Genomic DNA, 44,607 nt, shown 5'->3' on the forward strand with positions numbered 1-44,607 from the left:
CCGGAGCCTGATGCTGTCACCCACCAGGCGCGGACGAGCTCCGCACGCTCCCGGGCACAAGGGACTGAGCTCATGCCTCCCATCCCGGAAACCGCTGATGATGGTAAGGGCAATTGGGAGGGTGGGGATAAGTTTCGGATATCCGCTCCACACTCCGTCATCCTGACGAAAGTCAGGACCCAGATCGTAAAGGGAGATTTTCGCCAGGCGAGCTCGGTCTGAGCGGTGGCGATGTGCAGGATAAGTGCGAGATCGCGGCCACCGCGCCCTATGAACTGGGCCCTGACTGAAGCCTGCGCCCGCGAAAGCGGGTGTCAGGGTGACGGTGGTTGTTGGAGCGTTGGTGCCTTCTCTTCCACCCTACACGTTTTTCCCGGACGGAGGCCTGCGCAGGCAGGCTGCAGATCCGGGATCTACCGAAGATCGTTTCAAGCGATGTGCTTCCCGCAGACCCCGGCACTCCGCCCGGCCTGCGCCGGGCATTCAGCCGGGAAAAGCGGAGGGGAATTCAAAGAGAGGGGCGGCCGAGGAGCGGCCTACTCAAGATTCTTTGCAGCGCTGCCGCGCGCCCCTCATCCGCCAAAATGGGAGACGGAAGACGCCGTTCATTCCACGCGCTAACCTTCAGCTATGGAATCGCCTGCCCTGCTTTTGATCGCGCTGGCTATCCTGGCCTATGGCCTGGTGGCGCGGCATCTGCGCCGGATCAGTCTGACGGCGCCGATCGTGTTTGCTGCGCTGGGTGTGCTGATCGCGACGGCGGCGCTCGACCTGTTCGATGTCGATATCGCCTCGCACCAGATCGCGGTGCTGGCCGAGCTGACCCTTGTTCTGGTGCTGTTTGCCGACGCGGCCGGGATCGATCTGCGCCTGTTGCATGCCGACCAGGCCGTACCGGCCCGCATGCTGCTGATCGGCCTGCCCCTCGCTGTGTTGATCGGGACGGGGGCGGCGCTTGTCCTGCTGCCGGATCTCGATCTGTGGCAGGCGGCCCTGCTGGCAACCATGCTGGCACCGACCGATGCGGCGCTGGCGCGCTCGGTGCTGGTCGACGAGCGGCTGCCGGTGCGGATCAAACAGACAATCAATGCCGAGAGCGGGCTGAATGACGGGCTCGCCCTGCCGCTGGTCTTCATCTTCCTGGCGCTGGCGGGGGCGTCGGCCGAGGCTCCGGACAGCCATCCGCTGGCGCACTGGTCCGGCTTCCTGCTGGCCCAGATCGGGCTGGGCGTTCTGGTCGGCCTCACCGCCGGCGGCCTGGGCGGTCGCCTGGTCGAGCGCGCGGTGAAAGCCGGCGAGATGGACAAGGTGTTCGAGCGTCTCAGCGCCGTCGCCCTGGCAGTCGCGGCCTATGTTGGGGCCAGCCTGATCGGCGGCAATGGCTTCATCGCCGCCTTCACCGGCGGCATGGCGTTCGGACGGTTTGCCCGGCGCGCCCGCCAGCCCGTGATCTCCTTCGGCGAGACCGAGGGGCAATTGCTGGCCCTCATCACTTTCGTGACCTTCGGCGCCATCCTCCTGCCCGATGCGCTGGAAGCCCCGGACTGGCGCGCTGTGGCCTATGCCCTCGTCAGCCTTGTCCTGGTGCGCCCCCTGGCGATCTGGCTGAGCCTCACCGGTACCGGCCTTCTGACCAGTACCCGGCTTTTCTTCGGCTGGTTCGGCCCGCGCGGTCTCGCCTCGATCGTCTTCGCACTGATCGTGGAAGGCCGGCTGGGCAGCAGCGACGCAGCCCCGCTAGTCGCGGCCGTCTCGATCACAGTGGGGCTGAGCATCATCCTGCACGGGCTGAGCGCCGGCCCGCTGGCCGCCCTCTATGCCGGCCAGCTGGACGCGCGCGGCGACCGCGAAGCGCTGGCCGAGTTCGCCCGCGTGGAACACGGCTCGGATCTGAAACGGTCGCGGTTTTGACGCGCTTTTGACGACGCAGCGCTGCCTCAAGGCTTCCCCTGCGAAGCGGGGGAAGTGCCGAGTGTAATGAGGCGATGGGGGTGAGTCAGTTGCGCGCTTCGCGCTCCGCGGCGCTTGTGCGCCGCCCCCTCAGTCCGCTGACGCGGACAGCTCCCCCGCAAGCGGGGCGAGCCCTGATTTTGCCTAGCGCCGCCCGAACAGGCGTTCGATGTCGGCGAGTTTCAGTTCGACATAGGTGGGGCGGCCGTGATTGCACTGGCCGGAATGGGGGGTGGCTTCCATTTCGCGCAGGAGGGCATTCATTTCCTCAGCCATGAGGCGGCGGCCGGAGCGGACGGAGCCGTGGCAGGCCATGGTGCCGACGACGTCTTCCAGCTTCTCCTTCAGCGACAGGGCCTGGTCGGTTTCGGCCAGATCGTCGGCGAGGTCGCGGATTAGGCCCTGCACGTCGAGGCGTTTGAGAAGGGCCGGCGTTTCGCGCACGGCCACGGCCCCCGGACCGAAGGCTTCGACCACCAGGCCCAGCTCTTCCAGCTCGTCGGCGCGTTCGAGAATGCGGCGGGCCTCGGCCTCGTCGAGATCGACAATCTCGGGCACCAGCAATTGCTGACGCTGGACACCGGTCTCGGCGATCATCTTCTTCATGCGCTCATAGACGAGGCGTTCATGGGCGGCGTGCTGGTCGACGATGACAATGCCGTCGCGCGTCTGGGCGACGACATAGGTCTCGTGCAGCTGAGCCCGGGCCACGCCGAGCGGCCAGTCCGGCGACGGCGCGGCGGCCTGGGCCTGGTGTTCGGCAACCTCGAAGCCCGGCTCCGTTGCGGGTGGAGGCGACCAGGGTGCATCGGGTTCGACACGGGCCGACATGCCCGGATCGAAGACCTGGCCCTGCACGGGTTCGGCGGGCGCAGGCGGACGGCCCCAGGCGGCGACCTGATGCGCGGCGGACTGATAGGGCTGGCCCGGCGGCGGCGCGCCTTCCGGACGCACCCGCCCCAGCGCGAAACCGGCGACCGTGGTCGAGGCGCGGTGTCCAGCGGCGGCCAGCGCATGGCGCAGGGAACCGACGATCAGGCCGCGCACCAGTCCGGCATCGCGGAAGCGCACCTCGGCCTTGGCCGGGTGGACATTGACGTCGACCAGATGCGTCGGCAGGTCGACATTCAGCGCCACGACCGGATGCCGGTCGCGGGCAAGGAAATCCTGATAGGCGCCGCGGATGGCGCCGTGCAGCAGCTTGTCGCGCACGGGCCGGCCATTGACGAAGAGATACTGGTGCTGGGCCGAGCCGCGCGAGAAGGTGGGCAAGCTGGCAAAACCGTGCACGCGCACGCCCTCGCGCTCCTGATCGACCTCCAGCGCATTATCGCCGAAATCGGCGCCGAGCATGGCCGACATGCGCGCCTTGCCCGCCTCGGCCTCATCGCCCCGCTCGGCGGCGACACCGAAACGCTTGCGCCCGTCGAGGGTGAGGTGGAAGCCGACATCCGGCCTCGACATGGCGAGCCGCTTGACCACATCGGTGATGGCCTGGTTTTCCGAGCGCTCGCTCTTGAGGAATTTCAGCCGGGCCGGCGTGGCGTAGAAAAGATCGCGCACCTCGATCCGCGTCCCGCCGCGGCCCAGCGGCGCGGCCGGAGCGGTGCCATGGGTCTGGCCGCCCTCGACACCGATGGTGAAGGCATCGCCCTCGCCCTTCGCCTGGCTGGTGATGGACAGGCGCGCAATGGAGCCGATCGAGGGCAGCGCCTCGCCGCGAAAGCCCATGGTGCCGATATTGAGAAGATCGTCGCGCCCGTCCTCGCCGACGGGAAGTTTCGAGGTGGCGTGGCGTTCGATGCACAGGGCCAGCTCGGCCTCGCTCATCCCCTTGCCGTCATCCTCGATCACGAGGCGCACCAGACCGCCGCCCTCGGCGGCGATGTCGATCCGCGTCGCGCCAGCATCCAGCGCGTTCTCGGCGAGTTCCTTGACCACGGAGGCCGGCCGCTCGACGACCTCGCCTGCGGCGATGCGGTTGACGGTTTCCGGCGGCAGGCGGCGGATGGCGGGCTGGGTGGCGGTCAGGGACATGGCAACAAGGTCGGCACGGCGCCCGAGTCGGTCAAGGGCGGGGCATGGGCAATTTCGCGCTCCACCCGCAGTATTTTCCCAAGACCTGTTCCGGGGTCCGGCAGCCGAGGCGCGTTTTCACGAAGGTGAACAAGAAACACCGGCGCCGGGACCGGCACCGGTGTTTCTCGTCAACTCGGGCAGGCCCCGGAACAGGTCCGGGGAAACTGCGAGATGTGTAGTCCTACAGCCCCGGCAGTTTGGGCAGGAGGCGGCGGTCGCGTTCGATTTCGACATTGCCGCCGCCGGTGACGTTCTGGATCCGCTCCTGGCGTTCGGCCTCGTGCTCGGGATCGAGCGGCGTGGCATCGACATCCGGCGGCGGGGCGTATTCGCCGTCACGCCAGAACAGGATGCGGTCGGCAAAGCCGCGCGACTTGCGCACGATGCTGGCCTCTTCGCCGTCGATGATCGAGCGGATGAAGGGGTCGGCCGAACCGCCGCCGGCGCGGGCAACCAGGAGGGCTTCAGCGTCGGAGCCTTCAAAGGCACCGGCAGAGCCGAGCAGCGCGGCACGCGCCTGCTGGTCCGGATAGATCTCGTCCGGACGCGGCTGGCCGGGGGCCGGCGGGCGCAGATTGTATTCCGGCGGCACCGTCAGCGGTGCGATCGTGACCGTGCGGAATTCGTCCGGCGTGACCTTGTTGGCACCCAGCGCCGAACGGACGCCGGAACAGCCGGTAAGGGCGAAAGCGGCGGTCGAGGCCACCAGAAGAGCAGTACGCAAACGCATCTCGACGAAGCTCCGTAAAATCGTGAATCCTGTTTTAGCGAAGAGCGGCGTTCATCTCCACCCCGCTTGCCACACTAACGTGTCGCCCGGTCTTTCCGGTCGTTGAGAAGAACGTCGAGAATGACGGCGGCCACGCCCAGATTGATGCCGACATCGGCAATATTGAAGACATAGGGGAAGTAGACGTCGGAAAAATTCAGGAAGTCGACGACGGCACCAAAGAGCGCCCGGTCGATGGCATTGCCGATCGCACCGCCGATGATGAAGCCGAAGGCGACAGCCTGCATGCGGCGCACGGCCTTGACCGGGCCATAGCCCAGGAGGCCGGCGATCAGGAGACAGGCCACCGCAATCGAAAACGCCACCAGGATGAAGCGGCCGAGCGGGCCGTCGGCCCCGAACAGGCCGAAACTCACCCCCTTGTTCCACACCATGGTGAGGTCGAAGACGGGCGACAGCTCGATATGGCCGCAGGTATTGGGCAGCGCGATGCGTTCGACACCGCTGGCCCGCTGGAATTCCAGACAGCCCGGCGGCGAGAAATGTAGCACGTTGAGGACCAGCCATTTGCTGATCTGGTCCAGCACGATGATGAGAACGGCCAGGCCCAGCCCGATCCGGGGCGCCGGCGACGCCGTCGCGCGACGCCGGATTTCACCCCAAAGATCAGCCATGCGTCGCATCCCAGTAGGCCACCGCATCGGCATCGCGCGGCGAGAGTTCCGGATAGCGTTTGTCCGCCCCGATCTGGGTGGAATATTTCCACGAGCGGGCGCACTTGCCGCCTTCGGCGCGGCCCGGCACCACGGCGATGTCCGCGATATCGTCGATGCGGAACGCCCCGTCCGGCGCAGCCCCGTCGATCAGGACGGCCTGGCTGGTGATGGCGATCTCCGCGAGGAAATCATCGATATCGCCCGGCGCCTCGGCCTTCATCGCCTCGCGATAGGCCGGATCGGCGACATAGACTTGCGGTGCGGCCTCGAGGCTGGAGCCGATCCGCTTTTCGCGGCGCTCGACTTCCAGCGCCCCCGTCACAACGCGGCGCAAGCGGCGCAGGGTGCGCCAGTTCTCCGCCAGCGCGCCATTGTGCCAGTCCTGCGGCGTTTTCGGGAAAGTGCGCAGGTGCACGCTGTCATCCTCGGACGGGAAGCGTGACAGCCAGACCTCTTCCATCGTGAAGGGCATGATCGGCGCCAGCCAGGCGGTCAGGCGCATGAAGACCTCGTGCATCACCGTACGGCAGGCGCGGCGGCGGTCGGCATCCGGACGGTCGCAATAGAGGGCGTCCTTGCGCACATCGAGATAGAAGGCCGACAGGTCGACGACGCAGAAATTGAACAGGGCGGAATAGACTTTCTTGAAGTCGTAGGCGGCGTAGCCCGCCTTCACCACACCATCGAGTTCCTGCAGTCGGTGCAGCACCCAGCGCTCCAGCGAGGGCATGCGTTCGAGCGGCAGATGCTCGACCGTCTCGTCATAGCCGTGCAGCGCGCCGAGCAGATAGCGCAGCGTGTTGCGCATCTTGCGATAGGCATCGACCGAGGTCTGCAGGATCTCCTCGGAGATGCGCAGATCGTCGGTGAAGTCCTGGGCCGCGACCCACAGGCGCATGATCTCGATGCCGTACTTCTTGGCGATCTCGTTCGGCGCGAGCGTATTGCCCAGCGACTTGGACATTTTCCGCCCGTCGCCGGCCATCACGAAGCCATGGGTCAGCACGTTGTCGTACGGCGCCCGGCCGCGCGTGCCGCAGCTTTGCAGCAGCGAGGACTGGAACCAGCCGCGGTGCTGGTCCGAGCCTTCCAGATAGAGATCGGCCGGCCATTTCTGGTCCGCCCGCGGCTCCAGCGCGAAGGCGTGGGTACAGCCGGAGTCAAACCAGACATCGAGAATGTCGGTGACCTTCTCGTAGTCGTCGGCCGCATATTCGTCACCGAGGAATTCGGAGGCCGGACGTTCGAACCAGGCGTCGGCGCCGTCTTCCGCGACTGCCTTGACGATGCGGGCATTGACCTTGTGGTCGTTGAGCACGCGCGTGGTGCCCTTCTCCACGAACAGGGTCAGCGGCACGCCCCAGGCGCGCTGGCGCGAGACGAGCCAGTCCGGCCGCTGTTCGACCATCGAGCGGATACGGTTCTCGGCCGCCTTCGGCGTCCAGCCGGTCTCGGCAATGGCCGCCAGCGCCTTTTCGCGCAGCGTGCCGCCGGACTTCATCGGCCGGTCGATGGCGACGAACCATTGCGGCGTATTGCGGAAGATGACCGGTGCCTTGGAGCGCCAGGAGTGCGGATAGGAGTGCTCCAGCCGCCCGCGCGCCAGCAACATGTTCAGCTCGACGAGCTTGTCCATCACGGCCTTGTTGGCCGGGCCGTCCTGGCCCTGCTTCTTGCCGTCCAGACGGATGATGTGCAGGCCGGCGAACAGCGGGATGTGCTCGTAATAGGCGCCGTCCGGACCGACGATATGCGGCACGGCCTCGTGCTTGTCATGCCATTCCGGGAAGTCCATCCAGGCCGCATAGTCTTCCGCACCGTGGCTGGGCGCGGTGTGCACGAAACCGGTACCGGCCTCGTCGGTGACATGTTCGCCCGGCAGCAGCGGCACCGGGTAGTTCCAGTAGCGGTCGGCCTCGGCCAGCGGGTGCGAGCAGATGAAACCGGCGGGATCGACGGTTTCCAGTCGCTCCCAGCCGACGATGTTGGCGGCCTTCGCCGTCTCTTCCCAGAGGGCGTCGGCGACCATCAGCGTGTCGCCCGGCATGGCCCAGGGGGTGAAGCCCTCGGCCTCGACGCCGGTCACCTTGTAGAGGCCGTAGCTGATCTCGGGCGAAAAGCAGATGGCGCGGTTGCCCGGGATCGTCCAGGGCGTGGTGGTCCAGATGACCACATGCGCGCCGATGCAGGATTTCGGGATGCCGGTGCCATCCTTGCGCACGCCGCGCAGCGGGAATTTGACGTGGATCGTGGTGGAGGTCTTGTCGTGATACTCGACCTCGGCCTCGGCCAGCGCGGTCTGCTCGACCGGCGACCACATCACCGGCGCCGACCCGCAATACACCAGGCCCTGTTCGGCGAATTTCAGGAATTCGGCGACGATCGCCGCTTCGGCGTCGAAGGACATGGTGAGATAGGGATCGTCCCACTCGCCGGACACGCCCAGGCGCTGGAACTCACCGGACTGCACACCCACCCATTCCTCGGCATAGGCGCGGCATTCGGCGCGGAATTCCTTGACCGGGATATCGTCCTTGTTGCGGCCCTTGGCGCGGAAATTCTGCTCGACCTTCCATTCGATCGGCAGACCGTGGCAGTCCCAGCCGGGACGGTAGGGCGCGTCGAAACCCATCATCTGGTGCGAACGGACGACGATATCCTTGAGGATCTTGTTCTGGCCGGTGCCGATATGGATGTGGCCGTTCGCATAGGGCGGACCGTCATGCAGCACGAAGCGTTCGCGGCCTTCGGCGCGTTGACGCAGCTTGCGGTAGAGGTCGAGCTTGCCCCAGCGTTCCAGCCATTCCGGCTCGCGCTGCGGCAGACCGGCGCGCATGGGAAAGTCGGTGGTCGGGAGGAAAAGCGTTTCGCGATAGTCGCGGGAAGCGGTCTCATTGCCGGTTTCGGCGGGGGTATCCGTCATCGGATCGGTCCTTGCGGTCTGGGTCGTCTAGGGGTCAAGGCAGGACATATCCCGGCACCGCTCGGAGCTATTCCTCGCGGCCCGGGCCGGTAATTCGCCCCGTCGTCAGCGACGGCATCAGCGCCGCGCGGCGTATGAACACTTGTGTGCAGACCATGGTCATGGCGTGTAACAGAGCCTGTCAGGCCGGTCCAGACGCGTCGGTCAGCGCCGCCCGCGCGGCCTGGGCATCCTTCGCGATCTGGTCCTTGAGCGCCTCGATCCCGTCGAAGCGGCGTTCCGGCCGCAGGAATTCGTGGAACTCGACCTCCAGCGTCTTGTCGTAGAGATCGCCGGCAAAATCGAAGAGGTGGATTTCCAGCAATTCAGTGGCGCCATCCACCGTCGGCCGCTTGCCGAAATTGGCGACACCCGGCCGGGCCGGCGTCTCGCCATCAATCCCCGCCCGCACCGCGTATACGCCATAGGCCGGACGCGCATAATCGCCGAGGGTCAGATTGGCGGTCGGAAAACCGATCGTACGGCCGCGCGCGTCGCCATGCTTCACGACACCCTCGACAGCCCAGGGTGCGCCGAGCAGCGTCTCCGCGGCTTTCATGTCGCCATCGAGAATGGCCTTGCGGATCCGGGTCGAGGAAACCTTGTCGGCACCATTGCCGTGCAGTTCGGCAAAGGCGGTGCGGATGCCGTGTTCCGCACACAGGCGCTCTAGGTCACCGGTCGAGCCGGCGCGTCCCGCACCGAAGCGGAAATCGGCGCCGGTGACGACACCCTTCACGCCCAGGCCCTCAACCAGCACCGTCTCGACGAATTGCCGCGGCGTCATTTTCGCCATCGCCGCATCGAAGGGCAGGACATGCAGGCGCTTCACGCCCAGCGCTTCCAGCGTGAGATTGCGGCGGTGCGCACTCATCAGGCGGAAGGCCGGCGCCTCGGGCGCGAAGAAGCGGCGCGGATGCGGATCGAACAGGGCCACGCCGAGTTCGCCGCCTGTCTTGTCCGCCAGACCGCGCGCCAGCGCGATGACATGCCGGTGCCCCAAGTGCACGCCGTCGAAATTGCCCAGCGCGATCACCGAACCGCGGGCGTCTTCGGGAATGGATGTGAAACCGTGGACGACCTGCATCAATCGATCAGTCCGCTGTCTTGCGCCGGCGCTTGCGGACCATGACCTCGGCCTCGGCCTGCATGGTCACATTGCCATTGACCTGACACACACACTCCATGACGGCCTTGCGCGCCTTCAGGTCGACGGATTTTACCGAGACCCGGGTCGTCACCTCGTCGCCGATCCGCACGGGATGGAAGAAGCGCATATTGAGACCGAGGAAGATCGCGCCCGGTCCGGGCAGCTGGTTTCCGAGCACGCCGGAAATGTAGGATGCGACCAGTGCACCGTGCGCAATCCGGCCGCGAAACGGCGTCGCGCGGGCGAATTCTTCATCCATATGCACGGGATTATAGTCGCCAGAGACCTTGGCAAACATGTCCAGATCGGCCTCTGTGACGGTTCTAACCGCCTCTGCCGATTGGCCAATTTCCATTTCTTCCAGAGCGATACCGAGCACTTCCGCCATGAGCGACTCCCTCTTTGCAACCGCTTTAACCGATTTTTATCGGCGATTGTCTAGGGTCCTCGCTGAAGACGGCAGAACAAGCCGTCACCCTAGTGTAACGCACCGAGTGGATGGAGACTACGCATGGCTGTCGAGATGACGATGCCGATCCTGGTTGTGGACGACTACAAGACCATGATCCGTATCATTCGCAACCTGCTCAAGCAGATCGGCTTCGAAAACGTGGACGAGGCCTCTGACGGCCAGGAAGCGTATGAGAAGATGCAGAAGAACAAGTACGGTCTGGTCATTTCCGACTGGAACATGGAACCCATGACCGGCTACGAGCTGCTTCAGAAGGTCCGGGCCGACGAGTCCATGAAGGCGACCCCCTTCATCATGGTGACCGCGGAATCCAAGACCGAGAACGTGGTCGCGGCGAAGCGCGCCGGTGTGAACAACTACATCGTGAAACCCTTCAACGCCGGTACGCTGAAGGCGAAGATGTCCGCGGTGCTCGGCGATTTCTAGGAGTCCATGACCGCCCCTTCGCCGATCGAGACCCCAAGGAAGGAGGGCCCCATGCCCGCCGCCAATGTTGCTGCGCAAGTCCGCACGTCCCTGGCTTCCCTGAAAGCCAGCGACCTGAAGGACGCACAGATCATGGAAGTCCTGAAGCTGGCTCACCAGCTGACGGATACGATGAAGCTGTTCTTCAGCTCCCTCGACCAGTCGATCTGTCAGGAATTCAATTATATCGCCGACTACATCTCGCGCACCCGCGACGAGATTGCCGCCCTGCGCCCCAATGACATCAAGACCGAGCGCATCCCCTCGGCCGGTGTCGAGCTGGAAGCCGTCGTGGGCGACACGGAAAAGGCGACCGAGACGATCATGAGCGCCGCGGAAGCCGTGCTCTGCGAGGACGCCACGGATTACGACGAGTACCGGGCCAATGTGGAAGCGCGCATGATGACGATCATCGAAGCGTGTTCCTTCCAGGACCTGGCCGGTCAGCGCGTGTCCAAAGTGGTCAACTCACTGCGTCACGTGGAGAGCCGCGTCTCGCGCTTCGCCGAAGTGATGGGCGTGCGCGATGCCGACGGATACGAGTCCGAAGCCGAGAAGGCCGAAAAGGCCCGGGCCGAGAAGAACCTGCTCAACGGTCCCGCCATCGGCGGTCCGGAAACGAGCCAGGACGATATCGACGCCATGTTCGCCGATGCCGGCGGCGCGGCACCGGATCTCGACCAGTCCTCGATCGACTCGCTGTTCGATTAAGGACGGGGCTCAACGAGCCCGGCTACCAGACAAGTCTCGGCGCCAGCCATCGCGCCGAGACGCCATACTCATCGAGTGCACGGGCGACGGCTTCCTCATCGAAGCCGTCGCTTTTCATATCGGCGCCCAGAATGCCGTCAGCAATAAATAGTGCATCGACGCCGATGCGCGTGGCTCCGGCCACATCGGTCTCCGGTCCGTCGCCGATGGCGAGAACCCGGTCCGGTTCGACCGTGAACCCCCTCTCCTGCAGCGCCACCCGTGCCAGATCATAGATCGGCTTGTGAGGCTTGCCCGCGACCACACTGGTCCCGCCCATTTCGCGATACCGCCGTGCAATCGCCCCGGCGCAGAAGATCAGGCGGTCGCCCGCCTGCACCACGATATCCGGATTGGCGCACACCAGGTCGAGGCCGCGCTCGAGTGCAACGGCCAGCCGGTCGGCGTAGTCGTCCGGCGTGCCGTTCCAGTAATCGTCCGGTCCGGTGCAGGTGATGAAATCGGCCTCGCCGACATCGGTGAAAGTGATGTCCAGCCCGTCATAGAGGCCCAGATCATGATCCGGACCGATCCGCCAGGCGCGGCCCGGGGTGCGCGCGACGAGTTCGGCATGGATCGCATCGCCGGACGTCACCATCGTGTCGGTCGCATCTGCCGGCAGGCCCATCTGGGCCAGCATACTCGCCAGGCTGGGGCTGCGGCGCGGCGAATTGGAGACGAGGCAGACGGCGCCGCCCGAGCGCCTGAAGGCCTGCAGCGCCTCGACAGCTTCAGGCAAAAGCGCCTTGCCGTCCCGGATCACGCCCCAGACGTCGCAATAGAGAATATCGTAGTGATCGCGCAGCGCGCCAAGGCGGGGAAAACCGGTCATGGCGCGCTTGAAGCAGGGGGAAGTTCCCGCGTCAATCGGGCATTGGCGCTGCCGGGACTCCATCCGTCCCCCTACGGTCGTCATCCCCCGGCTTGTCCGGGGGACCTCAACCAACCGCAGGGCGATATTGCTGCTGCGGCACGACTTGTCTGTTTTCCCACTGGCTAGCACAGGTCCCCCGGACAAGCCGGGGGATGACGGTGTGCGTAAATTGCAAAGTGACGAGGACACCGGCCTCAGCCGACCAGGCGAACCGCCGGCTGCTGGCCGGTCTCTTCCAGAACGTCGTCGCGGACCGGGCGCGGCTCACCGAAAAGGTGGCCCTGACCGTAGGCAACGTCGAGCTCGAGGACTTCGACGACCGTGTTCTCGGTCTCGATCTTGTCGACGATCAGCTCGATACCGTGGCGCGCGAACAGGCCCGCCAGATCTTCATGGGCGATCGAGCCGGACTCATAGCCGGCGATCGACTCATAATTGCTGATCGCGTCGAGCAGGCGCGCGCCGCCGATCTTCACGAAGCGCACGCCGGCGCGTTCCATCTCGTTCAGGTCGAGATCGACATGATTGATCTGGTCGACGGAGAAGCGGAACCCGAAATCGGCCATGCGGGCCATGTTGCGCGCCGCAATCGCATCGCGCTCCTCGAAGGCACGCTGGGAAATCTCGAAGATCAGCGAGCCGGACAGGTCCTTGTTCTGGCGGACAAAGTCGAGGAACTCCGGGAAAAAGTCCTCGTCCGACAGCGAGTTCAGCGAGACATTGCAGAAGATGCCGACCTTGCGGTCCTGACCGGTCAGGCGGCGCACGATCTGCACGCAGCGGAACAGGAGGAGATTGTCGACCTCGGTCATCACGCCGGCCTCTTCGGCGGCAGCGATGAATGAGGCCGGTGTCAGCACGCGGCCGGTCGCATCGCGCAGGCGGGTATAGCCTTCATAGAAGGCGACGCGGCGCTGCGGCAGGGTGACGACGGGCTGGAGATAGAGATCGACCCGGTTGGCGCTGAGCGCGTCGCGCACCGTGTCGATATCGGTCGAACCGCCGCTTGCGGACGGACCGGTCCCGGTGCGGGTGCCAACCTCGCGCGGACCGCCGACCCGGCGGACCAGGTCTTCGAGCACTTTCACCTCGTGCACCAGCGCATTGTCGCGCTCGACCGCTTCGGCGCGCAGCTCGTCGGTGATCGCATCGATCCGCTTCTGGGCCGCCTCGAACTCCTCGGCGAGCGCCAGGTTGGAGGCCTTGAGATTGTGGATTTCCTTTTCCAGCGTGCGGCGCTCCTGCGAGCGCGACGCTGCGGAATGGGCCATGCCGGCGACGATGAACACGATCGCGCCCATCATCCAGGCGGTCATGCCCGACATCAGGCCGAGCCGCTCGAAACCGATCGCGGCCACGGTCGCGATGGCGACGTAGGTCATGAGGATAAGAATATCGAGCGCGCGGGGCATGCTGGCCTTCCGATGCAGCGAATCGTCACGAATGCTTGAAGGTTAATCTGCGTCGCTGCCGGTTGTCGTTTGGTTAACGAAGGTAAACCCTAACTCGGTTCATCTATCCAACATACTGATCTTTATTGGAATGCATAAACTAAAACGGCCCGCCGAAGCGGGCCGTGTCGTTTCTTCCCCACGTGTGGGGAAGTGGGCCGATGCGCAGCATCGGGTCGAAGGGGCCTCCGGAGCCAACGGCGAAGGAGGGAAGCGGTGAAGCTTGTACAAACACCTGCGCCGCGCATTTGCGCGGCGCCCCTCCACCGCTGCGCGGTCCCCCTCCCCGCTGACAGCGGGGAGGAAAGACGGCAATCCCCTACGACGTCGTGTGGGGGCGGATCAGGATTTCCACGCGGCGGTTCTGCTGGCGGCCCGACGGCGTGTCGTTCGACGCGATCGGCGAGCGTTCGCCCATGCCGGCGACGTAGAAACGGTCGCGCAGGACGCCCTGGGCGATCAGATAGTTGGCGACGGACAGCGCCCGGTTTTCCGAAAGCGTCTGGTTATAGTCCGCCGGACCGGTCGAGTCGGCATGGCCGACCACGTCGACATAGGTCGCCGGATAGCGGTTCAGCACCGTCGAGACATCGCTGAGGATGCCGTAGAACTGGCCCTGGATGTCGGCCGAGTTGGTGGCAAAGGTGACATCGCCCGGCATGATCAGGCGAAGATCATTGCCTTCACGGCGGACGCCGACGCCGGTATCGCTCAGCGCCTCGCGCATGGCCGTCTCCTGACGGTCCATGTAATTGCCGATGGCACCGCCGGCCAGCGCACCGACACCGGCGCCGATCAGGGCGTTGGTGCGGCCTTCCTCGCTGTCATTGGTATTGGTGAGATAGCCCAGGGCCGCGCCTGCGGCCGCGCCCAGGAGCACGCCGCGCCCGGTGTAGTTGGGGCGGGTCTCGCCGGTATAGGGATCGGTGGTGGTGCAGGCGGTTACCGCCAGCGCCGCCAGAGACGTGACGACTGCAGTGCGAAGTTTCATCGGGTTTCCCTCTCAGCTACGCAACCGGTTGCGATCATAACCTGAAATGTGACAGGCGTTGCAACGTCGGATGTATGGTCCATCACATGAACGCGCGATGACCGCAATTCGTTCGCGACGCACTGCGCGCAGTCGCGTTTTTTGCAATCGGCACCTCTTGACGCTCCGGGTCCTGCCCCTTATCTGCCCGCTGTTAGCAGTCGGCCGGGGTGAGTGCTAAGCTCCGGTCCTGCCAGGAACCACAGTCCTCTTTTTGGAGATAGACCAAGATGACCTTTCGTCCTCTGCACGACCGCGTGCTGGTAAAGCGCGTCGAAGAAGAGTCCACGACCAAGGGCGGGATCATCATCCCGGATACGGCCAAGGAAAAGCCCCAGGAAGGCGAGATCGTGGCCGTCGGCGGTGGCGCGATCAAGGAAGACGGCACGGTCCGTCCGCTCGACGTGAAGGCCGGTGACCGCGTCCTGTTCGGCAAGTGGTCGGGCACCGAAGTCACGCTGAACGGCGAAGAACTCCTGATCATGAAAGAATCCGACATCCTCGGCATCATGGGCGCCTAAGGCGGCCGCCCGTCCGAAGATCCCTCGAGACACCCAACACACAGGAATAAAGCAATGGCTGCTAAAGACGTACATTTCGGTACCGACGCCCGCGAGCGCATGCTGCGCGGCGTCGACATCCTCGCCAACGCCGTCAAGGTCACGCTGGGCCCGAAAGGCCGCAATGTCGTGATCGAGAAGTCCTTCGGCGCTCCGCGCACCACGAAGGACGGCGTCTCCGTCGCGAAGGAAATCGAACTGGCCGACAAGTTCGAGAACATGGGCGCGCAAATGCTGCGCGAAGTCGCCTCGAAGACCAATGACGTCGCCGGCGACGGCACCACGACCGCCACGGTCCTGGCCCAGTCCATCGTCCGCGAAGGCATGAAGTCGGTTGCGGCCGGCATGAACCCGATGGACCTGAAGCGCGGCATCGACAAGGCCGTTGCCCTGGTCATCGAGGAAATCAAGTCTGTCTCCACCCCGATCAAAGGCTCTGACGAAGTCGCCCAGGTCGGCACCATTTCCGCCAACGGCGCCACGGAAATCGGCGAGATGATCGCCAAGGCCATGGCCAAGGTCGGCAATGAAGGCGTGATCACGGTCGAAGAAGCCAAGTCGCTGGAAACCGAGCTGGATGTCGTGGAAGGCATGCAGTTCGACCGCGGCTACCTGTCGCCCTACTTCATCACCGACGCCGACAAGATGCAGGCCGAGCTGGAAGAGCCCTACATCCTGCTCTTCGAAAAGAAGCTGACCTCGCTGCAGCCGATGCTGCCGATCCTCGAGTCGGTCGTTCAGTCCGGCCGTCCGCTGCTGATCATCGCGGAAGACGTTGAAGGCGAAGCGCTGGCCACCCTCGTGGTCAACAAGCTGCGTGGCGGCCTGAAGATCGCGGCCGTGAAGGCTCCGGGCTTCGGCGATCGCCGCAAGGCCATGCTGGAAGACATCGCTATCCTGACCGGCGGCCAGGTCATCTCCGAAGACCTCGGCATCAAGCTGGAAACGGTGACGCTCGACATGCTGGGCTCGGCCAAGCGCGTCAACATCACCAAGGATGACACGACGATCGTCGACGGCGTCGGCGCCAAGGCCGACATCGAGGCCCGCGTCGCCCAGATCCGCCGCCAGGTCGAGGAAACCACTTCTGACTATGACCGCGAAAAGCTGCAGGAACGCCTGGCCAAGCTCGCCGGCGGTGTGGCCGTGATCAAGGTCGGCGGTGCCACCGAGATCGAAGTGAAAGAAAAGAAGGACCGCGTTGACGACGCCCTGAACGCCACCCGCGCTGCGGTGGAAGAAGGCATCGTGCCGGGCGGCGGCGTCGCCCTGCTGAAGGCCTCGGCCAAGCTGGCCGGCCTGGAAGGCGACAATGCCGACCAGACCCAGGGTATCGCGATCATCGCCCGCGCCCTGCAGGCTCCGATCCGCCAGATCTCGGAAAACTCCGGTGTCGAAGGCTCGATCGTGGTCGGCAAGGTCATGGAAAACGCCAGCGCGACCTTCGGCTTCAACGCTCAGACCGAAGAATACGGCGACATGCTGGCCTTCGGCGTGATCGACCCGGCCAAGGTCGTCCGCACGGCCCTGCAGGACGCTGCCTCGGTCGCTTCGCTGCTGATCACGACGGAAGCTGCCGTCGCGGAAGCACCGAAGGAAGAAGGCGCCGGCATGCCGGACATGGGCGGCATGGGTGGTATGGGCGGCATGATGTAAGACATCATGAAGCCGCCCATCATCGAAAGGTGAGCAGACCGGCAAGCCGGTCTGCGGGGCGGCATGATGTAATCATCCGCCTGAGCCCGGCTCAGACAAGAGAGGCCCGCTCCGATGGAGCGGGCCTTTTCTTTTATGCTTGCGACCACTTCCCTTTTTCGCGCTAAACTCCGCGCAGCTTTCGAGGGGACAGACATGACATACCGGATCACGGGTTCCAGCCTGGTGCTGGCCGGCCTTCTGGCCGCCTGCCAGCCGGCAGACACCGGCACGCCGGCCACGCCGGACGAAACGGCCGCTGCCGGACAGACGGCGCCGGCCGTCACGCAGTATGACGCCGCCACTTTCCACCAGACCACGAGTTTCGGCCTCGCCTCCTCGGCCGGTTTTGCCTGGTCGGCGGATGACAGCCGGATCCTGATCTCCTCGGACGAGACCGGCGTGTTCAACGCCTATGCCGTCGACCCGTCCAGCGGCGCGCGCGAGGCGCTGACCGCGTCGGAGACGAATGCGACCTACGCCCTCAGCTGGTTCCCGAATGACGATCGCGCCGTGGTGACAGCCGACAGCGGCGGCAACGAGATCAGCCACATCTATGTGCGCGAGCTCGACGGACGCCTCAACGACATCACGCCGGGCGAGGAGGTGCGCGCGCAATTCCTCGGCTGGTCGCCGGACGGCAATGACATGTGGGTGCTGACCAATGAGCGCGACCAGAGCGCCATGGACATCTACGCCTACGACACGCTGAGCTATGAGAGCGGCGTGGTGTTCCAGAATGATGACGCGCTGGAGATCGGTGATGTCAGCCCGGACGGCCGCTGGCTCGCCCTGGTGCGCAACCGCACCTCGGCCGACAGCGACATCCTGCTGGTCGACCTGGCCTCCGGCGATGCCACGCCGCGGCTGATCACAGAGCACGAGGGCAATATCGCCCACGGCGTCTACACCTTCACGCCGGACAGCACGGCCCTCGTCTATGCCACCGACGAGCATGGCGAGTTCAACCAGGCCTGGACCTATGATCTGGCGAGCGGCGACACCGCGCCGCTGATCGAGGCCGAGTGGGACGTCTCCTTCGTCACCTATTCGCCCTCGGGCCGCTATCGCGTCTCCGGCATCAATGCCGATGCGCGCACGGAAGTCTCGATCATCGACACGCAGAGCGGCGCGGCGCTGGACCTGCCCGAACTGCCGGCCGGCGATCTCGGTTCGGTGCGGTTCTCGCGCGACGAGGGTCGGATCGCCTTCCTGATCGACAGCGCGACGTCTCCGGCGAACCTGCATGTCGTCGATCTGGCCAGCCAGGATCATGCCCAGCTGACCAACGCCCTCAACCCGGCCATCTCAGAGGCCGAAATGGTGGAGGCCGAAGTTGTGCGCTTCGAAAGCTTTGACGGGCTGGAAATCCCCGGCATTCTCTACCGGCCGCATGGCGCCAGTGCCGACAATCCGGTGCCGGCCCTGGTCTGGGTGCATGGCGGCCCGGGCGGGCAGAGCCGGATCGGCTATTCCGCCACCATCCAGCACCTGGTCAATCACGGCTATGCCGTATACGCCGCCAATAACCGGGGCTCGTCCGGCTACGGCAAGACCTTCTACCATATGGACGACCGCCGCCATGGCGAAGAGGATCTGCGCGATATCGTGGCCGCCGGCGACTGGCTGCGCCAGCAGGACTGGGTCGATGCCGACAAGGTCGGCGTGATCGGCGGTTCCTATGGCGGCTTCATGACCGCTGCCGCCCTTACCTTCCATCCCGACGCATTCGAAGTAGGCATCAATATCTTCGGCGTCACCAACTGGGAGCGCACCCTCGCCTCTATCCCGCCCTGGTGGGAAAGCTTCCGCGAGGCGCTGTATGACGAGATGGGCGATCCGGCGACCGACGCCGAACGTCATCGCGCCATCTCCCCGCTCTTCCATGCCGAGAACGTCACCAAGCCGCTGCTGGTGATCCAGGGCGCAAATGATCCGCGCGTGCTGCAGGTGGAAAGCGACGAGCTGGTCGAGGCCGTCCGCGCCAATGACGTGCCGGTGGAATACGTCCTCTTCCCCGACGAAGGCCACGGCTTCCGCCGCCGCGAGAACCGCATTGCAGCGTCGGAGGCGTATGTGAGCTTTCTGGATACGTATCTGACGGGTGAGGCGGAGGAGGAGTAGGTTTTCCACTTTCAGCTCCCACACTTCGTCATCCCCCGGCTTGTCCGGGGGACCTCAACTCACGACGTAGCGATTTCACCGGGATAACCGGCCCGCGCGGTCCACAAACGGGATGGACGAGGTCCCCCGGACAAGCCGGGGGATGACGGCAGAGAAGAAAAGGGTATCGCGCCTCTAAGCCACCCGCGCCCGCAACACATCCAGCCGCGCGACAGAGGCGTCGATCCGGGCCTCCGTCAGCCGGCCTTCGGAAATTGCGGCGATGACCCAGTCGACAATGCGCTGTGGGAGTTCCGGGTCCGGCGCGGCCGAGTTGGACAGCATGATGATGTCATTGCCGGCTTCGATCGAGCGGATCACGGCCTCGCGCTGATCGTAGTTCTGGCGGATCGCGGCCATGTCGAGATCGTCCGTCATGATCACGCCGCGATAGCCCATGCGCTCACGCAACACGCCTTCCAGGATCGGCCGCGACACCGTGACCGGCGCACCGCTGGGGTCGAGCGCACGCAGGGTGAGATGTCCGCCCATGATGATGTGGGCCCGGTCCATCGCGATGAGCTGTTCGAACGGGGCCAGCTCGGCCTCGCTCCAGGTCTCGGAAATATCGACGAACCCGTCATGGCTGTCGCCGCGCGACCGGCCATGCCCGGGAAAATGCTTGATGGCACACACGGCACCGGCCTCTTCATAGGCCTCGATGAAGGCGCCGGCATAGGCGGCGATCGTGCCGCCATCCGTCCCGTATGCGCGGCCATGGCGACCGATCACGGCATTATCCGGATCATGCACGTCGGCAACCGGCGCCAGATTCATGTTGAAGCCGGCCGCACGGAATTCAGCCGCGCCCAGCCGGTAGAGCTCGCCCGCGGCTTCGGGCGAGCGCGCCTCGGCGACCTGCATGGCGCGCGGGATATGGGTATAGCCCAGATCGCGGGACAGGCGCTGCACCAGCCCGCCTTCCTGATCGATCGCCATCCAGGCGGACGGGTCGATTTCACGGAAGCGGCGGGCCGAGCTCTCCGCGCCCTCGCGCGAGCGGACATTGTGGCGCAGGAAGAGCACGCCGCCGATCCGTCGGTGAGCGAGGTGATCGGCGATCACGTCGGCGCCTTCCGTCTCCGCGTTCGAACCGATAAAGCCCAGCAGCAGCATCCGGCCGATCCGCTCCGCCAGCGGCATGGCGGCGATATCGGCCAGGGCGGCAGGACAGGCCGAGGCCAGCGCACCGGCAACACCCCATTTGAGAACTTCACGCCGGTCCGGTCTCACCACATCCAACTCCCACAACAACGCCTCTCCCGGCGACCATGCAAACCCCACTCCATGCAGGCAAGCCCGTATGGCCGCGAGATGTCGAATTCGTCATGCCCCGGCATAATTCCGGCATTCTTTGGCGTCATAGTATGCTCTGGCCGTTTTCGCTCACGATTGCGGCCCCTAACCATAACTGGCGCGGCGAGCCGATTTCGGCTGCCGCGTCTTTTCTTTTCGGCCGCCTTTTTCCCGATCCCGATTGCGGCAAGAGTGTGACGAAATATTCAGACGCCCGCACAGGCACCGTAAGGCACGGCCTGCCAGATTGAGCGCTCACAAGGGGCCTTCAGCGAGGGATTAACATGAAACGCATTCTTCTGGCCGGCGGCGCGGTCGCCACTCTGGGCGCAGCCGCCTGGGCCATCGACGATGACAAACAGCACACGCGTATCCTGGTCAGCGACGGCCACCAGGTCATCATGAATGCCGAAGGCCGCGGGCCGGTGGTCGAGATCCGCGGTGAAAACGGCGAACGCACCATCCACATGGAGCGCGACGGCCGCGATACCACACTGCGTATCGACGGTCAGACCGTCGAGATCGCCGACGGCGTGGTTACTGTCGATGGCGAGCGGATCGAGGCCGGCGCCGACAGCATGATCATCGTCGGTGAAGGCGATATCCGCGTCGTCGAGCGCAATTTCGAGATGGCCTTCGACACCGAGTTCGCGGCCCATATGGCCGAGCGCGCCGAACACCTGGCCCGTATGCAGACCGAACTCGCCGGCAATTTCGACATCGAGTTCGATTTCGACGGCGAGGAAGTACAGGCCGAGGTCATGCGCTCGCTCGAGGAGGCGCTGGCCAATCTGGAGCGCAGCGATTTCCACCATGATGGCGACTGGGACGATCTGACGCCCGAGGAACAGGCGGAAATCCGCGAAGACCTGCGCGAAGCACGCGAGGAAATCCGCGAGGCGATGGCCGAAGTCCGCATCGAACTGGCCGAGGTCGAGCGCGAGATGGAAGGCGAACGCCGCCAGGTGCGGATCGAGCTGCGCGAAGCCGAGCGGGATATCGCCCGCGCCCAGCGCGATATGGTCCGGGCCGAACGCGATATCGCCCGCGCCGCCCGGGACGCCGCCCGCGAAGAACGCCGCCGCGTCGAGATCATCCGCCGCCGCGACGAAGAGGCCGCCCGCGCCGATGAAAACCGCCACCGGGTTCTGGCCTGGCGTGAACGCACCGAACGTCTCGACCTGGACGAGAACAGCAGTGTGCGGATCGAACAGGACGATGACGGCCGCCGCCGCGTCTGGGTCGATGGCGAGGAGCAGACCGGCGACGCCCTGATCGACTGGCTCAATCGTCTGGAAGCCGACCGGCTGGCCGGCAATAGCGAGGGCGACCGCGTACGCCGTCATGTCGAACGCCTGCATCTGGAAGGCGACCGGGAACGCCGCGTGATCGAGAGCGATGACGGCGAACGCGTCGTAATTCTCGAATTCCGCAGCGAGGACGACGAATAATCGAATCGCGAAATCTGCCATGAGAAGCGGGCCGGTTTTCCGGCCCGTTTTTCTTTTGGCGGGCAAAAAAAGAGGCTGGCACAGGGCCAGCCTCAAGATAACGGTTGGTCGATAAAGGGCGTCTCCTCCCCGAAACGCCAAAGGGACAGGACGGTCAGGTCCGTGTCCTGTGCCTACGTTTACGTGGCCACCGAGTTACGTCAACCCCAATGTTTGACGTTTTGTCGCAGCCATCCGCAGTTTACCGCAATCAGCCCTGAGCGCGGTCGCGGCCGGAAACCTCTTTGACTGCAGCGATCCAGGCATCCCGGGCGACCGTCTGCTGGGCGGGCTGTTCCTCCCTCCACTGACGATTATCGCTGATATCCGCTGCCAGACGCGCGCCCAGCTTGAGGTCCTTGATCGTGACCAGACCCTGCTCGCGCTCTTCGGATCCGACAATCACGGCGGCCACGGCGCCGCGGCGGTCGGCATATTTCATCTGCTTGCCCATGTTTCCGCCACCGACAAACGCCTCGGCCCGGAAACCGGCCGCGCGCAGTTCGGCCGCCATCCGGAGATAGTCGGCCGAACGGTCCTTTTCGGACGCCACGACAATAATCAGCGGCTTTTCCGCCGCCTCGCCCGTCAGGCCGAGTGCGGAGAGCGCCGCCGCAAAGCGGCTGACACCGAAGGAGAAGCCGGTGGCCGGCACGGCCTGACCGGTGAAGCGGGCGACCAGATCGTCATAGCGCCCGCCGCCGCCGACCGAGCCGAACTGGATCGGCTTGCCATCCTCATAGGTGGCCTGGGCCAGCAGCTCGGCTTCGAAGACGGGACCGGTGTAATAGCCCAGACCGCGCACGATCGAAGGATCGAAGGCCGCACGCGTCTCGTCGACGCCGATGGCGCCGAGGACGGCGTGGATTTCCGCTAGGGCTGCGAGCCCGGCCTTGCCGGTTTCCGACGCGCCCACCAGCGGCTCCAGCCGCGCGATCACGGCCTCGCGGCTGCCGCCAGTGGCGTCCAGGAAATTCAGCACGGTGTCGATACCGGCCGTGTCCAGCTTCGCACCTTCGGTAAAGTCGCCGGACTCGTCCTTGCGGCCCTCGCCCAGCAGTGCCGCCACGCCCTCGCGGCCCAACCGGTCCAGCTTGTCAGCGGCGCGCAGCACGCGCATGCGGCGGTCGGGCTCCGATGCACCGATGCTTTCCAGCACGCCGTCGAGCACACGCCGGTCATTGACGCGGATGACATAATCGCCGTCCTTCAGGCCGACCTCGCGCATCACCTCGGCAGCCAGGGCGATCATCTCCGCATCGGAAGCCGGGTTGGACGAGCCGACCGTATCGGCATCGCACTGCACGAACTGGCGGAACCGGCCCGGACCCGGCTTTTCATTGCGCCAGACATCGCCTGCCTGATAGCGGCGATAGGGCTTGTTGAGATCCTGGAAATTCTCGGCGACGAAGCGCGCCAGCGGTGCGGTGTGATCATAGCGCAGCGCCATCCACTGGCCGTCATCATCCTCCATCGCGAACACGCCCTCATTCGGACGTTCCTCATCCGGCAGGAACTTGCCCAGCGCATCGGCATACTCGAAAGCCGGCGTCATCAGCGGTTCGAATCCCCAATCGTCGTAGACCCGGCTTGCGCACTCGACCAGATGCCGCTCGACCCGCAGGGTCGAACCGGTGCGATCCTCGAAACCGCGCGGGCGGCGGGCCTTCGGACGGAAGGTCTTCTGCTTGCTCATGGTGTCTCTCCGGATGCGGGCGGGCCGGGATCGCCCCGGGCCCTGCGCGCCTGACAGCGCTGTTTTCCATACCAAACGGCGCTCTGTGAACCCGTGATAGCAGGACTGGTCCGGGATTTGCGACACGTTCACGGGAAATCAAGGCCTTACTGCCAAGATCACAGCGATCGCAACCGGAGCCGTACCATGATGCGCCAGATCCTGCTCGCCGCCCTCGCCGCGACCGTGCTCGGCGCTCATGCCCATGCCGGACCGGGACAGGATTTTGCCGACTTCGCCGCCCGCTTGGGCAGTGAGGCTTCGGCGCGGTCGCAAGCCGCCGCGCAACGCCCGGCCGCGCCCGCCCATCCGCTGGATATCGAGGATCCGTTCGGCTTCGAGCTGGAGCAGTTCTCCGTCGAAGCCCTGATGCTGAGCCGGCAGATCGATGCAGCGGGAGGCCCTGTCGATCTGCGCTGCATCTTCCGCGGCATGTCAGCCGACGCAGAACGCCGTCTGGGCGCCCTGAACGCCGCCGAGACAGCCGCCGAACAGGCGCACATCTATTCGGCCCTGGCCGACCTGATGCGCGATGCCAGCGAGATCGCCCCGGCCGTCGACAGCGATGCCGATCTGAGCGGGATCGAACTGCCCGCCAGCTGCCCGGCCGCCAGCCGCGCCGGCTAGCCGTTGCGGCGCGACGCCCGGTCGAGCGCCTGTTCCAGTCCCGATTTCGTCAGCACCGTCGGCAGCACCTGCGCCGGGCCGCCACTGGCCGGATAGAGCAGGTAGAGCGGCACACCGGCCTGGCCATGCTCGGCGATCAGCGCGGCGATCGTCTCGTCACGATTGGTCCAGTCGGCGCGCAATTGCGCAACGTCGAAGCGGTCGAACGCGGCCTGGATGTCTTCGGTGTGCAGCACGCGCAGCTTGTTGACCTGGCAGGTGACGCACCAGGCCGCCGTGACGTCGACGAAGACCGCGCGGCCCTCGGCGCGCAATTCCTCGACCCGTGCCTGTGACCAGGGCTCGAAACGTTCGCTGCCGGATGCGGTCTGTTGAGCTGCAGCCTCGGGGATGCGTGCCACCCAGACCGTGCTCGCGACGCTGATGACAAGGGCCACAAAGGCGACCGACTTCCAGACGGCGCCATTGCCGCGATTGGCCCATACGGCCAGCCCCAGCGCGACCATGGCGATCCCGGCGAGCAGGACGCCTGTGGGGCCGGACTGGATCGACAGCACCCAGAGCAGCCAGATCACCGAGGCGAACATCGGGAAGGCCAGCGCCTGGCGGAAGACCACCATCCATTCGCCGGGCCGGGGCAGGACGCGCAGCATGGCCGGGAAGAAGCTGAACAGCACGAACGGCGCGGCCAGGCCGAGCCCGAGCGCCGCCGCCACGGCCAGCACGACCGGCGTCGGCTGGGTCAGGGCCAGCCCCAGCGCACCGGCGGCAAGCGGTCCGACACAGGGTGCCGCCACGACGACGGCCAGCACGCCGGTGAAGAAGGCGCCGCGCCAGCCCGGTTTCTCGGTCAGGCCCGAGCCCAGCCCCATCAGCCGGGTGCCGAATTCGAAGGCGCCGAGCAGGTTGAGACCGATGGCAAAGAGCAGCAGCGCCAGCACGGCGACCACGACCGGCACCTGCAGCTGGAAGCCCCAGCCGACCGGCAGACCGAACTCGCGCAGCCCGACCAGCAGTGCCGCAAGGCCGACAAAACTGGCGAGCACGCCGGCCAGGAAGAACAGACCCTGCTGGCGCACCTGTCCGGCGTCGGAATGGGCGACCTGGACGAATTTCAGCACCTTGATCGACAGGATCGGGAAGACGCACGGCATCAGGTTGAGAATGAGGCCGCCGCCGAAAGCGAGCACGAACAGCCAGGGCAGGCTGGGCGGCAGGCTGCCTTCGGCCGCCCCTCCTGTATTGGCCACTGCGATGGCCGGCGTCCGGCTGGCCGGTTCGGGAGACACCGCAACGGCGTGGCGCTGCCAGCGCCCGCCGGCATTCACTTCGTAGGACAGCACCCCGTCGCGGGCTGACTGAAGCTTGTCCTCGGCCGCATAGCCCGGCTCCATGACCAGCAGAACACGCTCGCCATCGCGCTGGACCTCCTGTGGTCCGGCATGACGAATCAGGCCGGCTTCGTGCGGGAAGAAACGCAGATTGCGCCACTCGACGGCTTCGCGGACCAGATCACCGCCGCCCAGATCGAGCACGACACGGCCGGAGGTCAGCCCCATCTGCGCATCGAGATCGTCGGCCGGCATCGGTTCGGCGTCGAGCGCAGCGCGTATCGTCCAGTATCCCGCTTCGTCGCGTTCGGACGCGCCCCCCACCGGCACGGTCAGTTCCAGCGTACGCTCCTCGGGAATGCAGATATCCTCGCACACCAGCCAGGTTGCATCGGCCACCAGGGTGACACTGTCGCCGGCAAAGCCCGGATCGATCGTGACCGGCATGGGCAGAGTGACCTCGCCCTTGTAGCCATAGTCCATGATCTCGTCGGTCAGCGGCAGTTCGATCGGTGCGGGCCAGACAATCTCGCCGATGCTTACCCCTGCCGGTGCAGTCCAGTCGATCTCGACGGGCAGGCCGTTGTCGCCGGGATTGCGCCAATAGGTATGCCAGCCTTCCGGCATGACCTGGTGCAGGCCGATATGGAAGGTGCGTCCGGGTTCGGCCTGCGACAGCTCGGAAACGAGGCGCGCCTCGACAATCGGTTCACCGCTGGCCCAGGCCGGCTGGGCGTCTGCCCTGCCCCCCAGGCCGAGCAGTATCAGGACGAACAGGACGAAACGCATGGACGGAACCTCGCAGGATGGCCGATGACCCTTTCGAAACACCGATATAGGCGGATTTCGGTTCAGTTCGAACCGGGCTCCCGAAATGGTGATGTAAAAATGCAAAACGGCCGCACCCCATAGGGCACGGCCGTCTTGTTCAGGACGCGGTGGTCCGATCAGGCCTGGGCCGGAGCCTGGGCCTGGCCGAGCTGCGACGTACGGCGCAGGATGCGATCCCAGCGCTGCAGCGAGATCAGGTGCGACATGACAGCGGTCAGGTCGCCATTGTCCATCATTTCCTTGAGCTTGGCCGCCGGCAGAGCCGCGAACTTCTCGTTGGAAACGCCCCAGTATTCCGCGACCGTGACCGGGTTCTGCGGATCCTGCGGGTTGGCGACCTTGACGTCTTTCTGCTCGAGCAGGTCGAGCGCGATCAGGCGCTCCACAAAGGCTTCGGTCGCGCGGGCATCGTTCTCGAAAGCCGACACGAAATCGATCGCCTGCTTGGTGTAGTCGGTGGGCTCACCCTTCTCGTCAAAGAAGGGGCGCTCCGGGTTTTCGGACACGACGAACTCGGCATCCAGGTCGACACAGACCGTCGATGCCTGGTCGTTCGGGTTCGTCGCGCTGACGAACGGATAGCGGCGCACATAGGCCGGAATGTAGTGCTCGTTGTCGAACTGGCCTTCGCCGGTCACGAACACGTTCGAGCCCTGGCGCAGCCCCATCACCAGCACCGGCATCTTGCGCTCGCCGAGGAAGATGATCGGATAGCTGCCGCAGGCAAACGAGAATTCCGGGCTGATGGCCGGCACGAAATGCCAGTCTTTCAGGAAGGAAAACGGATTGGCGACAGTCTTGACGCCGTAATTCTTGTGCTTCTGCCGGTTCAGCGGCTCCACATTCTTGTAGAGCGGAACGGAACCCGTGAGACGCGGCTCGGTGGCGGGTGCATCGGCCATGGAACAAACCCCTTCAGTTCTTTGGGCGCTAGATAGCGGATATGCCCAGATGCGGCAACGCATCGGCGCAGGCAGATCGACAAACTGCACGCAAGAAAAATGCCGGGCCCGGAGGGAGACGGGCCCGGCACTCGCAATAAGGATCGCGAGATCCTGGAAAGTCCGGCCTAGAAGGTCCGGCCGATGCCGATGCCGAAGATCACCGGATCGATATCGACGTCGGCGGAAATCGCGCCGTCAATGAGAACGTCGGTATTGATGTCGATGTACTTCACGTCGAAGTTGACCAGCCAGCCATTCTCGAGCGCGTAGTCCAGGCCGGCCTGGGCGGCCAGACCGAAGCTGTCGTCATAGTCGATGGTCGACAGCGCGGACCCGTTGGGCAGGTCTTCGTTGAAGAAGGTGGTGTAGTTGACGCCGGCGCCGAGATAGGGCCGCACCTTGCCGGCCGGATTGAAATGGTATTGCAGCGTCAGGGTCGGCGGCAGCAGGGTGACGTCGCCCAGGTCGACATTGCCCACGCTTGTGCCGACGGCGGAGACGTCGTGCGGCGTCACACCGAGGATGAGCTCGACGGCCCAGTTTTCCTGGATGAAGTAGGAGATGTCCAGTTCCGGCACGATCGAGGTGTCGATGTCGACATCGCCGCCGATCGGATCGATCGTGGCACCTTCGTTCGGCATGACGTGCAAGCCGCGCAGACGGATCAGCCAGTCGCCCTGTTCGGCGGCGGCAGGAGCGGCAGCGAGAAGGCTGGTTGCGATGGCACTCAGAAGGAGGCGTTTCATGGGTCTGTCCTTTCGTCCCTAGAAAACTTGAGGACTTTCTGGACCCACTTCGCGCGTGTCTGAAGTGCGCGTTTCGCCGCGCGTCAGCCTGCCGCGCGGCAGGCTGACGCAGGGCGTCGGGCAGAGGGACGCCGATCAGAAATCGAGGACGAGAGCGGCCCGGAAATTACGGCCCGGCAGCGGCACCAGATCCTTGAGGACCGAGGTGTGAACACGCGCTTCCTGGTCGGTCAGATTCCGGCCTTCCAGCACGATGCGCATGCCGCGATCGTCGAAGGGTTCCATCGTCCAGCGCGCATTTACCAGAACATAGCTTTGGGTCTTCAGCTCCTCGATGGCGGTCTCGTCCTGCACGTCGGCCCATTCGGCTTCCAGATGCAGATCGTGACGCGCCGTGCTGGCCGTGACGCCGGCCGTGAAGGAGAGCGGCGGGATGCGCGGCAGGTTGCCGCCGTCATCGAGTTCGCCGCGGACATATTCGCCGGTCAGCTCGCCGGACAGGTCGAACACGCCGACCGAGCCGAGCGGCCCTTCGAGACGGCCCTCGAAACCGCTGAGCACGGCGTCTTCCTGGCGGTATTCATAGACCGGGAAGCCATCCTCTTCCTCCCCTGTCGGGAAGGATGCGATGAAGCCGTCATAGTCGGCGCGGAAGAGCGAGCCTTCCAGCTCCCATTCACCGATCGTGGTGCGCGCGGTGATTTCTGCCGACAGAGCCTTTTCAACGTCCAGCGCCGGATTGCCGGTCTCGTAGGAGCGGGTTGCGACGTGCGGACCGTCGGCAAACAGTTCGACATCCGTCGGCGCGCGCTCGCTGGACGACAGGGTCAGGGCCAGGAAAGTGTCGCGAACCGGGCGGACGAAAACCGAACCCGAGAAGGATTGCGTATCGAAGTCGCGGCTTTCGGTCGGCGTGTCGAGCTCGCGTGTCTCCAGGCGCAGGCCGCCTTCAAGGCCCCAGCTCTCGCGATCCCAGCGCTCGACGATGAACAGGCCCCAGTCGGACGTCTCGGACGGCGGGACATAGGCTTCCTCGCCGGCGGCCTCGAAGTCGCGGTTGAAGGCCTGCAGGCCGGCTGCACCTTCCCAGCTGCCGCCCCACAGTTCGATCGGCGTGTGACGGGCCTCGAGCCGGCCTTCCCAGCCGTCATTGGTGAAGCGGGTGCCGACTTCATCGCCTTCCAGCTCGACATGCTCGTAGCTACCGACGCCGAAGGAGAAACGGACGCGTTCGATGTGTTCGCCCAGATCGCGCCACTCACCGCGCAGGTCATACCGCGTCTGGGTCAGATCGATACGGACATCGCCATGATCGTGCCCTTCGTCCTCGTGATCATGATCCTCGTCATGATCTTCATCCTCGTCTTCGTGCTCTTCTTCATGCGCGTGGGCATGACCGGGAACGCCGTAGAGCGCATCGGACTGCTTCACGGCAAAGCCGAAGAAACCGTTCTCGCCGACCCAGGAGATACCGGCCGAAGCCGAGGAGAAGTCGAGGCGGGAGTTCTCGACCGTGCCGTAGGGATGCTCCTCTTCCTCGTGATCATGATCCTCGTCATGATCTTCGTCTTCGTGATCCTCGTCTTCATGCTCGTGCTCGGCTTCCTCGAACAGGCGGAACAGATCGGACTCGGCATAACCGGGGATGTCGTAATTGTCGGCGGTCCGCGTGAGCGCTTCCAGGTTGATGACGAACTCGCCGGCGTTGAAGCGGACCCGGCCGGCGGCCGTCTCGCCTTCATCGACCGATGTCATCGACGCGTAGAAGCGGCCATCCAGACCGTCCTCGGCGCGCTCTTCGGGAATGCGGCCGTCAATCACGTTGACGACGCCGCCGATCGCGCCGCCGCCATAGGCGATGGCGGCCGGGCCGCGCAGGATTTCCACGCTTTCCGCCTCAAGCGCCTCGGATGCCACCGCGTGGTCGGGGGAGTTGGTAGACGCGTCGATCAGGCCGACGCCATTGACCAGAACGCGCACCCGGTCGGAGCCGAGGCCGCGGATCACCGGACGGCTGGCGGCGGGACCGAAATAGGTCGTCGAAACGCCCGGCTCGTGCGCGATCGTGTCGGCCAGGGATCCGGACAGATTATCTTCGAGATGGCGCCGGTCGACCACTTCCACACCGCCGACAACCTCATCGGCCGTCACGCCCAGCGGCTGCGACGTCACCACAATGACATCGGCGTCTTCACGATCGCCGTCGGTGTGAGTCTGCGCCAGCGCCGGCGCGCCGGTCACAAGACCGAGCACGAGCAGCGAGCTGGTGGAGGCAAGAAGGTTACGCATGGCATCCCCGCAACGTAATAACAACACAATTGCGAGTGGTGATATTATAACATCCTTGATGCGACAATCCCCCGGGGTGTGAAAACGGCGGGACTGCGATTAAATATCTGTCAGATGACTCGCGATTCTCTGATCCGGGCCCTTGAGGCCGCCGAAAGCCACTGCACCGAGCGGGGCGAAAAGCTGACGCCCGTGCGCCGCCGTGTGCTTGAACTTGTTCTGGAAGCCGACGCTCCGGTGAAGGCCTACGACTTGCTCGAGGCGCTCAAACCCGGGCCGGGCGCTGCCAAGCCGCCGACGGTCTACCGTGCCCTGGATTTCCTGATGGCGGCGGGGCTGGTGCACAAGGTCGAGGCCCTCAATGCCTTCGTCGGCTGTTCCCACGCCCATGACGATGGCGGCGCCGAACTCTTCATCTGTTCCGATTGCGGATCGGTGGAGGAAAGGCACGGCGCACCGGATCCGGTGAACATGCCCGACGGCTTCGTGATCGAACGTTCGGTGGTGGAACATTTCGGCCATTGCGCCAACTGCAGGCACTGACCCTTTTATCCGGACCGGGACGTCCCGCGATGATCGAACTCTGGCGCGGCACCGTGAATGCCTGGGAATGCGACGAGCTGGGGCACATGAATGTGCGCTTCTATCTCGCCAAGGCTGCCCAGGCTGTCGCCAATCTGGCCGAGGAGGCCGGGCTCAATCCGGTCCATCGCGCCGATGCCTTGGCCACGCTGATCGCGCGCGACATCCATATCCGCTTCCTCGCCGAGGCCCACCCCGGCGCGCCGGTCTATATCGAAGGCGGCCTTCTGGATCATGATGCGTCCGGCGCGACCGCGATGCTGGTGATGCGCCATTCCGGATCGGGCGTGCCGGCGGCGAGCTTCCGGATCGTGCTGGGCCATGCCTCGCCCCAGGACGGGCGCGACTTTGCCTGGCCGCGGCGCTTTGCCAGCCGGGCCGACCGGCTCGCCGTCGACTGTCCGGACTATGCGGCTCCGCGCGGCATCATGCTGGATGCCCGTCCCGGGACCGACGCCAGCCTGGCAAGGGCCGACGCGCTGGGCTTGCAGCAGATCGGGCGCGGCCGTTTCTGCATGGAGGAGATGGATGCCTTCGGCCGGATGCGGCTGGAATTCCTGCTCGGCCGCATTTCCGACAGCGTGACCAATTTGGCGGCCGCCTTCCCCGAAGAGTACGCGATGCATGCCCAGGGCGGCGGCGGCAATGTCGGCTCGGCGCTGCTGGAGTGCCGGATCCGGCCCTGGCGCTGGGCACGGGCCGGGGACGGTTTCGTCGTGCGCTCGGGGCTCAAATCGGCCGGCCCCAAGGTTCGCAATCTCGTTCACTGGGTGCTGGAACCGCAGACCGGACGTCCGTGGTGGACGATGGAGGGCGTCGCCGCCCCCATGGACCTCGGCGCCCGTAAGCTCCTGCCCGCCTCCCCGGAAATCCGGGAAGCGCTCGAGGCCGCCTGCATCGACGGGCTGGAAGCCTGAACGCTCAGACCACAACTTTTGGCAAATGAACTGCTAACGCTTCGATGCGCGCCCGATCTCTTGCACACAAGGGTTTCCCGACCCTTAACCGCAACGAATTCCTTATACATCGCCTTTCCCTAAAAGTGCGCCTAACGACTTCAGGTCGACACCGGGAGTGCCGATCGAGACCTGTTACCGCGCACGCTTTCGGGGACTGGCGGGCTGGGCAATCTGGCATCTGCTGCCCCCTCCAGGCCGATTGCGAGCCAAGGAGACATCATGTTCCGGTTTTCCGACCTGTCCATCGCCACCAAAATCCTCACGATCACCGGCCTTCTTGTGGCGGCCATCGCAACCGTCTCCACGATCGGTATTGTCAGCCTCAACCGCGTCGAGCACGACGCGCTCGCGATCGAGGAACTGGCCGTACAGATCAATCTGGGCGGCCATCTCGGACAGGATGCGATCGATCTCAACCGGACTGAATACCAGGCGGCGATCGACCCGGGGCATATCCAGCGCGCCCGGGCCCATGTTCTTGAAAGCGGGGAAGACTTTGAGCATCTGCTGGCGGAAGCCCGCGCGACCGCCTCTCCCGAGCAGGCACGCATGCTTGACCGGATCGAGCGCGCCTACACCGCTTATCTCGCAGACATGGAAAACTCTATCCGTACCGCCGAGGAAATCGGCGAAATCGAAATGAGCGAAGAGCACCGCGCCCTGCTGACAGCGGTACACGGCTCCGACGACACGATTGTCGAGCTGCGCAGTGCCATAGAGGCCTATATCGAGCACGCCGACCATCGCGGTGTCGAGCTTAGCGCCGATGCGGAAGCGACCATGAAGTCGGTCCGCATCGCGATGATTGCGGTCAGCCTCATCTCGGCGCTGGGCGGTTTTGCCCTCGCCCACATCATCAGCCGCAGCCAGATCGTGCAGCCGCTGGATCGCGTTGTCGGCAATCTGACCCGTGTCGCAGAAGGCAATCTCGATGTCCGGGTCGACGGGATCGACCGGCGCGACGAGATCGGCGCGCTGAACCGCACGCTGCAGCACTTCATCACCGTCTCGCGCGAGCGTGTCGAGCAGATCCGCAAGGATCAGGAAAACGCCCGCCGCGAGCTGGAACGCGCCGCAACGGTCAAGGAACTGACCGACGCCTTCGAGGCCCAGATCGAGATATCCATGGCCACCCTGGCCAGCGCAGCCGAGGAGCTGGAAGCCACGGCGAGCTCGATGGCGACCGCGGCGGAAGAGGGCAATGCCCAGACCCAGAGCGTGTCGGCCACCATGGTGCAGACCTCGTCCAATGTGCAGACCGTTGCCGCCGCCACCGAGGAACTCGCTGCGGCCATCCGCGAGGTCTCGAACCAGATCGGCCGCGGTGCCGAGATTTCCGAAACCGCTTCCAGCCGCACCTCCCAGGCGCTCGCCCGGATCGACGGTCTGGCCGGGGCCGCCCGCGAGATCGAAGACGTCCTCGTCCTGATCGCCAGCGTGACCGAACAGACCAAACTGCTCGCTCTCAACGCCACCATCGAGGCCGCGCGTGCCGGTGAAGCCGGCAAGGGCTTTGCCGTCGTCGCCGGAGAAGTGAAAAACCTCGCAGAGCAGACCGAACAGGCGACCGCCAACGTTACCGGCCAGATCCGTACCATCCAGCAGAGCACGCAGGACGTCGTCGGCGCCATCCAGGCCATCCACGACGTGGTCGGCCAAGTCGCGGAAATCTCTGCCGCCGTTGCCATCGGCGCCGAACAGCAGACCGCCGCGACGGACGAGATCAACCGCAATGTTCACGAGGCCGCGGCCGGGACCGAAGAGGTCAACCGTTCCGTGACCATGCTCGAAACGGCCGCCAGTTCGACCTCTGCCGCTGCCTGCCAGGTGGCCGGCACGGCGGAAGAACTGTCCCGCCAGAGCTCCAGCATCCGGTCGGAGATACAGCGCTATCTCCAGGCCGTGGAAGCGGCCTGACCGGGCACTGGGTTCCCCTCCCCCTGTGCCCGGCAGGCCACACTTCTCCCTTCAAACGCGAAAAGCGCGCCGGCGAAACTTGCCCTTGCCGGCGCGAGCGGCTACCCAGCCCACCCGGATCAATCGGCACAAGTGAGCAGATCCATGACTCGATCCATCTAGGAAAGCAGGTAGCCGGCGCGCTGCCTGGTCCCGTCGACAGCCCGACCCGCGCGATGCGGGAACGGTCCACGGGTTATCCATTGCGCCCGACCTTCGCTTTTCCCAGATGATCAAGTTCATGAGGACGGATCGCCCCACCCTCCACAAAGGGGCTCCGACGCTGCCATGTCCGACTTTCTCGACGACGAAAATGAAACGCCGCGTACGCGCGAGCTGAAGAACACCCAGGTTCTGGCCTATCTCGGCCGCCAGTGGGCCCGCCGCCCGTGGCTGCTGACCGGTATGATCAGCTTCATGACGCTGGCGACGATCACCGAACTGATGATCCCGCTCGCCGCAGGCCGCCTGATCGACACGCTGGCGGCCGGTCCGGATGCCGGGACGCCCTGGCCCGCCTTCGCGCTCTATCTGGGCGTGGCGGTCGTGTTCTACGCCTTCCGCCAGCTGGCCTCGCGCTGCGAAGTGCCCTTCTCCTCGGCGAACATGGCCGACCTGACCTCGGAAGCCTTTTCCAAGGTGCAGCGCTTCTCGCTGGACTGGCACGCCAACACCTTCGCCGGCTCGGTCGTGCGCAAGGTGACGCGCGGCATGTGGGCCTATGACAATCTGACCATGAACATCATTTTCGGCGTCGCGCCGTCGGTGGCGGTCATGCTCGGTATCGCCGCGGTGATGGCGTTCCGCTGGCCGCTGGTCGGCCTCGTCGTGCTGTGCGTGATGGCCGCTTTCGTGACGTCCACCCTGGTGCTGAGCCGCTATTACATCCGCCCGCAGAATATCCGCTCGAACGCGCTGGACAGCCAGATCGGCGGCGCGCTGGCCGACGCGGTCGGCGGCATTGCCACGGTGAAGGCTTTCGGCGCGGAGAGCCGCGAAGACACACGTTTCCACGCGCTTGCCTGGCGCTGGCGTGCCGAGGCGAAGAAGACCTGGCTGCGCTTCGTCAATTCCTGGCTGGTCAATATTGTCACCGACCTGTCGATGCAGGCCGCCCTCGTGGGCCTCTTGGTCTGGCAATGGTCGCGCGGCGCGGCGACGGCCGGCGATGTCACGGCGGCGCTGACCGCCTACATGATCGTGGCCGGCTATATGCGGCGCTTCGGTGAACAGGTGCAGCAGGTCCAGAAAAGCATGGACGAGATCCAGGACCTGGCGATTTTCGACCTGCAGGAAAACGAAGTCGAAGACCGTCCGGATGCGCAGGACTTCCGCCCGTCCAGGGGCGCGATCCGCTTCGACCATGTCGACTTCACCTATGCCGGCCAGGATCGCCCGCTCTACAGCGATTTCTCGATCGCGATCCGGCCCGGCGAGAAGGTGGCACTGGTCGGCCCGACGGGCTCGGGCAAGTCGACCTTCGTCAAGCTGGTCCAGCGTCTCTACGATGTCGACGATGGCTGTGTGATCATCGACGGCCAGGATGTGCGCGACGTGCGTCAGGACAGCCTGCGCCGCCATATCGCCCTGGTGCCCCAGGATCCGGCGCTGTTCCACCGCTCGATCGCGGAGAATATCGCCTATGGCCGGCCGGGCTGTTCCCTGGACGAGGTCGTCGAGGCCGCGAAAGCCGCCCATGCCGACGCCTTCATCCGGCGCCTGCCCCAGGGCTATGACACGCTGGTCGGCGAGCGGGGCGTGAAACTTTCAGGCGGCGAACGCCAGCGCGTGGCGATTGCCCGGGCGATCCTGGCCGATGCACCCGTACTCATTCTCGACGAGGCGACCTCCAGTCTCGACAACGAGACCGAGCGCGATGTGCAGGCAGCGATGGAGGCGGTGATGGCCGGCCGCACGACCATCCTCATCGCCCACCGCCTGTCGACCATCCGCGATGCCGACCGCATCCTGGTCTTCGATCGCGGCCGTGTGGTCGAACAGGGTACGCATGACGAGCTGGCCGCCAATGATGACGGGATCTATGCCCGTCTGGCGGCACTGGCTGCGGGCTAGCACCATCCTCCCCGATAGCGGGAAGGATGGTCACCGCGCTGGTCCCGGCCTCCGGCGCGTGCTTTGCTGGCCGCGCTCAGCAACAAGGTTCGATCCATGCGCATCACTGCCGCCGTGCTCGGCTTCCTGCTTTTTCTCATGCCCGCTATCGCCGCGGCCGAGGACGATCATCCGCAGCCTTTCGACGGCAACTACGACGCCATGCCGGTGGTCGATGCCGCGCTGGCGCAGGCCCGGGCCGAGGACAAGCGCCTGCTGCTCGTGCTCGGTGCGAACTGGTGCCATGACAGCCGCGGACTGGCGCATCATTTCGAGGACCCCGAGCTCGCCGCCACGCTGGAACAGTCCTATGTGACGCGCTTCATCGATGTGGACTGGCGCAATGAAAACCAGGACGTCGCTGCCCGCTTCGGCATTGCCGCGCTCTATGCCACGCCGACCGTCCTGGTCGTCGATCCCGAAGAGGAAGTCCTGCTGAATCGCGAGGCCCGCAATGACTGGTCGAGCGCCGCCTCGACACCGGTCGAGGAAGCGCGTGCCTGGTTTGCCAAATGGGCGGATCAGGGTCCGGCCTCTGCCGGCCTGCTGGAGGGTTCGCTGACCTATCAGGCCATGCTGCTGGAAATCGAGGTATTCGAGGACGAGGAGGCAGCCCGCCTCGCCGGAGCCTATCGCGATATCGCCGCCTGGCGGGCCGCACCGGCCTCCGAACGGCCGGAGAATTTCGATGCACTCGATGCCGAGGTCGAAGCCTGGCGCCGGGCCTTGCCGCGCCAGATCGGCCGGCTGCAGTCGCGCGCCCGCAGCCTGGTCGCCGAAGCGCTGAGCACCCGTGCCGGCGATGCCCCTGTGACCATCGAGACCGTGGCGGCGCTGGATGCCGACGAACCCGATCTCGCACTCGATTTCGAGCCGCATGTCTCCTCTGTCTGGTAACGCTTCATGACCCGCCTGCCCTACTACGAAATCCACGCCTTCGCCGACGCGGACATTCCGTTCAGCGGCAATCCGGCCGGTGTCTGCGTGATGGACGCCTTTCCGTCTGATGCGGTCCTCGCCGGTATCGCCAACTCCAACAATCTGTCCGAAACAGCCTTCGTCGTCCCGCGCGGCAAGGACCAGTGGGATCTGCGCTGGTTCACGCCCGTGGTCGAAGTCGATCTGTGCGGCCACGCGACCTTTGCCGCCGGCGCGGTATTGCTGGAAACCGGTGCCGTGCGCGGCGAGACCGCGCATTTCCAGACGCGTTCCGGCCCCTTGAGTGTCAGCCGGAGCGCGACCGGCTTCACCATGGACCTGCCGCAGATCGGCTTTCATGACGGCAGGCAGGACACCCCGACCCGCAATGCGCTCGGGCTTTCGGCGCACGAAGTGGATGCGGTGTTCGACATCGAACGCATTCACGGTGCGCAATACCAGATGTGGGTTCTCGCGGACGAGGATGCCGTGCGCGAGGCCCGCCCGGATCTCGGACAGCTTCGCACCATCGGCAAGAATGTGATCATCACTGCGCCCGGCGACGCCGTCGATTTCGTCTCGCGCTTCTTTGCGCCGGCTTCAGGCGTAGACGAAGACCCGGTCACCGGCTCGGCTCACTGTTCGCTCGCGCCCTACTGGGCGGATCGCCTGGGTGAGACCCGTCTGACAGCCCGCCAGATCGGCCCCCGCCCCGGCCGGCTCGAGGTGGAACCGGCCGCAGGGCGCGTCACCTTCCACGGTCACGCGCCCCGCTATCTGGACGGTGCGATCACCCTGCCGGACGCCTAGTAGCGCCGATGCGGGCGGTCATAGCGGTGGCCGCGGCCCCGCGGATACTCGATCCGCACATCGATCCACTGGCGGCGGCCATAACGGTCGGCGACGTAGAAACCACCATCGCGCGAACGGTAGACCAGGCCGGGTGAAGCGTGACGGCTGCGCTCATAGCGTGGATGGCCGTAATTGCGCTCCCAGCGGGGGGCTTCATAGCGCCAGGCACGCGGCGGGCAATCGATCACCCGGCTGTCCCTGTAGTCTTCGCGCCGGTCACCCCGGCCCGAATTGTGGCGGCGGTCGCGGCGGTCTTCGCGCAAGTCGGGGCACGCCGACGCGTTGAGCACCCAGGTGTCTGCCTGGGCAGCGCCGGCAACGGAAATGCTGCCAACGGTCGAAAGTGCCAGGGCAGCGGCTATGGTCTTGATACCGATCATGATCTCAGTCCTTTCCTGTCAGGTCGGTGCCCTCCTCGTCCGCCATACAGCCACAGTGCGCCCGAACCTGCCTTGAATGCCCTGTTCAGGGGACGGTCATCTTTGTGGCGCTCTGATAGGCAGGGTGACGCTTGGTTTTGCCGCAGAACTGGCAGATAAGCGCCTGAGCACATTGGGGGACAGGAAAGTCATGAAACGTCGCGTCTGGATTGCTGCTGCCTTGTTGTTTGCTGTCTCGCCGCTGGCGGCTGCCCAGGACGTGCGGGACGAGCCGGCTCTGGCCGGAGCGCCCTCACCGGACGCGGAACGCCTGTCCAGCCGCGACCTGTCCCGCTGGCTTCAGGGCAAGCCGCCCAAGCCCGGCGCCACACCGGCGGCCGGCCGGTATTCCGGCGATGACACCTGCCAGTGGGCCAATGACGGCGAATGCGACGACCCCGGCATCGGCACCGGCGCCTGTGAGCGCGGCACGGACTATTCCGACTGCTGGCGTATTGTGGAAGGCGTCGAGGACAATTCCTGCCGCTGGGCCAATGATGGCGAGTGCGACGAGCCCGGTTTCGGCACCGGCGCCTGCACCCAGGCCACGGATCTGAATGATTGCGGCGAGATCATCAATCTGCGCTTCCGCAATGACAGCTGCGAAACCGCCTTCGACGGCGTGTGCAACGAGCCCGGCGTCGGTGACGGCACCTGCGCCGAACGCACCGACCGCGCCGACTGTATCGGCCGCGACCGTCCGATGGGGATCAATGACCATTATTTCGGCCATGACGACCGTGTCTTCATGGACACCTCGGTCTTCCCCTGGACCGTGATCGGCCAGGTCGATTTCGACGCCGGCGGCGCCTGCACCGCGACACTGGTCGCCGAGACGGTTCTGATCACCGCCTCGCACTGTATCAGCGAGGACGGTCGGCTGGATGCGCGCGGTGTCTTCCGTACCGCCTTTGACCGCGCCGGCGGCGCGCTGGAAGCGCGGGTGATCGACTATTTCAATTCGCCCGACTGGGACGAGGAGCGCTTTTCCTCGACCGATGATCTGGACGGGACCGACTGGGCGCTGCTGCGCATCGACCGGCCGCTCGGTGCCGAGCTGGGCCATGTCGGAGCCCGCGGTCTGATCGACACACTCGGGTCCCGGCGGGCACTGTCGGCTGATCTGTTCCAGGCTGGCTATAGCTGGGATACCGGCGCCCACCTGTCCGGGAATCTGGGCTGCCACATGGTCGAGGTCTTCAACGACAATACCATGGCCCACAATTGCGACACGACCCGCGGCGACTCGGGTTCGCCCTTCATGGTGCGCGAGGGCGACGAGTATTTCATCGTCGCGACGGACTCGAATTTCCGCTCGAACCCCGGCGGTCCGATGATCTATATCGCCACGCGCTCGGAAGGCTGGCTGCCCTATCTGGACGATTTCATCGCCGGCCGGATCGGCAATGAAAGCCCCCGCCCGCGCGGTCCCGGCAAGCCGCCGAAATAGCGGCTACTCGCCCAACAGGGCGACCAGGCCGTCTGCCAGGGCGTGGCGCCAGCCGGCGATGTCGTGCCCGCCGGAGAATATCGCCAGCCGGGCTTCATAACCGGCGGCGGTCAGAGCGTCGCCGAAACGGCGGTTGGTGTCCAGCATGACATGGCCGCCATTCGTGCTGGTCTCGACATATTCCAGCTGTCCGGCCGCCAGGTAGAAACGCGGCGCCCGAGGCCCGGCCGGCGGCAGGTCCCGGCCCAGCCATTCCGCCGCCTCGCCCTCCGGCGCCCAGTAGAATGAGCCCGACAGGGCGATCACGCCGCCAAACGCCTCCGGCCGCTGCAGCGCGGCGCGGGCGGCGGCGAGGCCGCGGCGGGATGCGCCGGCCAGAAATACCTGGCCCGGCGCCGGTTCGAGGCCCTGCTGCGCCAGTGCAGGCAGGAGTTCGTCGGCGAGAAAACGGACCTGGTCGTCATAGCGGCGGGTCTCGCTGACCGGGTCGAGCTGGTCGACCAGGACGAGGTTCACCGGCGGGATTTCACCTGTTGCCGCAAGGTTGGCCGCGATCTCCCAGGCGGGGGCGCGCACGCCCCACAGAAATGCATCATAGATGACCAATAAGGGCGACATAGCGGTCGCATTCGGGTTGCGGAAGAGCTGCAAAGTGACACGTCTGTCCAGGGCGGCGCTCTCCACGAAGAGGAATTCCGGCTCGCGCTGGCGGCGTGACGGCCAGGGCCGCTGCGGCGCCAGGTCGGGCGCCCGGTCGAGACGCAGGACGGCCTCGGCGCCGGATCCGCGCAGATGCCGCGGATTGTGCGGATCGGACCGGCGCTGCCAGCGCTCGCCGTCGAAGACGAGGAAGGAATAGACCGCCTCGATCTCGCGCGGCACGTCCAGCGTGATCCACCAGATACCCGTCCCGCCGATGCTCTGGAGCGGCAGGGTGAAGTCCTCGACATAATCGGTGACCGGCTGACGGGCGTGCGGTGCGGCGATGACGCTGTCGAGCCGGACGCCGCGGACCGAAGGTGCCGTCTTGAAGGCGAAGGTGACGCGCGCAAGCGTATCGTCATCGGGATGCGGTTCGATGAGGGGCAGGCCATGGGCCGACAGATCGCGCCAGGCCTCCTCGCCGGCATGGGGGCGCTCGTCGAGCATCGCGACCGCGGTGGCGACGGCCTGCGGCGGCTGGGCACGCAGGGGTGCCGTGCACAACAGGGCGAGCGCGACCAGACCCCATCCCCATCTTGCCCACATGCCAATCAGACCTTTTGCCGCCGCGCCGGCCAGTCTAGCCTGTTGCAGCCTTGAGGGGAGACAGGCAATGACATCCACGCTTCGCACGCTGGCCGGCGACCGCCGCTCGCAGATCATCCTGATCCTGTCGGTCCTGTTTGCCCTGGCCTATCTGTTTGACGATTTTGGCCTTTCCGCCCCCTACCCCGCCGATGTGGCGATCAAGGCCGCCGGCATCGTGCTGCTGGCCGTGTTCGCCCTTATCCACGGACATCGCATCCTGGCGCTGGGTCTCTTCCTGGGATCGCTGGGCGATATCTTCCTGGCGCTGGAGCCCTCGCAATTGCCGCTGGGCATTGCCGCCTTCGGCCTCGGCCATCTGGTCTACATCTTCCTGTTCGCCCGCATCCGGCTGGAAAGCGGCGGCCGCGGCGGCTGGAGCCGGATCGCCGCCCTCGCCCTGGCCGCCTATGGCGTGGTGATGCTGGGCTGGCTGCAGCCCTATTTCGGCGATCTCCAGCTGCCGGCCTCGATCTATAACGGCATCATCCTGGTGATGACCGTGCTTGCCGTGATCGGCCGCGTGCCACCACTGGCCACGGCTGGCGCCCTCCTCTTCCTCGTCTCCGACAGCGTGCTCGCGGTGCGCCTCTTCACCGGGCATCTGGAATGGGCCGGACCGGTGGTGTGGGTGACCTATTATCTCGGCCAGGCCGGCATCGCGCTGGGACTGGCGCTGGATGGAAAATCCGCAAAGGTCCGCAGCGAAGCCTAGCGTGGCGTGCGCACCATTCCGGTACAATCTAGCAGCGACACCCCACTTTGTACTCGCGCAAACGGCGAAGAATGCCGGTATTCCGGTGACAAGACGCCCCGCTTGCGCTCTAGTTTCCCGGCCGGCAACGCCGCCGGCGGGACTGGGACGGGACGGCACGTCCGGCGAGAGACCATGCAAGCCTGACAAGCCGGTTTGCGCGATATTTCGCGAGGACGCGCCACACAAAGCAGACAATCTCCGGACCCGGCCGTATCCTCTCTGCGGGGCTGCGACCGGGTAGACGCCTGACGGTCAGGCGCCTGCTGGCGCAAGGATTGCGTTCGTCCGGATTGGAAAAGTTAACGGCGGGTTAATGGCGCGCCGGATTGTGCGGGGGACATCATGCGCACCAACCTGATTTCGGGAACAGCTCTCACCACCATCCTGGCCGGATTTCTGGCCGGACCGGCACTGGCCGACATGCCGGCGGACAAGGACACGTTCCGGACCGGCAGCAAGGGCACAACGCTGGAACAGGCGGAAACCCGGCTTTCGCCGCGCGAAGAAGCGCTCTACCGGCAGGTCGAGCAGAGCCGTTTGCAGACCCTCATCCTGGCGCAGGCGATCGGTGAGTTCTGCAGCCAGTCCGACGCCGAGCTCGCCAGCTGCCAGCTGTTCGCCCAGCTTAGCGCATCGGGGGCACTCGATGTAACGACCGAGGGCTTTGCCGCTCAGGCGCCTGCCGCCCCGTCCGATCCGGTAACAACCAAACCCACCGCCGCTTCCGCCGCGGGCATTGTCGCTCCGCTGGCGGCGAATGTCTCGCCGGACTGTGCGGTTGGCGACGGAGCCGATTCGACGCAATGCGGCGTCGGTGCGGATGCGAGCGGCTCGGGGGCGGTGGCGGTCGGATATATTACCAAGGCAAGCCAGACCGGGGCCATCGCGATGGGTTTCTCCGCCGACGCAATCGGAGACAACGCGATGGCGATGGGCGTGCACAGTCAGGCGAGCGGCGGCCAGTCCATCGCCCTGGGCTGTTTCGCAACTGCAAGCGCCGACGGTGCCATTGCCCTCGGCATGAGCGAAGACTGCTCCTACACGGGCGTGCTCACACCCACGGAGGCCAGTGCAGCCGGCGCCATCGCTCTGGGCGAAGCAGCACGGGCGACCGCGATCGACGCTGTCGCCATCGGCGCGGACTCCGTCGCCGACGAAGCGAATACCGTCTCCGTCGGTTCCAGCGGCAATGAGCGCCAGATCGTCAACGTCGCCGACGGCGATATCGCCTCCGGCTCGACCGATGCGGTGACGGGCGGCCAGCTCTACACCACCAATCAGAATGTGGCGGCGAACACGGCCGAACTCGATTATTTCGCGGTCAATTCCACCGGCGGCACTGCCAGCGCGACGGGCGATGAAGCCATCGCGATCGGCGAAGGCGCCTCTGCGTCGGGCACGTACTCGACCGCAATCGGATTCAATTCCACGGTGGCCGGAGACCGGGCTGCAGCATTCGGGCTCGCGGCCAGCGCCGGCGAGCAGAACGCCCTGGCGCTCGGCTGGTTTGCCGACGCAAGTGCCATCAACTCCGTCGCCCTGGGCGCCAATTCGGTCGCCGACGAGGTCAATACCGTCTCGGTCGGCTCTTCCGGCAATGAGCGCAAGATCGTCAATGTCGCCGACGGTGCCATCGCATCCGGTTCCACGGATGCAGTGACGGGCGGGCAGCTCTACGATGTCCAGCAGGACATCGCGACGCTGGCCGCGTCCGGCGTCGGTGACTATCTGGTCGTCAACTCGGCATCGACAGAGGCCAGCGCGACCGGTCTGGATGCGATTGCCCTGGGCAGCGGCGCCACGGCCTCGAACTCCTACACCGCCGCATTGGGGCACAATGCGACGGCGTCGGGCCAGCGCTCCACCGCGGTCGGTCTCGCCACGACCGCCAGTAACGAAAACGCTGTCGCCATCGGCTTCGCCGCGGAGGCAAGCGCCATCAATACGGTCGCCCTGGGCTCGGGCTCGATCGCCAACGAGGCCAATACGGTGTCGGTCGGTTCCTCCGGCAGCGAGCGCCAGATCGTGCACGTCGCCGACGGCGATATCGCGTCCGGCTCCACCGACGCGGTGACCGGCGGGCAGCTCTACACCGTCAACCAGGCCGTCGCGCAGAATACCTCCGACATCGCGGCTCTGACCGTGGCTGCCGGCAGTTCGGTCTATACGGCCGTGAATTCGGCCGGCGGCCTGCCCTCGGCCACGGGCGTCGATGCGCTCGCCTTCGGCGCCAATGCCGATGCCAGCGAGGAAGGCGCGATCGCGATCGGCCGCGACTCCGAGGCCTCCAATACCGGCGCCGTCGCCATCGGTGACGGGGCTGTCGCGTCGGGATCCACGGCCATTGGCGGCGGCGCCCAGGCGACGGGTGCCGACTCGGCGGCCTTCGGCATGAACGCCCTGGCCACCGGCGGACAGTCGACCGCCATCGGCGAGAATTCCACCGCCGACAGCGATGATGCCACCGCCATCGGCGAAGGCGCGCTGGCGACGGCCGAAAACACGCTCGCAGTGGGCCAGGGGGCCGAAGCCTCAGCCCAGTGGGCAGTTGCGCTCGGCGAGAGCGCGGCAGCGACGGAAGTCGACGCGGTCGCCGTCGGCAATGAAGCGATCGCGTCGGGCGAATGGTCGACCGCCCTGGGCGGGGCGGCGACAGCCAGCGGTTTTGATGCAACCGCGCTGGGCAATGGCGCCCTGGCTGACGCCAGCGAGGCGACAGCTGTGGGTGCAAACGCCATCGCCGACAGCGATGATGCAACCGCCATCGGCGAAGGCGCTGCGGCAATCGCGGAGAACACCGTGGCGATCGGCCAGGGCTCGCAAGCCTCGGCCGCCAATGCCACCGCGCTCGGCGAGAGTGCTCTGGCCGACGGGGAATTCTCCTTCGCCGGCGGCAATGACGCCGATGCGACGGGCTTCGGCGCCGTGGCGATGGGGGCGTTTGCGGAAGCTTCGGCCGACTATGCCGTCGCGCTGGGC

33 protein-coding genes and 1 pseudogene are annotated in these 44,607 nt (G+C 65.6%); 17 read left to right on the forward strand and 17 right to left on the reverse strand.

Annotated elements, in window-relative coordinates; genetic code table 11:
* Positions 1-630 precede the first annotated feature (630 nt).
* Positions 631-1,911, forward strand: coding sequence for a sodium:proton antiporter (locus JJ918_RS16110; protein ID WP_291889637.1), 1,281 nt, complete (start codon positions 631-633; stop codon positions 1,909-1,911).
* A gap of 183 nt (positions 1,912-2,094) precedes the next feature.
* On the opposite strand, the gene mutL is transcribed toward JJ918_RS16110, so the two are convergent.
* The 6 genes from mutL to JJ918_RS16140 all read right to left on the reverse strand — a co-directional run bounded on the left by mutL (position 2,095) and on the right by JJ918_RS16140 (position 9,975).
* The gene (gene mutL / locus JJ918_RS16115) at positions 2,095-3,987 is read right to left on the reverse strand and encodes a DNA mismatch repair endonuclease MutL (RefSeq protein WP_291889639.1); all 1,893 of its coding nucleotides are present in this window, start codon (positions 3,985-3,987) and stop codon (positions 2,095-2,097) included.
* Positions 3,988-4,210: 223 nt separating this feature from the next.
* Positions 4,211-4,759: a DUF3035 domain-containing protein gene (locus JJ918_RS16120; RefSeq protein ID WP_291889641.1), complete on the reverse strand. Its 549-nt coding sequence runs from the start codon at positions 4,757-4,759 to the stop codon at positions 4,211-4,213.
* 74 nt (positions 4,760-4,833) lie between these two features.
* Positions 4,834-5,433: a signal peptidase II gene (gene lspA / locus JJ918_RS16125; RefSeq protein ID WP_291889644.1), complete on the reverse strand. Its 600-nt coding sequence runs from the start codon at positions 5,431-5,433 to the stop codon at positions 4,834-4,836.
* Entirely contained in the window at positions 5,426-8,398 is a 2,973-nt protein-coding gene (gene ileS / locus JJ918_RS16130) for an isoleucine--tRNA ligase (protein WP_291889646.1), read from the reverse strand. The genes lspA and ileS overlap by 8 nt, the downstream gene beginning before the upstream one ends.
* Positions 8,399-8,579: 181 nt before the next feature.
* Positions 8,580-9,524, reverse strand: coding sequence for a bifunctional riboflavin kinase/FAD synthetase (locus JJ918_RS16135; RefSeq protein WP_291889711.1), 945 nt, complete (start codon positions 9,522-9,524; stop codon positions 8,580-8,582).
* Positions 9,525-9,531: 7 nt separating this feature from the next.
* Positions 9,532-9,975 carry a MaoC family dehydratase gene (locus JJ918_RS16140; protein ID WP_291889649.1) on the reverse strand — a complete coding sequence of 148 codons (444 nt, stop codon included), beginning with the start codon at positions 9,973-9,975 and terminating at the stop codon, positions 9,532-9,534.
* 123 nt (positions 9,976-10,098) lie between these two features.
* Here JJ918_RS16140 and JJ918_RS16145 point away from each other — a divergent pair, with 123 nt between their 5' ends.
* Both JJ918_RS16145 and JJ918_RS16150 read left to right on the forward strand, forming a co-directional pair.
* On the forward strand, positions 10,099-10,485 hold the full coding sequence (locus JJ918_RS16145; protein WP_271188103.1) for a response regulator: 387 nt from the start codon (positions 10,099-10,101) through the stop codon (positions 10,483-10,485).
* 51 nt (positions 10,486-10,536) lie between these two features.
* Positions 10,537-11,235: a protein phosphatase CheZ gene (locus tag JJ918_RS16150; RefSeq protein WP_271188102.1), complete on the forward strand. Its 699-nt coding sequence runs from the start codon at positions 10,537-10,539 to the stop codon at positions 11,233-11,235.
* Between the two features lie 22 nt (positions 11,236-11,257).
* Here the strand turns inward: JJ918_RS16150 and JJ918_RS16155 are convergent, their stop codons facing one another.
* The 3 genes from JJ918_RS16155 to JJ918_RS16165 form a co-directional block, all read right to left on the reverse strand.
* Positions 11,258-12,106: a TIGR01459 family HAD-type hydrolase gene (locus JJ918_RS16155; RefSeq protein WP_291889654.1), complete on the reverse strand. Its 849-nt coding sequence runs from the start codon at positions 12,104-12,106 to the stop codon at positions 11,258-11,260.
* A gap of 236 nt (positions 12,107-12,342) precedes the next feature.
* Positions 12,343-13,560, reverse strand: coding sequence for an EAL domain-containing protein (locus tag JJ918_RS16160; protein WP_291889656.1), 1,218 nt, complete (start codon positions 13,558-13,560; stop codon positions 12,343-12,345).
* 358 nt (positions 13,561-13,918) lie between these two features.
* A complete protein-coding gene (locus JJ918_RS16165; RefSeq protein ID WP_291889658.1) occupies positions 13,919-14,590 on the reverse strand; it encodes an OmpA family protein in 672 nt (223 codons plus the stop codon).
* A gap of 269 nt (positions 14,591-14,859) precedes the next feature.
* Here JJ918_RS16165 and groES point away from each other — a divergent pair, with 269 nt between their 5' ends.
* The 3 genes from groES to JJ918_RS16180 all read left to right on the forward strand — a co-directional run bounded on the left by groES (position 14,860) and on the right by JJ918_RS16180 (position 19,008).
* Complete coding sequence (gene groES, locus JJ918_RS16170) at positions 14,860-15,150, forward strand: co-chaperone GroES (protein WP_271188098.1); 291 nt, start codon at positions 14,860-14,862, stop codon at positions 15,148-15,150.
* A gap of 54 nt (positions 15,151-15,204) precedes the next feature.
* Positions 15,205-16,845 carry a chaperonin GroEL gene (groL, locus tag JJ918_RS16175; RefSeq protein ID WP_291889660.1) on the forward strand — a complete coding sequence of 547 codons (1,641 nt, stop codon included), beginning with the start codon at positions 15,205-15,207 and terminating at the stop codon, positions 16,843-16,845.
* A gap of 195 nt (positions 16,846-17,040) precedes the next feature.
* On the forward strand, positions 17,041-19,008 hold the full coding sequence (locus tag JJ918_RS16180) for a S9 family peptidase (RefSeq protein WP_291889662.1): 1,968 nt from the start codon (positions 17,041-17,043) through the stop codon (positions 19,006-19,008).
* Between the two features lie 174 nt (positions 19,009-19,182).
* On the opposite strand, the gene JJ918_RS16185 is transcribed toward JJ918_RS16180, so the two are convergent.
* The gene (locus JJ918_RS16185; RefSeq protein WP_291889664.1) at positions 19,183-20,283 is read right to left on the reverse strand and encodes a glycoside hydrolase family 3 N-terminal domain-containing protein; all 1,101 of its coding nucleotides are present in this window, start codon (positions 20,281-20,283) and stop codon (positions 19,183-19,185) included.
* Positions 20,284-20,627: 344 nt separating this feature from the next.
* Here JJ918_RS16185 and JJ918_RS16190 point away from each other — a divergent pair, with 344 nt between their 5' ends.
* On the forward strand, positions 20,628-21,794 hold the full coding sequence (locus JJ918_RS16190) for a hypothetical protein (RefSeq protein ID WP_291889666.1): 1,167 nt from the start codon (positions 20,628-20,630) through the stop codon (positions 21,792-21,794).
* Positions 21,795-22,044: 250 nt separating this feature from the next.
* Here the strand turns inward: JJ918_RS16190 and hisS are convergent, their stop codons facing one another.
* Positions 22,045-23,529: a histidine--tRNA ligase gene (hisS, locus tag JJ918_RS16195; protein WP_291889668.1), complete on the reverse strand. Its 1,485-nt coding sequence runs from the start codon at positions 23,527-23,529 to the stop codon at positions 22,045-22,047.
* Between the two features lie 186 nt (positions 23,530-23,715).
* Here hisS and JJ918_RS16200 point away from each other — a divergent pair, with 186 nt between their 5' ends.
* Positions 23,716-24,195 carry a hypothetical protein gene (locus JJ918_RS16200; protein ID WP_291889671.1) on the forward strand — a complete coding sequence of 160 codons (480 nt, stop codon included), beginning with the start codon at positions 23,716-23,718 and terminating at the stop codon, positions 24,193-24,195.
* On the opposite strand, the gene JJ918_RS16205 is transcribed toward JJ918_RS16200, so the two are convergent.
* The 4 genes from JJ918_RS16205 to JJ918_RS16220 all read right to left on the reverse strand — a co-directional run bounded on the left by JJ918_RS16205 (position 24,192) and on the right by JJ918_RS16220 (position 30,336).
* Entirely contained in the window at positions 24,192-26,315 is a 2,124-nt protein-coding gene (locus JJ918_RS16205; protein WP_291889674.1) for a protein-disulfide reductase DsbD, read from the reverse strand. The two genes, JJ918_RS16200 and JJ918_RS16205, sit on opposite strands and share 4 nt — an antisense overlap.
* A gap of 158 nt (positions 26,316-26,473) precedes the next feature.
* A complete protein-coding gene (locus JJ918_RS16210; RefSeq protein ID WP_291889677.1) occupies positions 26,474-27,259 on the reverse strand; it encodes a SapC family protein in 786 nt (261 codons plus the stop codon).
* Between the two features lie 167 nt (positions 27,260-27,426).
* The gene (locus JJ918_RS16215) at positions 27,427-28,047 is read right to left on the reverse strand and encodes an OmpW family protein (RefSeq protein WP_291889680.1); all 621 of its coding nucleotides are present in this window, start codon (positions 28,045-28,047) and stop codon (positions 27,427-27,429) included.
* Between the two features lie 135 nt (positions 28,048-28,182).
* The gene (locus JJ918_RS16220) at positions 28,183-30,336 is read right to left on the reverse strand and encodes a TonB-dependent receptor (protein WP_291889683.1); all 2,154 of its coding nucleotides are present in this window, start codon (positions 30,334-30,336) and stop codon (positions 28,183-28,185) included.
* A gap of 114 nt (positions 30,337-30,450) precedes the next feature.
* On the opposite strand from JJ918_RS16220, the gene JJ918_RS16225 reads away from it, so the two are divergent.
* From JJ918_RS16225 to JJ918_RS16250, 6 genes are all read left to right on the forward strand, one after another.
* Positions 30,451-30,879, forward strand: coding sequence for a Fur family transcriptional regulator (locus tag JJ918_RS16225; protein WP_291889685.1), 429 nt, complete (start codon positions 30,451-30,453; stop codon positions 30,877-30,879).
* A gap of 29 nt (positions 30,880-30,908) precedes the next feature.
* Positions 30,909-31,835: a thioesterase family protein gene (locus tag JJ918_RS16230; RefSeq protein ID WP_291889688.1), complete on the forward strand. Its 927-nt coding sequence runs from the start codon at positions 30,909-30,911 to the stop codon at positions 31,833-31,835.
* Positions 31,836-32,096: 261 nt separating this feature from the next.
* On the forward strand, positions 32,097-33,794 hold the full coding sequence (locus JJ918_RS16235; RefSeq protein ID WP_291889691.1) for a methyl-accepting chemotaxis protein: 1,698 nt from the start codon (positions 32,097-32,099) through the stop codon (positions 33,792-33,794).
* A gap of 327 nt (positions 33,795-34,121) precedes the next feature.
* On the forward strand, positions 34,122-35,906 hold the full coding sequence (locus JJ918_RS16240; RefSeq protein WP_291889693.1) for an ABC transporter ATP-binding protein: 1,785 nt from the start codon (positions 34,122-34,124) through the stop codon (positions 35,904-35,906).
* 96 nt (positions 35,907-36,002) lie between these two features.
* Positions 36,003-36,842, forward strand: a complete 840-nt coding sequence (locus JJ918_RS16245) for a thioredoxin family protein (RefSeq protein WP_291889695.1) — start codon at positions 36,003-36,005, stop codon at positions 36,840-36,842.
* A 6-nt stretch (positions 36,843-36,848) separates the two neighbouring features.
* On the forward strand, positions 36,849-37,673 hold the full coding sequence (locus tag JJ918_RS16250; protein WP_291889698.1) for a PhzF family phenazine biosynthesis protein: 825 nt from the start codon (positions 36,849-36,851) through the stop codon (positions 37,671-37,673).
* Here the strand turns inward: JJ918_RS16250 and JJ918_RS16255 are convergent.
* Positions 37,670-38,095: a hypothetical protein gene (locus JJ918_RS16255; protein WP_291889700.1), complete on the reverse strand. Its 426-nt coding sequence runs from the start codon at positions 38,093-38,095 to the stop codon at positions 37,670-37,672. The two genes, JJ918_RS16250 and JJ918_RS16255, sit on opposite strands and share 4 nt — an antisense overlap.
* 190 nt (positions 38,096-38,285) lie before the next feature.
* Between JJ918_RS16255 and JJ918_RS16260 the strand changes: the two genes are divergently transcribed.
* Positions 38,286-39,584, forward strand: coding sequence for a trypsin-like serine protease (locus tag JJ918_RS16260; RefSeq protein ID WP_291889702.1), 1,299 nt, complete (start codon positions 38,286-38,288; stop codon positions 39,582-39,584).
* A 3-nt stretch (positions 39,585-39,587) separates the two neighbouring features.
* Here the strand turns inward: JJ918_RS16260 and JJ918_RS16265 are convergent, their stop codons facing one another.
* Entirely contained in the window at positions 39,588-40,832 is a 1,245-nt protein-coding gene (locus tag JJ918_RS16265) for an alpha/beta hydrolase-fold protein (RefSeq protein ID WP_291889704.1), read from the reverse strand.
* Positions 40,833-40,899: 67 nt separating this feature from the next.
* Between JJ918_RS16265 and JJ918_RS16270 the strand changes: the two genes are divergently transcribed.
* Together JJ918_RS16270 and JJ918_RS16275 are read left to right on the forward strand one after the other, a co-directional pair.
* Positions 40,900-41,586 (forward strand): lysoplasmalogenase, encoded by a 687-nt coding sequence (locus JJ918_RS16270; RefSeq protein ID WP_291889705.1) that lies wholly within the window; start codon positions 40,900-40,902, stop codon positions 41,584-41,586.
* A gap of 384 nt (positions 41,587-41,970) precedes the next feature.
* A pseudogene (locus tag JJ918_RS16275) lies at positions 41,971-44,607 on the forward strand (hypothetical protein); the annotation flags it as partial.

The organism is Maricaulis sp. (assembly GCF_017642925.1).
In the GTDB taxonomy this organism is placed as follows: Bacteria; Pseudomonadota; Alphaproteobacteria; order Caulobacterales; family Maricaulaceae; genus Maricaulis.

Excerpts from the sequence above, each read along its gene's own strand:
- JJ918_RS16265 (WP_291889704.1), bottom strand. The coding sequence starts at position 40,832 with ATGTGGGCAAGATGGGGATGGGGTCTGGTCGCGCTCGCCCTGTTGTGC.
- JJ918_RS16165 (WP_291889658.1), bottom strand. The coding sequence starts at position 14,590 with ATGAAACTTCGCACTGCAGTCGTCACGTCTCTGGCGGCGCTGGCGGTA.
- JJ918_RS16225 (WP_291889685.1), top strand. The coding sequence starts at position 30,451 with ATGACTCGCGATTCTCTGATCCGGGCCCTTGAGGCCGCCGAAAGCCAC.
- JJ918_RS16210 (WP_291889677.1), bottom strand. The coding sequence starts at position 27,259 with ATGGCCGATGCACCCGCCACCGAGCCGCGTCTCACGGGTTCCGTTCCG.
- JJ918_RS16200 (WP_291889671.1), top strand. The coding sequence starts at position 23,716 with ATGATGCGCCAGATCCTGCTCGCCGCCCTCGCCGCGACCGTGCTCGGC.
- JJ918_RS16110 (WP_291889637.1), top strand. The coding sequence starts at position 631 with ATGGAATCGCCTGCCCTGCTTTTGATCGCGCTGGCTATCCTGGCCTAT.
- JJ918_RS16180 (WP_291889662.1), top strand. The coding sequence starts at position 17,041 with ATGACATACCGGATCACGGGTTCCAGCCTGGTGCTGGCCGGCCTTCTG.
- groL (WP_291889660.1), top strand. The coding sequence starts at position 15,205 with ATGGCTGCTAAAGACGTACATTTCGGTACCGACGCCCGCGAGCGCATG.
- JJ918_RS16255 (WP_291889700.1), bottom strand. The coding sequence starts at position 38,095 with ATGATCGGTATCAAGACCATAGCCGCTGCCCTGGCACTTTCGACCGTT.
- JJ918_RS16245 (WP_291889695.1), top strand. The coding sequence starts at position 36,003 with ATGCGCATCACTGCCGCCGTGCTCGGCTTCCTGCTTTTTCTCATGCCC.
- JJ918_RS16270 (WP_291889705.1), top strand. The coding sequence starts at position 40,900 with ATGACATCCACGCTTCGCACGCTGGCCGGCGACCGCCGCTCGCAGATC.
- JJ918_RS16150 (WP_271188102.1), top strand. The coding sequence starts at position 10,537 with ATGCCCGCCGCCAATGTTGCTGCGCAAGTCCGCACGTCCCTGGCTTCC.
- JJ918_RS16190 (WP_291889666.1), top strand. The coding sequence starts at position 20,628 with ATGAAACGCATTCTTCTGGCCGGCGGCGCGGTCGCCACTCTGGGCGCA.
- JJ918_RS16135 (WP_291889711.1), bottom strand. The coding sequence starts at position 9,524 with ATGCAGGTCGTCCACGGTTTCACATCCATTCCCGAAGACGCCCGCGGT.
- JJ918_RS16230 (WP_291889688.1), top strand. The coding sequence starts at position 30,909 with ATGATCGAACTCTGGCGCGGCACCGTGAATGCCTGGGAATGCGACGAG.
- JJ918_RS16215 (WP_291889680.1), bottom strand. The coding sequence starts at position 28,047 with ATGAAACGCCTCCTTCTGAGTGCCATCGCAACCAGCCTTCTCGCTGCC.
- JJ918_RS16160 (WP_291889656.1), bottom strand. The coding sequence starts at position 13,560 with ATGCCCCGCGCGCTCGATATTCTTATCCTCATGACCTACGTCGCCATC.
- JJ918_RS16260 (WP_291889702.1), top strand. The coding sequence starts at position 38,286 with ATGAAACGTCGCGTCTGGATTGCTGCTGCCTTGTTGTTTGCTGTCTCG.
- JJ918_RS16205 (WP_291889674.1), bottom strand. The coding sequence starts at position 26,315 with ATGCGTTTCGTCCTGTTCGTCCTGATACTGCTCGGCCTGGGGGGCAGG.
- groES (WP_271188098.1), top strand. The coding sequence starts at position 14,860 with ATGACCTTTCGTCCTCTGCACGACCGCGTGCTGGTAAAGCGCGTCGAA.
- lspA (WP_291889644.1), bottom strand. The coding sequence starts at position 5,433 with ATGGCTGATCTTTGGGGTGAAATCCGGCGTCGCGCGACGGCGTCGCCG.
- JJ918_RS16145 (WP_271188103.1), top strand. The coding sequence starts at position 10,099 with ATGGCTGTCGAGATGACGATGCCGATCCTGGTTGTGGACGACTACAAG.
- JJ918_RS16220 (WP_291889683.1), bottom strand. The coding sequence starts at position 30,336 with ATGCGTAACCTTCTTGCCTCCACCAGCTCGCTGCTCGTGCTCGGTCTT.
- hisS (WP_291889668.1), bottom strand. The coding sequence starts at position 23,529 with ATGAGCAAGCAGAAGACCTTCCGTCCGAAGGCCCGCCGCCCGCGCGGT.
- JJ918_RS16140 (WP_291889649.1), bottom strand. The coding sequence starts at position 9,975 with ATGGCGGAAGTGCTCGGTATCGCTCTGGAAGAAATGGAAATTGGCCAA.
- JJ918_RS16120 (WP_291889641.1), bottom strand. The coding sequence starts at position 4,759 with ATGCGTTTGCGTACTGCTCTTCTGGTGGCCTCGACCGCCGCTTTCGCC.
- JJ918_RS16250 (WP_291889698.1), top strand. The coding sequence starts at position 36,849 with ATGACCCGCCTGCCCTACTACGAAATCCACGCCTTCGCCGACGCGGAC.
- JJ918_RS16240 (WP_291889693.1), top strand. The coding sequence starts at position 34,122 with ATGTCCGACTTTCTCGACGACGAAAATGAAACGCCGCGTACGCGCGAG.
- ileS (WP_291889646.1), bottom strand. The coding sequence starts at position 8,398 with ATGACGGATACCCCCGCCGAAACCGGCAATGAGACCGCTTCCCGCGAC.
- JJ918_RS16155 (WP_291889654.1), bottom strand. The coding sequence starts at position 12,106 with ATGACCGGTTTTCCCCGCCTTGGCGCGCTGCGCGATCACTACGATATT.
- JJ918_RS16235 (WP_291889691.1), top strand. The coding sequence starts at position 32,097 with ATGTTCCGGTTTTCCGACCTGTCCATCGCCACCAAAATCCTCACGATC.
- mutL (WP_291889639.1), bottom strand. The coding sequence starts at position 3,987 with ATGTCCCTGACCGCCACCCAGCCCGCCATCCGCCGCCTGCCGCCGGAA.